Origin of the sequence: Candidatus Poriferisodalis sp., from assembly GCF_965208485.1 — a bacterium.
Taxonomy (GTDB): Bacteria; Actinomycetota; Acidimicrobiia; order Acidimicrobiales; family Poriferisodalaceae; genus Poriferisodalis.
This window is the reverse complement of sequence record NZ_OZ242344.1, coordinates 4,360,822-4,412,500: the sequence shown is the minus strand read 5'-3', so window position 1 is coordinate 4,412,500 and position 51,679 is coordinate 4,360,822. Positions and strand designations below refer to the sequence as shown.

The following is a 51,679-nucleotide window of genomic DNA, read 5'->3' as shown; positions in this document are numbered from 1 at the left end:
CTGCACGGTGACGTGCTTGCCGACTTCGCGCAGGAAGTCGAGCACGCCCACGCCGACGGTCCAAGCCCGGTTGTCCAGCAGCCTCGCCGCGTAGGGGCCGTCGTCGAAATCCAGGAACTGGCGCAGCTGCGGCACGATGCCTTCCAGGTTCCGCGCAAGCGCTTCGTCATCGAGCAAGTTGCGCTCGGCTGAGCGCTCGCTCGGGTCGCCGATCATGCCGGTCGCTCCGCCGGCAAGGGCGATCGGGCGGTGGCCGCCCAATTGCAGCCGACGCAGCGTCAGCAGCCCCATGAGATTGCCGACGTGGAGACTGGCGGCCGTGGGGTCGAAACCGCAATAGACCGTGATCGGGCCGCTCTCCAGGCGCTTCGCGAGCGCCCGGCGGTCGGTCGTCTGATGAATCAGACCACGTGCCTCGAGGTCAGCCAGGACATCCACTGAGCCAGTTTGCCCGCAGCATGGCCGCGGCGCGACAGCAATTTCGCCTGACAGGCCACGCTGGACGGTCCCGGATTGATGAGGAAGTCAGCTGCGAGGCGTCCAACGGAAGTACCGCACCGTCACCAGCACGCCGAACAAGCCCCAGATGCTGAGAATCAGCCAGCGTCCTGCTGGCCATGGCACTCCTTCGACGAAGGGATCGAACGTGCGGCCCAGTGCGAGGGCGAGATGTTTGATCGGGAATATGTCGCCGATGAGGGTCATCCAGCGCGGCGCTCCGTCCGACGGGATGAACACGTCGGACACGAAGTACAGCGGCAGCACGCACATGTTGGTGATCGCAGGCGCCGCTTGCTCGCTGGGGCAGATGCATGTGATGGCGAGCCCGAGGGCTGCGAAGGCCGCCGCCCCCACGACGAGCGTGATGAACAGGCTCGGAATGGCGGCCACCTGAATCTTCACCCCGTACCCGAACCGGCCGATCCCGATCACCAAGACGGTCATCAGCGCCGTCAGCGCGAGCGAGGTCGCGATGTGACCGCCCACATAGATTCTCGGCGGCAACGGCGTCGCCCGCATGGCCTTGAGCACGCCGTTCTCGCGCTTGACAACCATGATGATGGCCTGATTCATGAACGTTGCTGACACCAGCGCCAGCGCGAGGATGCCCGGCACGTACACCGTGGCAACGCGCGCCCCTGTCGAACTCATCACCTCGTTACCGAAGATCGACGTAAAGATCACCAGAAAAATGATCGGCAGCGCCACGGTGAAGAAAGTGGCTGCGGGGCTGCGCCAAAAGCCCAGGAGGTTGAACAGCGTCTCGCTGCGCAGCTGCCGAAGGCTCCTCACGAGTCGTCTCCCGTCAGCGCCAGATAAGTGTCTTCCAATGTCGGAGGTCGAATGGCCAGCGAGTCCAGTCGTGACCCGGCGGCATCCGCAGCGGACAGCAGCGCACGCACCACCCCACCGACATCGTGGGCAGCCAGCTCGGGCCGAGTCTCGCTTCGCAGCCCCGTCGAGTGCTCCACCGGTGCAGATCGGTCCTCCCCCGTCAACAGTCCTCGCAGCTGGTCTGGCAATTCGGAGGGGTGTAACTCTGCTGCGTCCCAGCTAATCCGAACCGGCATCGCAGCTTGGGCGGCAAGCTCCAGTGCGGTGCCGTCAGCCACGATGTGCCCATGGGAGATCACCACGATCCGATCAGCCAGGTGATCCGCTTCGTCCATGTAGTGGGTGGTCAGCAGCACCGTCACGCCCAGCGATCGCAATCCGCTGATCGTCTTCCAGGCTTCGCGCCGGGCGGCAGGATCGAAGCCGGTCGTCGGTTCGTCCAGGAAGACGAGCTCAGGATTGCCCACAAGGGCGAGCGCAACCGCCAGTCGTTGTTTCTGGCCGCCCGACAGCCGTCGTGTGCGGGTCTTCGCTGCGTCGGACAGCCCGACTCGTTCCAGTACTTCGGTCGTCGGGAGCGGAGAGCTGTAGTAGGCCGACCACATCGTCACGATCTCTGCAGCGGTGAAGTCTCCCTCGTGCTTGGCACCTTGAAGCACGACGCCGATGCGCTCGCGCCACGCCGACGTGGCCTCGGCGGGATCGACGCCGAGTACCTGCACGTCGCCTGAAGTCCGAGTCCGAAGTCCTTCGAGGATCTCGACCGTGGTGGTCTTGCCGGCGCCGTTCGGTCCCAAGAAGGCCAGCACCTCGCCCGTCGCGACAGACAGGTCGACACCCCCAACGGCCTCATTGTCCCCGTATCGCTTGGTCAGTCGCGAGACCTCGATGGCCGGATCGCCGCCGTCCATCAGACTCTGGTTGCCCCGACCTCTGGATCCCGTCGCAGCACGGGAGCAGCCGCAGAGCCCGCTGCCTCGTCGGCATATCGCTCGGGATGCATGAGCTGCGGCCGCACGGCACCCGCATAGAGGAGCACGGTCAACGGCCCGAACAAGATGATCATCAGCACCCAGTGATAGCGGCGCTTGCCGACCTTGGCAAATCGTTCGCGGCCGAGCCGGATGACATCGACGATACCCGCGGCCATGATCGCCGCAGCCGTCGCTGCCGCGGCGACCAGCAGCGTGCCCAAGCTCACTGCGCCACGCTAGTGGTGACCTCGACGTCGAGCACCGGCGGGTGGGGCCGCCCCCAGCGCAGCGTCAGGTTCCCAGTGAGCTCACCAGGTCGGCGACGTACACCCCCGCGCCCGCCGCTCCGGCGACGACGAGTCCGATGCCGGCGGTCCAGATCGCGCCGTTGAACAGCAGGCGACCGCCCACGGCCAGCACGACAGTCGCTGCAATGACCGGCAGCACCGTGCCGGGGACGTAGGACACGACAATCCAGCCCGCAACGAGGCCGCACAAGCCCAAGACGATGTCTTCGACCAGCCCCACTACGGCGCGCACAAGCTCACCGTACGCGCACCCCAGGTGCGCGTGGTCCTGCAAGGCAGACGCTCAGCCGTTTGCCGGCCGGTTTGAACGATGGACGGCACGAGCGACGCTGAATCCGTAGCGAGCCAGCCGGCGAGTGCTGGCATCGAGGCCCAGATCTGCATCGGTGAGCTGATCGGACGAAATCCACCGCAGCGCGTCCGACTCGTGATTTCCCAGCGGGGAGGCGCCCGGCGGGCTTCGGACCACATAACGGACGTCAAAGTGCAGGTGAGAGGGCTCTCTGTCGCGGCGATTGACGAAGAGGTGCACGTCGACGTCGATGGGCTCGGTCCAGACCTCCAAGCCCCCGATGCCGATCTCCTCTGTCGCCTCGCGCAGCGCCACTCCCCACAGCGTCGGCTCGCCGTCAGCGTGGCCGCCCGGCTGCAGCCAGCGGCCGATCTTGGCATGCAAGAGCACGAGGCCGCGGGTTGCGTCGTGATTGACCACCCACGCGGAGGCCGTCAGATGGCCGGTCTCGCAAGAGCGATGCAGTGCGTCAGGGTGGCGCGCCGCGAAGGCGAGCAGCCTGCGCCGGTGCTGAGCCTGAATGCGGTCTCTTGGGGTGAATCGCTTGACCGTCTCGACTGCCTCGGCGAGGCCGCTCGGCTCATCAGAGGGGACGGGTCGCGGCTCCACGGCCGCAGCGGCCTGCCAGCGAGGCCTCGGGGGACTCCCCCTGCGGGCGGCGTACTCGTGGCCGGCGCCGGTCACGGCGCACTCGCATGCGGGCTCGCAGGGATGTACCAGCGCCACGGCAGGTCGGTGCCACGGCTGATCCCGATACGCGGTGACCTCGCCAGGCAAGCCGGAGACCAGCCGTCGTCGCAGATGCTCAGGCCACCATTCGAGGTGAGGTCACAGCCGTCGTGCGATCCGTCGATGCCGAACGCCTGGGTGAGCTTGGCGGGACCCGAGCAGAGTTCGGTGAAGGCAACGGGCCGGCCGGCTGAGCTCCGGCAGGCCGTCATGATCTCGGACCCCTGAACGGGTTCCACCGCTCGCAGCAGCACAGCGTCGCCGGTTCCCGCTGGTGCACAGACTGCGTTGGCGCACCAGTGCAAGCCGTAGATCAGGTACACGTACAGACGCCCCGGCGGGCCGAACATGGTGGCGTTGCGGGCTGTCGGACCGTTGCGAGAGTGCGCAGCGGGATCGCCGTCGCTGCTGTAGGCCTCAACCTCGACGATGCGTCCGGCTCGCGCTGTGACATGATCGCATCCGTCGTCGCGCACCAGCAGCTTGCCGACCAAGTCCGGGGCGACCTCGGTTGCGGGGCGCTCGTAAAAGTCCGGCTCGAGCGCGAGGGCTGCCACGTCGGTCAGCGACGGGCCGTCAGCCACTGCTTCATCAACCGCTTGCCGCGGCAAGCGCGGCGTCGAGGCGATCCAACTGCACAGACACGGCGTCGGGACCGCCCGAACCGGGCGTGGTGCGAGCACGGTACGCGCCCGGAGGCACAAGCCGTTGCGCCGCCGACGGCCCTAGGTCCGGATGGCCGGACACCAGCTCGATCAGGCGATTGGCGCGCGTATCGGGGTCCGGGCCATCGAGCGCATCGCGTACGAGCGCCGCCACCAGAGCGTGCGCGTCGCGAAACGGCATCCCGTTGGCCACGAGCCATTCGGCCACATCGGTAGCTGCTGCGAACGGATCGTCTGCGCCGCGGGACATCGCGTCGGCGTTGAAGCCGACCGTGCGCAGCAGGCCGTCAAGCGCCATCACCGTGAGGCGGACCGTGTCGACTGCGTCGAACAGCGGTTCCTTGTCCTCCTGCAGGTCCTTGTTGTAAGCGAGCGGGAGGCCCTTGAGCGTCGTCAGGAACCCGGCCAGATGTCCTACCAGTCGGCCCGCCTTGGCCCGGGCCAGTTCCGCGGCGTCCGGGTTCTTCTTCTGCGGCATCATCGACGAACCGGTGGCGAAGGCGTCGTCGAGCTCGACGAACCCGAATTCCGCGCTCGACCACAGGACGATTTCCTCGCCGAGGCGTGACAGGTGCACGCCCGTCATCGCCAATCCATGCAGCGTGTCGGCGACAAAATCGCGGTCGCTGACAGCATCGAGCGAGTTCTCAAAGACAGCGCCGAAACCGAGCTCTGCCGCAGTGAGGGCCGGGTCGAGCGGCAGCGAGGAACCCGCCAGGGCTCCGGCGCCCAGCGGAGACACATCGGTGCGTCGCCTGGCTTCGCTGAGACGCTGGAGGTCGCGCAGCAGCGCCCACCCATGGGCAGCCAGATGATGCGCGAGACCTACCGGCTGTGCCTGCTGCAGATGCGTGTAGCCCGGCAGCCGCAGGTCTGCGGAATGGGCCTCGCGAGCGCGTTCGGCCAAGGTGCAAGCGAGGCCATGTATCGACCCCGTGACCTCGTCGATGGCGACGCGTGTCCACAGGCGCAGGTCGGTCACCACCTGATCGTTCCGGCTGCGGCCGGTATGCATCTTGGCTGCTGCCGCACAGAGCTCCGTGGCGCGACGCTCCACGGCGGTGTGGATGTCCTCGTCGGTCGGAGCCCACGCCATGCTGCCCCCGGCGATTTCGGCCTCCACCTGCGCGAGCGCCTCGACAATGCCGTCGCGCTCGTCGACGCTCAACAGACCGACATCGCACAGCATCCTGGTGTGAGCGCGCGACGCAGCGATGTCCTCGGCGAACATGCGCCGATCGAACGGCAGCGAGTCGCTCAGCGCCGAGAGCGCCTCCGCCGGCCCGGTTGCGAAGCGTCCGTGCCACAGCGTGGCTGTGCCCGGGGGGGACGTTCCGCCGGCGGCGATGTCCGATCCGGCGGGGTGTTGGGCGTCGTCATCAGACATCGTCTCAGCCGTTCAGACGTTCACAGATCGGCCAGTTCGCGGCAATAGTCGGCAACCGCAGTCCCGCCGGGGTTCTCGGCGGCCACGACCAGCAGCGTGTCATCCCCGGCCACGGTGCCGACCACGCCGTCAAGATTGCTGCGATCGATGGCCGCGGCCACCACGTGGGCGGAGCCGGGTGGAGTGCGCAGCACCACGATGTTCTGCGAGGACTGCACGTCCAGCACCCAGTCGCCGAACACGCGCCTGAGGGTGTTGGTGGGCAGGGTCTCGGGCGCGTCGGTCTCGGGCACCGCGTAGGCCGTGCGGCCTGCGGTGCGCATCTTGGCGACGCCCAACTCGTCGAGATCACGGTTGACCGTGGCCTGGCTGACGTCCACCGAGTGATCGGCGAGCAGAGCGACCAGTTGCGCCTGGCTGCCGATCTCGCGGCTGGCAAGCAGCTCGCAGATGAGGTGCTGGCGCTGTGCCTTGGTGGTCACGGCCCCGCTCCCTGCGCTGGGCTTGCTGACGCTGCACCATGCAGCGCCGGGCCTGCCAAGAACGCGAGCAGGCCCCTCGCAGCGTGCATGCGATTGCGGGCCTGCTGCCAGACGCGGCTGGCCGGCCCGTCGATCACTTCTGCAGCCACCTCTTCGCCCCGACGCGCTGGCAGGCAATGCAGGAAGATCGCACCGGGGGCTGCCAGCGACATCAGTTCTGGCGTCACCTGGTACGGACCGAACGCAGCCAGTCGCTCGGCCTGCTCGTCCTCCTGGCCCATCGAGGTCCACACGTCGGTATAGACCACGTCGGCGCCCGCGACGGCCGCCGCGGGGTCGTCGGTGACCGTGCACCCGCCGCGCGACGCGATGCGGTCCAGCGTTGCCCCAGACGGGCCGTAGCCGTCCGGCACCGCCAGCGAGCTCTCGATGCCGACCATCGCGCAGCCGATGGCCAGTGATCGCCACATGTTGTTGGCGTCGCCGACGAACGCAACCCGCTGCGCGCGATCCAAACCGATGCACTGCGAGACAGTGAGCAGGTCTGCCACGGCCTGGCAGGGGTGCGCGTCGTCGGAAAGCAGATTGATGACCGGTGCCACCTCGCAGGCCGCCATGCGCTCGAGGTGGCTGTGCCGAAAGACGCGCGCTGCGATGACGTCGTGAAAGCAGGCGAGCGTTCGCGCGATGTCCTCCGCCGTCTCGCGCACGTCCATGCCCACCTCTTCGGGGCGGATGTAGACCGGATGCCCGCCGAGCTGGCGGACCGCCATCTCCATCGAGTTGCGAGTGCGGTTCGACGACTTCTCGAAGACCAGGGCGACGCCGCTGCCAGCCAGGGCCGGCGGCGCAGCCTCCGGCGCGCCCGACGAGACGTCGAGCACCCATCGGAGCTCGTCAGCAGACAGATCGTCGACTTCCAGGAAGTGGCGCATCAGCTGGGTCCGCCCTTGCCGGCGAGCACCTTGGCGAAGATGGCCAACCCTTCGTCGATCTGCTCGCTGGACACCACCAGGGGCGGCGCGAAGCGCACGGCCGTCGGCGAGATGCCGTTGACGACCAGGCCGGCCTCCAGGCACGCGGCGGCCACCTCAGGGCCGCTGCGCCCGATTGCATCGGTGTCGAGATCGGCTGCGATGAGCAGACCGAGGCCGCGCGTGTCGACGACGCCCGGGACGCCCATCAGCTTGCCCGCCAGTTCTTCGCCGCGGGCGGTCGCCAGCGCGCGCGCATCGATGGCCTCCATCGAGCGCAGCACGGCACGCGCAGCGCTCGCCGCCAGGGGCTGACCTCCGAACGTGGTGGCGTGATCGCCCGGCTGGAACGCTGCGGCTACCTCTCGACGCGCCCAGACCGCACCGATCGGCACTCCGTTGCCCAGTGCCTTGGCCATGGTCACGATGTCGGGCCGAGCCGCCCCGGTGGGCCCTCCGGTTGGGTCGAAGTGGTGGTGCCAGGCAAACCACTCCCCGGTACGGGCCAGACCCGTCTGCACTTCGTCGACGATGAACGTCATGTCGCGCTCATCGCAGATCTCCCGGACGCGGTGCAGGTAATCGCCGCTGGCGACATTCACCCCTCCTTCGCCCTGCACGACTTCGAGCAGCACGGCGCAGCAGCTCGGGTCCAGCGCGGCCTCCAGGGCCTCCGCGTCGTCATAGGGCACGTGGCGGAATCCCTCGGGCAACGGCTGGAACGTCTCGTGCTTCTCGGGCTGGCCGGTGGCGTGCAGCGTCGCCAGCGTGCGCCCGTGAAATGAGCGCAATGCGCTCACCACCACATGGCGGCCGCGCCCGCCGTACTTGCGAGCCAGCTTGATTGCTCCCTCCAGGGACTCGGCGCCGCTGTTGCAGAAGAACACCTGCCCGCCGCCGCCCTGCAGCCGGTCGATGGTCTGGGCCACCTCGACCTGCGGTTCGGTGCCGAAGAGGTTCGACACGTGCAGCAGCGTGCGCGCCTGCTCGCTGAGCGCGTCGGCGACGGCCGGATGGGAGTGGCCGAGCGAGGTCACTGCCAGGCCCGCAAGGAAGTCCAGGTAGCGCTTGCCGTCGCGGTCATACAGCTCGCAGCCGCTGCCGCGCACGAATTGCACCGGCGGGGGGCCATAGGTCGGCATGAGCGGGCAGTGCTCCAGCGTTTCGCCGCCCATCGCAGCGGCGTGCGCCGCTTGGGGTCGTGCTTCGGTCATGACGCAGTGAACCTTTCGGTCGGTCGGTCGTCGGTGATCATCGTGCCGACGCCTGCGTCGGTGAACAGCTCGACGAGCACCACGTGCGGCACGCGGCCGTCGAGCAGATGGGCGCTGTTGACTCCGTTGCGAACGGCGCTGATGCACGCCTCGATCTTGGGGATCATCCCGCCGGCGATCTTCCCGCTCGCCAAGCGCGCGGCCAGCGAGCCGGCTGTGGTGCGACTGATCAGCGATTCCGGTCGGTCGACATCTTCCAGAAGGCCGGCGACATCGGTGAGATACACCACCTTCTCGGCCTCGAGCGCCGCAGCCACGGCACCTGCCACGGTGTCGGAGTTGATGTTGTAAGCCTGCCCTTTCGCGTCGGCCCCGATCGTCGAGATGACCGGGATCAACCCTTCGGCCAGCAGTCGCTCCAGCAGATCGGTGTTCACGTCGGTGACCTCGCCGACGAAGCCGAGGTCGGGGTTGCGCGCCGTCGCGGTGATGACCCTGCCGTCCTCGCCGGAGATCCCCACGGCCATCGGACCGTGCACATTGATGGCCCCGACGATGTCCCGGTTGACCTTGCCCACCAAGACCATGCGCGCGATGTCGAGCGTCTCCGCGTCGGTGACCCTCAACCCGTCGCGGAACTCCGACGTCTTGCCCAAACGGGCCATGAGATCGCCGATCTGCGGTCCGCCGCCGTGCACGACAACCGGGGCGAGGCCGATCTGACGCAGCAGCACCATGTCCGCGGCGAAGCCGTCGGTCAACGTCGTGTCGACCATGGCGTTGCCGCCGAACTTGATGACCATCAACTTTCCTCGCCAACGGCTGATGTACGGCAGCATCTCGACGAGGAACCGGGCGCGCTCGAACTCCGAGGCGTGAGCCCTGTCGCTCATGGCATCAGCCCCGTTGTCGGCAAACCGGCTGTCTCGGGCAGGCCGAGCGCGACATTCGCGCACTGCACGGCTCCGCCGGACGCGCCCTTGACCAAGTTGTCGATGGCGCTGAGCACCACCAGCCATCCGGTGCGCGGATCTACCCTCGCGCTGAGATGGCACGTATTGGCGCCGAGCGTCGCCTTGGTGTGGGGGGCGTCACGATGCACCACCACAAACGGCTCGCCTGCGTAGAAATCTGCCAGCACGCCGAGTGCGCCCTCGGTCGTCATGCCCCCCATCGAATCCGACAGCGGCCTTGCGTAGCACGTCGCCAAGATGCCGCGCACCATCGGCACGAGATGCGGCGTGAACAGCACCTGGCATCCGGTTGCCTGCTCGATCTCGGGCGTATGGCGGTGATCGAGCAAGCCGTAGGCCACGAAGTCCTCGTCGACGGTCGAGAACGTTGTATTGGGTTTGGGGGCACGGCCCGCGCCGCTGACGCCCGACGCCGCGTCGACGACCACCCCGCTGGTGGAGATGTGGCCGCCGCGGGCGAATGGGGCAAGTGCCAGCGCCGCCGCAGTGGGATAGCAGCCAGGCACGGCGATGCCCGCGGCCCCGCGCAATGCCTCACGGCCCAGTTCCGGCAGCCCGTAGGGGAATTCGCCGAGCAGTTCGGGCATCGGATGGGAAATGCCGTACCACTGGGGGTAGTGCGTCGCATCGGTCAGGCGGAAATCCGATCCGAGATCGATCACGCAGCCCACGCGCTTGTAGAGATCGGCGACGACCGGTGCGCTTGCCATGTGCGGCAACCCCAGAAAGACCGCGTCGAGGCCGATGAAGACCTCGGGGTCGTAGGCGCAGTAGCGGAGCTCGCCGTAGTCGGCGGCCAGGCTCGGGTACAGGTCGCGTACTGCGGCCCCGGCCTGCGTGTCACCGGCAACAGCGATGACGTCGAACGACGGATGCCCGGCAGCCAGGCGAAGCAATTCCGCCCCGGTGTAGCCCGATGCACCGACGATGCCGATGCGCACCGACTCATGTGTCGCCGAACCCATGCGCGCCGGCTCGGCCGATGCAGTGCCCGCGCTCTCGGGTGATTCGGTGTGTGCGTTCATTGCAGCCAACATGCTAGCACCGTCTCGGCTCGATTATTCATCAATTTGCAATTTTATTCAGCAGCGGATATTCAGCAACGCAGGTGGCGACTGCCGAACGCCTCTCGCCTGTCTTCGTCGGTACACTGCCCCGCGAGGGCCAACGACGTCCCTGCTGCCACTGATCGGTGGCCGCACGCCAATTCGGTTCACTCACTGGGACGTCGCCCATGCGAATACCTGACGCTGCGACAACTGACAGCGCGACAGCTCGAACAGCGCGTCGTGCCGCCGGAGATGCCGGAGTCGCCGATGCGCTGCCGGTCGTACGCAAGGATGCTCTTGCGTCACCGCCTGCAGCGCAGGGGCTGTATGACCCGGCGTTCGAGCACGACTCGTGCGGCGTCGGCTTCGTTGCCGACATGTCCGGTGTACCGAGCCGTGCTGTGGTGGACCAGGCGCTGCAGTGCCTCGTCAATCTTGACCACCGCAGCGCGACCGGCGCGGAGGCCAACGTCGGCGACGGCATCGGCATCACGGTCCAAGTGCCCGACCGGTTCCTGCGGGCGGTGTGCGACTTCGAGCTCCCGCCGGCGGGCAGCTATGCGGTCGGCGCGGCATTCCTGCCGCGCGCTGATCCTGAGAGAGCATCTGCGGCCATCGCCGAGATCATGGTCTCGGAGGGACTCGAAGTGGTCGGCTGGCGCGATGTTCCGACGGATCCGACGTCGCTGGGCCGCTTCGCCACCGATCCGATGCCGGTCTTCCGGATGCTGGTCGTGGCTGCACCTGCCCACGAGGCCTGCACCGGCCTCGAACTCGAGCGCCGAGTCTATGTGGCACGCAAGCGCACTGAGCACGAGATCGACCCGGCTCCGTACTTCCCCTCCTTGTCGTGCCGCACGCTGATCTACAAGGGGATGCTGACCTGCAGCCAGTTCGCGGACTTCTATCCCGACTTGACGGATCCCCGCATGGAGTCAGCGCTCGCGCTGCTGCACTCCCGCTTCAGCACCAACACCTTCCCGTCGTGGCCTCTCGCCCACCCGTACCGGATGCTCGCTCACAACGGCGAGATCAACACCGTGATGGGCAATAGGAATTGGATGCGAGCCCGCGAGGGCACCCTGTCGAGTCCGCTCTTCACTGACGCTGATGGGCACAACCGGTTGGAGCGCACCTACCCCGTCTGCACGCCCGGGGCGTCCGACACCGCCAGCTTCGACGAAGTGCTCGAGCTGCTGCATCTCGGCGGCAGGAGCCTGCCGCACGCCGTGCTGATGATGATCCCCGAGGCCTGGGAGAACCACGCACGCATGCCTCAGGACCGCCACGACTTCTACGAGTTCCACGCCTCGTTGATGGAGCCGTGGGACGGCCCGGCCAGCATCGCGTTCACCGACGGCACGGTCGTCGGCGCCGTACTCGACCGCAATGGGCTGCGTCCGTCGCGTTACTGGGTGACCGAGGACGGTCTGGTGGTGATGGCATCGGAGGTGGGCGTCGCCGACATCGAACAGAGTCGGATCGTCCGCAAGGGCCGGCTGCAGCCAGGACGCATGTTCCTGGTGGACACCTCGCAGGGCAGGATCGTGGGCGACGAAGAGATCAAGCGCAGCCTGGTGTCAGCCGAGCCCTACGGGGACTGGCTGGCGGACGGGCTGGCGCACCTCGAGGACCTGCCGCCGCGTTTCAGCCTGACTCCGCAGCACTCATCGGTGACCCTGCGCCAACGCACGTTCGGCTACACCACCGAAGAACTGCGGATCCTGGTGGCGCCGATGGCCCGCACCGGCATCGAGCCGATCGGGTCAATGGGCACCGACACGCCGATCGCGGTGCTGTCCAAGCGGCCGCGGCTGCTCTTCGACTACTTCAGCCAGCTGTTCGCGCAGGTGACCAACCCGCCGCTGGACGCCATCCGCGAGGAGCTTGTCACCTCCACGAAGGCCAAGATCGGCCCAGAGGGGAACCTGCTGCAGCCTGGTCCCGCCTCATGTCGCCAGATCGTGCTGCCGTACCCGATCCTGTCGAACGAGGATCTGGCCAAGATCCTCTATATCGACGAGGACAGCGGGGACTCGCGCCAGTTCCGTCCGTTCGCGGTGGACGGGTTGTACCCCGTGGCCGAGGGCGGCGCTGGCCTCGAGCGCGCCCTCGACGACGTCTGTGCCCAGGTGGACAACGCCATCGCGGACGGCGCCCGCATCATCGTGCTCTCCGATCGCTACAGCGACGAGCACAAAGCGCCGATCCCGTCGCTGCTGCTGACCGGTGCCGTGCACCACCACCTCGTGCGCAACAAGACCCGCACCATGGTGGGTCTGGTCACCGAGTGCGGCGACGCCCGCGAGGTCCATCACATGGCCCTGCTGCTCGGCTACGGCGCCAGCGCGGTGAACCCGTACCTAGCGTTCGAGTCGATCGACGACATGGTGCGCCACGGCGTCATCACCGAAGTCGACGAGCGCGCCGCGAAGCGCAACTACATCAAGGCATGCACCAAGGGCGTGCTGAAGGTGATGTCCAAGATGGGCATCTCGACGGTGGCCAGCTACACCGGGGCGCAGGTCTTCGAAGCCGTGGGGCTGGGGCCCGACCTCATCGATCGCTGCTTCAGCGGCACTACCTCCAAGCTGGGCGGCGTCGGTCTTGACGTGCTCGCGGCCGAGGTGGCCGAGCGTCACCGCTTCGCCTATCTCGACAATCCCGCCGAGGCGGCGCATCGCGACCTGTGGGCCGGAGGCGAGTACCAATGGCGGCGCGAGGGCGAGTACCACCTGTTCAATCCCGAGACGGTCTACAAGCTCCAGCACTCCACCAGAGCCGGTCGCTACGAAGTGTTCAAGGAATACACGCAGCTCGTGGACGATCAGTCCAACGAGCTGGCCACATTGCGAGGCCTGTTCGAGCTCAAGCCGGCACCCCGAGGTCCGATCCCGATCGACGAGGTCGAGCCAGTGTCGGAGATCGTGAAGCGATTCTCGACCGGAGCAATGAGCTATGGCTCGATCTCGGCGGAAGCGCACGAGACGCTGGCCATCGCGATGAATCGCATCGGCGGGAAGTCCAACACCGGCGAGGGAGGCGAGGACCCCGAGCGCTACGTGGCAGATCCCAACGGCGACTTGCGACGCTCAGCCATCAAGCAGGTGGCTTCGGGACGGTTCGGCGTCACCTCGGAGTACCTCGCCAACGCCGACGACCTGCAGATCAAGATGGCCCAGGGAGCGAAGCCCGGAGAGGGCGGGCAACTGCCTGGGCCCAAGGTGTGGCCGTGGATCGCGAAGACGCGCCATTCCACGCCAGGCGTAGGCCTGATCAGCCCGCCGCCGCATCACGACATCTACTCCATCGAGGATCTCAAGCAGCTGATCCACGACCTGAAGAACTCCAACCCTTCCGCTCGGGTCCACGTGAAGCTGGTCGCCGAGGTGGGTGTGGGCACCGTGGCGGCCGGCGTATCGAAGGCAAAGGCGGACGTGGTGCTGATCTCCGGGCACGACGGCGGCACGGGAGCGTCACCCCTGACGTCACTGAAGCATGCGGGCGCTCCCTGGGAGCTGGGTTTGGCCGAGACCCAGCAGACGCTGCTGTTGAACGGGTTGCGCGACCGGATCGTCGTGCAGACCGACGGGCAGCTCAAGACCGGTCGGGACGTGATCGTCGCGGCACTTTTGGGAGCCGAGGAATATGGCTTCGCCACAGCGCCGCTGGTGGTGTCGGGCTGCATCATGATGCGGGTCTGCCACCTCGACACCTGCCCGGTGGGTGTCGCGACACAGAATCGCGAGCTGCGCAAGCGCTTCGGGGGACGGCCCGAGTTCGTCGTCAACTTCTTCGAGTACATCGCGCAGGAAGCGCGCGAGTACCTGGCCATGCTGGGGTTCCGCTCGCTGCGGGAGGCCATCGGTCGGGTGGACCGGCTGGACATCACCGCAGCGGTGGCCCACTGGAAGGCGCACGGCCTGGACCTGTCGCCGATCCTGGCCGAACCCGAGACGCCCTGGCCGCAGGATCGCTACTGCACCCAGAGCCAGGACCACGGGCTGGACCGAGCGCTCGATGTACAGCTCATGGAGTTGGCAGCACCCGCTCTCGAGCGCCGTGAGCTGGTGCGAGCGGAGTTGCCGATCAACAATGTGAACCGCACGGTGGGCACGATGCTCGGCCATCGCATCACCGCAGCGCACGGCGGCGACGGCCTGGCTGACGACACCATCGACCTGACGTTCAACGGATCCGCTGGGCAGAGCTTCGGCGCGTTCGCGCCACATGGGCTGACGATGAGGCTCTACGGAGACGCCAACGACTATCTCGGCAAGGGACTCTCGGGAGGACGCCTAGTGGTGCGGCCGCCGCGCGAGTCACACCCTGACTTCGTCGCGGAGGACAACATCATCGCCGGCAACGTGATCCTGTACGGGGCCACCAGCGGCGAGGCATACATCCGCGGGACGGTCGGCGAGCGGTTCTGCGTGCGCAACTCGGGCGCGGTCGCCGTGGTCGAGGGGGTAGGCGATCACGCGTGCGAGTACATGACCGGCGGCACCGTCGTGGTGCTCGGCGGCGTGGGGCGCAACTTCGGCGCCGGCATGTCAGGCGGCGCGGCGTACGTCTACGACCCTGACGATGTGTTCTGGCGTCACCTCAACACCGAGATGGTCGACCTCGAGCCGCAGCTCGACGACGCCGATGCCGAATTCGTGCGTTCGCTGCTGCGCCAGCACCTCGCCGAGACCGACTCGGTGCCAGCCGAGCGCATCCTGCGACGCTGGCACAGCGAGGTGCGCTGTTTCCGCAAGGTGATGCCCAAGGACTTCAAGAGGGTGCTCGAGGCCCGGGCGGTGGCCGCCGAAGAAGGCCACGACCTCGACGAAGCGGTCATGGCGGCTGCGCATGGCTAGTGGTGCGTCGGCAGTTTGCGCAGGGCCTGCCGAAGCCTGTTTCCGCAGGTCAGCGGGCCGCGACCTGCCCGCAAGAAAACCGCGACACACCACTAGGCACCGCATTCACTGTCGCCGCGCAGCCGCCAGCAAACCAGCACAGCGGCTGCGCATGGGTGATTCAGGGGCTGGGTATGGGTGACATCCGGGGATTCATGCGGCATGACCGCGGGCTGCCGACGCGGCGTCCTGTGCCCGTGCGGTTGCGCGACTGGCGCGAGGTCTACGAGCCCTTCGGGGACCCCGAACTGCGCGTTCAGGCCAGCAGGTGCATGGACTGCGGCGTGCCGTTCTGCAACTCGGGCTGCCCGCTCGGCAACATCATCCCGGACTGGAACGACCTCGTGTACCGGGACCGCTGGCGCGATGCCATAGAGCGTCTGCACGCCACCAACAATTTCCCCGAGTTCACTGGTCGGCTCTGCCCCGCACCGTGCGAAAGCGCCTGCGTGCTGGGCATCAACGCCGACCCGGTCACGATCAAGCAGGTCGAAGTAGCCATCATCGACAAGGCCTTCGAGATGGGCTGGGTGCAGCCGGAGTTGCCGGCGACTCACACGGGTCGCAGCGTGGCCGTCGTGGGCTCCGGCCCTGCCGGGCTTGCCGCGGCGCAGCAGCTGACTCGCGCCGGCCACGACGTGACGGTGTTCGAGAAGGCAGATCGCCTCGGCGGGCTGCTGCGCTACGGCATCCCCGAGTTCAAGATGGAGAAACGGCACATCGAGCGGCGGCTGGATCAGATGAGCGCCGAGGGCACGAAGTTCCGCACCGACGTCGAGGTGGGCGTCGACATCCCAGTGGCCGACCTGCAGTCCGACTTCGATGCGCTGGTGCTGGCAGGCGGCGCGACCCAATGGCGTGACCTGCCGATCCCGGGTCGCGAGCTGCAGGGCATCTGCCAGGCGATGGAGTACCTGCCGTGGGCCAACAAGGCCCAAGAGGGAGATCTGGACCCTGAAGAGGTGCCGATCAGCGCCAAGGACAAGCGGGTCGTGATCATCGGCGGCGGCGACACTGGCGCCGACTGCCTGGGAACCGCGCACCGCCAGGGCGCCGTCTCGGTGCACCAGTTCGAGATCATGCCGCGGCCCCCGGACGAACGGGCCGCCTCCAATCCGTGGCCGACGTATCCGATGGTCTACCGCGTCTCCTCGGCTCACGAGGAGGGCGGCGACCGCATGTACTCGGTGAACACCGAGAGATTCCTTGGAGATGCGTACGGCTCGGTGAGGGCGCTGGCTGCGCACGAGGTGGAGTTCAGCGACGGCCGCTTCACCAAGGCGGACGGCACCGACTTCGAACTCGAATGCGAGCTGGTGCTGCTGGCCATGGGCTTCACCGGTCCCCAGCAGGAGGGCTTGCTGGCACAGCTCGGCACCGAGACCGACGCCCGCTCCAACGTCGCGCGCGATGAGGACTACCGCACGAGCGTCGACGGCGTGTGGGTATGCGGCGACATGGGCCGCGGCCAGAGCCTGATCGTGTGGGCCATCGCCGAGGGCCGAGCATGCGCCGCCGCGGTGGACGAAGCCCTCATGGGCCACACTGCACTGCCGCGCCCGATCCCGCCGTCCGCTCGTCCGCTGAACTGAGCACCGAGTTCGCGCGCGGGGAGCGCGACGATACGCTGAGTCATCGGCAACTTGCGCCCCCATCTATGCGATCAGGCGGTCGGCATGGCCATCACTCACCGACAAGCCAAGCTTCAGGAGTCAAAGCTCGGCATCGAACGACGATACCCGGACTTTGCATCCAAGCTCTTCTCCTTCCTCGAACGCGATGAGTCCACCATATGTTGGGCGAACACTTGGAACGATTATCACCTGAGCGCACTCCGTGTCGCGCCATCCGACGCCATTAGACGGCAATTCGGGATAAGCAACGAGATTCCCGTATTGATCGCCACCTACGAGTCATCACTGCAGCCTCGCGTGCTTCGACAACTTGATACCTCGAAAGAGCTTAGGGAGAGCGCTTCAGCCGACAAGGACTTCGCGATCTTAGTCGCCGCTGATCGAAACGCCGAGCAGTTTACAAAAGACCGCACGCGCTTCTCTTATCCGATTCTCACCATCTACACGAACGACCTTCGAGACGGCAAATTTACCGCCACAAACCTGAGGTCTGAAATAGCGCAGTCCATGCGCTCAATGAATCATTTCGACAATAGCAACGAGATTCACCACGCGGCAGACTTTTTTGGACGTGTTCAAGATGTTGAGGCTCTAACCCACCTCGCTTCAGTCGGGCAAAGTGTCGGCATCTTCGGGTTGCGGCGAGCGGGCAAGACGTCGCTCATCCATCAGGTTCGACAGCAACTTGAGCGAAAGGGCACAGAGTCAATCTACGTCCAACTCAATGGCGTTGTCGATGCCGACGACCTCCGACAAGCTCTTGTAGGTGAGACCGCCATGGTGCTGCGCAACAAGGGCGGCACAGTACCAGAGAATTCTGGTATGCTTGACAAGAGTTTCAATTTGACCTATGACGGCACTGCCGCCAAACGATGGATGTATGAGATGGAGGCGCTCCTGCACCAAATCAACTCCGATTTGGTCATCGTGCTCGACGAGACTGACCATGCAAATGAGGAAATCGCGGCAGACGATGAGTCGGAGTTTGGCGATCGCCAGCAGATGAACTTGGTGATTCAGCACCTTCGAGGCCTTATACAGAAACGCTCGGATCGCAGTGACAACAAACTTTCGTTACTGGCCGCGGGCACTGCAGCGTCTATATTCGAAAAATCCATTCGCTTTGGGCGCGACAACCAACTCTTCGGATTCGCATCGTCGCGGCCCTTGGGCTCGATGCCGCGTGACGAAATGAGAGAGATGGTTCGCGTTCTAGGCAAACGTAGTGGACTCAAATTCGACGACCATCGAGTATTTGACAGCCTGCTCGAAGAGTACGGGGGTCACCCGCACCTTACCCGCCAAGCATGTGCACGAGTCGTCGAGAATGTTCAGGCCGATCCTGAAGCCGATGTACCACATCATGTCAGCATTCAAGACTTGGAAGCTGTCTACGGCTCCACAGCTGAGAATTCACCAACACATGCCACTCGACAGACTTTTCGTAACTTTGAGCAATGGTATCCAGATGAAGCTGCTGCCATTATGAAGGCTGCAACTGATGGTCAACCGGCCGAACCCAACCATGTGACGCACGCAATAGACTTTGGCATCTGCGGCCCTAAAGGAAATCTACGCCAACGCGCTCTTCGACGTGAACTTTGTCGTGGAATGGGTTGATAGATGCGTCGACCATTTGATCGGCGGAACGTCAATAAATGTAACAGGATTGGCTGGCAGCGGCAGATCTCGCGCTCTGAGCTTGATTGCGAAAGAGCTAGAAGAATCCGATTGGCAGATTCTACATTGGACTCCGGCAAGTGTTCCGCGCGAGAAGCGTGACTTAGCACAGCAACTTGACGTGCTCCTGGCGACGGACAAGATTCCGGTGCTGATTGTTGACGACTACGGCGAGATTGTTTCAACACAGAATCGATGGCTTGATTCATTGCTATTCGCGCGCACCGCTTTGCAGCATGGTTCCGACAAACATGCCCTCCGATGTGTCGTGGCGACTTACCCTCGCGATAGGCAGGCGATTGTCTCAGATGGTTCCGGACTGCTAGATCGTGCTTACCCAATGGTGCCTGAAACTGAAATCGGCACGCAGCAGGATGCCTCTCGCTTTGGATGTCGCGACGCAAGTGTCCTACTGAGCCTAACGGGCGGCAACTCTCATTTGCTCAGCGTTGGAGGCAGCACACCCGACGAACGTCGCGGTAATGTGCGCTCGGCAGCTCTGCGCTGGCTGCCTAGATGGATAGGCCAGCTAGACGAAATGCATCAGTCACGCTTAGCTGACATCGTCGGGCGGGCCAATCCCGCTACGTGGAAGCCACAAGAAGCGGACCCGGTCTTGGCTCCACTTGTTCTGCCGCGTCACTCTGCTGATTCACTTCATTGCCAAGTCTTGGAGTCAGTCGATCCGCAAGAGATATTGCCTCTGCTGATGCGCCAGCCCTGGCCTTATGGTGACACACGGACAGCAGCGAGGCGATTCTGTGCCCGCTGTGGGAGTGATCTCAACCCGCTTTGGGTTGACAATTTTCTTTCTCAGCTCGCCGATCCAGAGTGGCAGTACCTTGTTGAGTTCCTTCAGTCTGTAACAGATATTCTCGGAAGCGACAGTCGCATTGATATTCTGTCTCGCGACTGGATCCCGCCCAACCACTTAGTCAGTCCAGGCGATATTCGAAACGGCCTTCAACACGGAGGCATCACCGATGCCGTCAAGTCTCGCCTTCGCTGGCGGATCTACGATCGCGGCAGAGGCGTGAACCTACATGACAGACAACTCATACTGCGGTCGCAAAACGCCGTCTTCCAGCTGCCGCCAGCAAAGGACGTTATCGGGTTGACTCGTGGTGGCAATGTGTCTGATCCGGCTGTTGCTCGTGCGGTCAGCATTCCCGCGAGGCAAGCGTGGAAGGATGCACGCGTAGTTCTATGACCAGCCTTCGGGACTGCAGCATGGGAGACGATCAGTTGATTCAAGAAGTGAATCTGAATCTGTGAGTCGCCACACCTACGACGTTGACGGCGAGCGTCTGTGGCGAACGCTCGGCGAGCTGGCAGAGATCGGCGCCACGCCCTCCGGCGGGGTCGCCCGCGTCGCCCTCACCGATGACGATCACGCCGGCCGTGACCGGTTCGTGGCATGGGTGCTCGAGCTGGGTTGCTCGACCCATGTCGACCAGATGGGCAATCTGTTCGCCCGCCGCGAGGGCACCGACCCCGACCGCCTGCCCGTGGTCATCGGGAGCCACCTCGACAGCCAGCCCACCGGCGGTCGCTACGACGGCGCGTACGGCGTCATGGTGGGTCTCGAGATCCTGCGCGTACTGGCCGACCACGATGTCAGCACCGCGGCGCCGATCGAGGTCGTGTCGTGGACGAATGAGGAGGGGGCGCGCTTCCCGCCGGCGATGATCGGCTCTGGCGTCTATGCGGGCGCGTTCAGCCTGGAAGAGGGTCTCGCAGCTCCTGGAGTGGACGGCACCACGCTGGGTGCCGAGCTGGCGCGCATCGGCTACGCCGGCAATGAGCCGTGTGGCCAGCCGGACGGTGCTGGCCGCCGGCCGATCGGGTACTACATCGAGCCGCACATCGAGCAGGGGCCGATCCTGGAAGCCGCGGGTGTCACGCTCGGTGCGGTGACCGGCGTGCAGGGCATCCGCTGGTACGACGTGACGATCGAGGGCCAATCGGCGCACGCGGGCAGCACCCCGATGGAGCACCGATCCGATGCGATGGTGGCGGCCGCCCGGCTGGTGTGCGAGGCCGACGAGATCGCGGCCCGGCGCGCTCCCGAGGGGCGGGCCACGGTGGGCACGTTGACCGTCGGCACCGGCTCGCGCAACACCGTTGCGGGCTCGGTCACGCTGACCGTGGACCTGCGCCATCCCGATGCCACCGAGCTGGAAGCCATGCATGACGAACTGCTGGCATTAGCCGAGGGTCCTGCATTCGGGCAACAGCACAGCGCCGCATCGAGCGACGCCAACCAGCACAGCGCCGCATCGAGCGACGCCAACCAGCACAGCGCCGCATCGAGCGACGCCAACCAGCACAGCGCCGCATCGAGCGACGCCAACCAGCACAGCGCCGCATCGAGCGACGCCAACCAGCACAGCGCCGCATCGAGCGACGCCAACCAGCACAGCGCCGCATCGAGCGACGCCAACCAGCACAGCGCCGCATCGAGCGACGCCAACCAGCACAGCGCCGCATCGAGCGACGCCAACCAGCACAGCGCCGCATCGAGCGACGCCAACCAGCACAGCGCCGCATCGAGCGACGCCAACCAGCACAGCGCCGCATCGAGCGGCGTCGATCAGCCCAGCCGGTCGGTCCCCCGCCCGCAGGTCTCGCCGATCTGGTACTCGCCGCCGATCGTCTTCGACCCGACCGTCGTCGAGGCAGTGCGCGCCGGCGCCGCCGCTGCGGGCTTCGAGCCGATGGACATCACTTCGGGTGCCGGTCACGACGCGTGCTACGTCTCGCAGGTCGCGCCGACGGGGATGCTGTTCATCCCCTGCGCAGACGGGCTGTCCCACAACGAGGCCGAGTCGATCCTGCCCGAACATGCCACCGCTGGTGCTCAGGCAACGTTGAACGCAGTGCTGGCGTTGGCTGGCTAGTGCCGAACAGCGCCGCTTGCCGGCCGTTTGCAGCCGCAGTCAAGCAACTCGACCACTGCGCCGCTCAGGTCAATTCGGCGAGCGCCTGGCACTTGAGGATGGCCCGGGCGGCTTGCTCCATGGCCGTCCAAGCGGGCTGATCAGCCACCTCGCCCTGCCAGCCCATCTGCGTCAGCCGCTCGGCCAGCCGCCTGTCGCCGGCGCGCACATCGGCCCGCGCGATCCAGCCGGTGGCGGCTTGGACGTCGCGGACCGCCGACCGTCGGGTGTCGGTCCAGTGCAGGGAGTCGACATCGGGCAGCGGGTCGGCGGGAATGGCGACGATCATCCCCCTGGCAGTATTGCGCCAATCGCGGGCGATCTCGACCGGCACTGCGGCATGCCACACGCCGAGCAGGCTGTGCTCGACGCTTCGGTCCTGATACGAGGCGCCTTCGACCACGCTGAGGTCGACCTTGCTGAGCGCTGCCGCCGCCGCGGTCGTGGCCCGCACGTCGGGGCGCGGCGGCGATAGGCGTTCCCGCAGTTCGGCAAACGTCGCCACTCCCTCGGGGCCGGTCACCCACGAGATGTACTCGCGACGGCTGCGTTCGGTGAACATCGGCGACGAGAACGTCTCGGCCCACCATTCCACGGGCCGCAGCAGATGGGCCATGCGAGGGTCGAACTCTTCCCAGTTACGGGCGTGTTCTTCCGACCGGAAGAGGTTCATGCCCGCTCAGCGGTAGGGCCGGTTCGCAGCGTCGCCGCCGACAGGGCTGCGGGTGTAGCCGACCATCGTCGGCGGGTCGACGGAGGTGATCTCTTCGTCGCGCATCTCGATCCGCAGCGGCTCGCCGCCCAGCAGGCACGGCGCATCCACGGTGACTGTGCGGCCCCCGAACAGCCAGCGGCAGGCCAATGCCTCGAAGCCGCACTGCGCGAACCAGCGCTGTTCGCCGTCGACGCTCACCCGGTACTGGGTGGGCTGGTTGTTGAACGGCGGGAACGACGCGATCCAGTCGGTGCCGGGATGCAGCCAGCCGGGAGTGAGATCGATGACCCGCGTGACCAGCGCCTTGGCATGCGTGGGATCGATGCCCAAGGTCTGGGCCAACTCGGCGTAGTGGGGCGCAACGCCGGTCGCCACCATCTCGTTCATAATGGCGGCATACGCAGCGTCGAGTTCGGGCAGCGGGAGATGTGCTGGGTCAATCGGGTCTACTGCCATATCGCGATTGTAGAACTCGGCTGCCGTACCGTGCCGCAGCCATGTCGGAATGCGGTGGGGCTCAGGATGCGGGCACGGTCGCGGTGGTCTCGGCGATCCGGTCGTGACCGTCGCGGTCGGCGAATGCTGTGTCGGCGAACACAGTCGAGTCGTTGACGGTGTGTTGGGCTTCCCCCCAAATTGTGGAGGGTTGGTTAGTCGGTGTTGGTGTTTTCGTAGTCGGTCGGGCTGGTCGGTGACGACTGCCTGGCGTGCGGTGCCGTAGTGCTGGTCGGCGGATTTCCATTGCACGACGTAGGCGTTGACGTCGGGCGTGGTGGCCCAGTGCGGGGGCTGCCAGGCCAGCCGGATCTCGCCGGCCGCGCCGGTGGCGGTGAGGTCCTTGGGCCAGCGGGTCTCGCACCCGCCGTCTCTCCACGGGTTCTTGTACGTCGGAGCGGAGCGTGCGTCGTCCGGGTGAGATGACGCGCGCCAAGCGGCCCATGCCTCGCTGTTCGAGCAGTAGCCGCCGAAGGAGGAGTCGAGCAGTAGGCGCAAGGTGGACTGGCGGGCCGCGTCGGCGAAGAACCGGTCGAGGTCGACGCCTTCGAGCGTGCCGTCGCTGCTGTAGGTGTCGAAGAACCACTGCGGGATTTTCTGGCGAGCAACCGCGGTGATGACGCTGCGGTCCTGGGCGCCGGGCGGCACCGAGACAACACCGCAAATCTGCAGGTAGGGGAAATACCCGTCGCGTCCCTCAGCCGTCACCCAGGAGAGCAGGTCTGCGTAGATTTCTCCTTGGCTTACGGCGCAGTTCTCGCTGCCTCTGATGCGTTGGCGGACGTACATCCAGCCCACTGCGGTGGAGAGCCTTGCTGTGCCGCCGTAGGGCACGCTGGTGTCGAGCGTGTAGTGGTGGGCGAGTTCGTGGGTCACGACGCCGAGGCTGCGGTAGGTGAAAATATTGAAACGTATCGAGGCGCCCCTGAGTATGTCGCGTGCGTCGCCGACAAAGTCGAAGTAGTAGAGGCCCGTCGTGCTTTCCCAACCCTCGATCAGGACTGGAACGGGGCGGCGGTGCCAGGCGTCGTGCAGCCAGGGGTACTCGTCTGTGCGCGGGTCGACGATGGTCTCCTCGATGTAGTCGTGCGCGGAGACGACCTCGGCTGCGGCCAGCGTGGCGCCGAGGCTGTCGCCGTCGGCGTCGAGCGCGGTGACCCGCACGAGATAGTTGACCGAGGTCCGCAGCGGGCCGTAGATGATCACGTCGGTCTTGTCGGCGGCGACGCTCGCGCCGCCTCCGGCGGGGAACTCCTCGTTGCCGCGGCGGAACTCGACGCGATAGCCCGCCACGTCGCGGGCGGGCGCGGAGGGCGCCTGCCAGTTCACGTGCATGCGCGTGTGGCGTCCTTCGAGCTCGAGGCCGCGGGGCTCGCCCGGCGCCGCGGCGGCCGGCGTGCCGGTCCGCTCGAAGCTCCACGGTCCGGTGCCGAGAGCGTTCCTCACCGCCACCCGCACCGTCCGGGGCGTGCCGTTCGCTAGCCCGTCGACGGTGTGCACGGTGCTGCGCTTGTCCACCGCGGCCTGCTGGGCGTCGCCCCATTCGTCCTGGGGGTCCTTCCACTGCACCACATAGTGGCCTGTCCCGAAGATCTCCGCTGCGGGAGGGGCCCACTCGACGGTGAGCCGGCCGTCGCCGGGCGTCAGCACCGGCGCTCCGGGCGACTCCTCGAACACAGTGAGAACGAGGAACTCAGCGACGCTGTCGGCGCTGAGGATGCCGCCTGCGTCGGAGCGCACGCTTATCTCGTAGACGCCTGCCTGCGCGAACGCCGTGCCCGGTATCTGGTGGAGATACCCGGTGCGGCCTGCCTCGACTGCCACCTGAGCGCTGTCGCCGTCCGCGAACTCGGCGGCGTCGGCGCGCTTCCACCTGAGCGTGTAGCCCGTCACCCGCTCGCCGCCGTTCCCGCTGGGCGCATCCCACGACACCTCGACCCCGTCGCTTCCCTGGACCGCCTCCACGCGCTGCGGCTTGCCGGGAACCAAAGCAGCGGCTCGCAGCACCACAAACGGGCCCTCGCCTGCTGCGCTGAGCGCGTAGACCCACACGCAGTACTGCCGGCGGTTGAACTCGAGAACTTCCAGCAGATCTTCCAAGGGGATGACATGGGAGGCGGACTCCACGACGGCTTCCCTGACCTCCGAGAATGGCGCTGCGCACGGAGACCAGCGGACGCGGTAGCCGGTGACCGGGGCGATGCTGAACGACGGCGGCAGCCAGCTCACCACCGCATGCACACGGTCGCCCGCGCCGCCGAGGTGCAGCGCCAGATCGCGCACCGCGCCGGGCCTGTCGCCTCCGCCGAACGCCCTCGCCTCCGCCCAGCGGCCGGTGCCCGCGTCGTTGACCGCCGCCACGCGCACGTCGTGGAACACGGACGGGTCCACATCGCCCAGAGTTGCGAGGCCCAGGCCGCGCTCAGCAGCCCAGACCGCCGCCGAACCCGCCGCACCGGTGCGGAGATCCGCCGCATCAGCCCACGCCTGCTCGGACGTCTTGTGCTGCACCCGGTACGCGACCGGCGGCGAGACCCCCTCATCAGCCGAGGCGTGCCACCTCACGACCAGCGAGCCGCTGCCCGACACGACCAGACCCTGCGGCTCGCCCGCCGCGCCAGCGCGCAGCGCCGGAACGGCGGCCACCTGCGCCCACGCGCCCGCGCCGGCCTCGTTGGCCGCCGCGACCCGCACCGCGTAGCCGCGGCCGTTCTCGAGCCCGTGCACAGTGAACGAGCGGGCATCAGCCGCCAGCGCCCGCACCGGCGTCTCATCGGTCCACACGCCGTCCTCCGCGCGCACCTGCAGCACCCAGCCCGACACCTCCCCCGCGCCCACGTCGGCGGGCACGCCCCAGCTCAGCACCAGATCGGTGTTGCCCGCCTCCGCCGAGAGCGCTCTCGGCGCCGACGGCGTCCCCGGCTCGCGCTCGACCGCGTCGCCGCGAGGGCCGGCCCCGCCCGCATCGCCGGCCCCGCCTCCGTCCGCAGAGTCGCCGCCGCCCGAACCCGAATCCGAACCGCCGCCCGAGCCGCCATCCGAGCCGCCGCCAGTACCGCCATCCGAGCCGCCGCCAGTGCCGCCATCCGAGCCGCCGCCAGTGCCGCCATCCGAGCCGCCGCCAGTGCCGCCATCCGGACCGCCCGGATTGCTGCCGCCTGATCCTGAGCCGGTGCCGCCGCCCGAGCCGCCGCCCGGTCCCGAGCCGCCCGAGCCGCCGCCCGGTCCCGAGCCGCCGGTGCCGCCGCCCGGTCCCGAGCCGCCTGAGCTGTTGTCCGAGCCTGTGGTGCTGTTGCATGTGCGGGAGGTGTCGCGCAACGCGTACAGGGCTGCCTGGTAGGGGCCGCCAACGCGCTCGGGGCGGCGGCCCAGCGCGTCGAGCTCGCCGACGACCGCGTCGCCGACCGCGCCCCTGCCGACAACGACGACCCGCTTCGGCTCGACGCTGCGCAACGCCGAACGGGCGCCGTCGCCGAGGCTGCCGTCCGCGGACGCATACAGCACAACGCTGCTGCCCAGCGCCGCCGCCGCGCCGCTGCCGGGCGCCGACCACCCCGACGCAACCACCGCAGCCTCGACACAATCAGGCGCGAACCGCCGCGCCGCCAGCGCCGCGGTCTGCGCACGGTCAGCGCCGCCCACACGCCTCACCTCAGCACGCGGCCCGGCTGCCTGCCCAGCGTCGCGCGCCGCCTGCTCAGGCACCGCCGCAGCACCGCCGACCACCACCACCTCGCTCGGGCGCAACTCGCGCAGCAGCACCGCGTTCGCGGCGCCCAGCGACCCCCGGCCCGAATACAGCACAGCATCCGCCCCGCCCGACGCCACCACCGCAGCCGCTGCGCCCACATCAGCAGGCGACCAGCCGGACACCAGCACCAGCCGAGCACCCCGCCCCGCAGCAGCGCCCAGCACCCGACGAGCCCCCTCGACAGCCGTCTCCACCCTGGTCGCGCCCGCCACACGCTCCACAACCGCGCCGACACCCAGCGCGGACTCCAGCTCGGCTACGACACCAGCACCCAGCGCCGCCGCCCCGCCCACCAGCACCACCCCCGCAGGCCGCGCCCCCTCAACCACCGACACCGCACCAGCGCCCAGCGACACCGCCGACTCAGCAACAAGCACCGCGTCCGCCGCGCCCGCAGCCACCAAGCCCACCGCCACACCCACATCAGCCGACGACCGCTCATTGGCCACCGCCAACCGCACACCGCCGGACCCATCAGCCGAACCAGCATCAAACGCACACCGCCGGACCCATCAGCCGAACCAGCATCAAACGCACCCGCGCCCCCCGACACCAGCACCGACCCGACCACCGCCACAGCCACCACCGCCGACACCCAAGGACCCCCCCCCCCCCCCCGAATGGGACGACCACGTCGGGACCCCAAGCCGAAGACGGACCGCGGGTTCAGCGAGCGATCACGAACGCCCATCAGGCACCAGCCTCTTGGTCGCACACCACGGCTATAGGCCAAGGACCCACGGCCGCTACAGCATGAAGCGGCTGACTGTCGAACTCGCCAGCCACATCTCGATGTCGCGGATCGCTTGGGTCATCGCTTGGCCGATGAGGTCCAGTTTGCGCACTTGCTCAATCCTCGCCGCCGCCTGCTCGAGTTCGGCTTTGGAGAGCAGCTCGCCGAAGATGCCGCAGGCATCGGTCAGCGCGATGATCACGATGTCTCGCGGGCTGGGAATCTCGTCACTGAACAGCACGCCCATGATCCGCAGCTTCACCTCACGCTCGGCCTTGCCGTCGATCATCGGGTAGCGCCGAGAGCGAAAGACCCACAGGTGACGGTCGTCCTTGCGTTCGAGGATTCCTTTCTCGACAAGACGAGCGAACGCCTCCTCGCGGATGCCCTCGGCGCGTGCCGCCACGAATTCCACCCAGTAGCGCGAGTCATTCTCTTCGGACTGCGCGGCGATCTGCGTCAAGGTGGGGTCGAGCAGACCATCGCCGACCGGCGTGGAGTCGACCAGTATCAGCTTCTCGAGATCTGTGTCGATCCGATTCTCGATGGCCAGATCCATCAGCACCGAGCCGGCGATCACCCGGTCAAGCGTGCTTTCGGGCACATGGATCAGCTTGCCGTCGTCATCTCGCAGCAGCAGGAGAAGGATTTCTTCGGCGAATCTCAGCATGGTTCCGGCTCAGCTCCTCTTGTGACAGCATGCCGGGCAGCACGGCGCGGCACCGCCCCAAAGCGTAGTTGGCGACTGAACGAATCGGTTTGCTTCCCGAATGTTCACATCACCCGCTGTGGCGCTACTCGATGGTCACTTCGACGTGGTCGGCGTCACCGAGGCCGAGGTCGAATTCGGACCCGACCGGGTGCTCGATTGCGAGCCGGTACGGCCCTGCGGCCAGGTATCGCTCGCACTCGTCGGACGGTGTCGGCGCCAAGCACGGCACCATGTCGGTTCCTGACACCACCGAGCCGTCGGCTGCCACGAAGGTGATGCGCAACGGCAGCGGCGTGTCACGCATCCAGAATGCTCCGCCGGTGTCCTCCTCGAAGACGAACACCATCGCGGCGTAGCCGCCGAGTGCCGCGAAATCGGCAACACCCATGAGGCCACGCTGCCGGGCAGCCGGGGTATCGGCGATGATGACCGGCCACACCCGAGTGCTCGCCGGTCCGCTCACGCGCAACACGCCCTCGCGAAAGCCCTCGAGCGGCACCGCTGCGTCCAGCACTGAGCGGGCGTCGTGGAGCCCGCCGTCGTCTGAGCTGGTCGGCACAGAACTAGGCGACGCCGAGCTGACCGGCACAGAACTAGTCGACGCCGAACTGACCGGCACAGAACTAGTCGACGCCGAACTGACCGGCACAGAACTAGGCGGCACAGAACTAGTCGACGCCGAACTGACCGGCACAGAACTAGGCGGCACAGAACTAGTCGACGCCGAACTGACCGGCACAGAACTAGGCGGCACAGTTGCGAGACTGCTGGGCGACATCTCAGCCGTGCCCGGACCTGCTAGGGCGCTCGTGAAGCCGTCATCGGCGGCGAGCGTCACCACGGTGGCTGTCGTCGTAGCCGCTGCGGAGACAGGTCCGCTGGGCGGGACGAGGCCATCGCCGCGGCTGGATTCGGTCACGGAGCAGTTGCCCAGAACCATCCCGACGACGATCATCGCCGTCAGCCGGCGAAAGTGCTGCACGTCCCAAGTCTGTCGCTTCTGCGCAGCGCTGCCAACGCGGCGCGCGTGCCGAACACCCGGCAACCGTGATGAGATAGGGGCCGTGAACGGCACCCCTGCTGCGCTGCATGCGTCCGGCACGACCGTCCGGTCCGTCGACGACACCGGAGCGGCGCCGTTCGCGGATTTTGCGATTGGCGAGTTCGCCGACCTCGTCACCATGGGCCGGGAGCTCGGCCGCACAGGCAACTGGGTGGTACGAACCCCATTCGGACTCTTCGTCCATGGCTACGACCAAGCACGTTCCATCCTGCGCAACCCTGCTTGGATCTCGATGCTGTCTGGCGTCGCGATGCTCGACTCGCGGGATGCCACCTCGTTGGACTTCACCTCGTTCATGACACGCGCTCTGCAGGACGCTCCCGCTTCGTCTGCTCAAGATGCGACTCAGGATGTACTGCGCGCCCGTCCGAACGTGCTCTCAGCAGAGGGCGACGACCACCGACGACTGCGGCGGCTGTTCGGGAAGGCATTCACACCGGCTGCCGCCGACCGCCTGCGGCCGTTCATGTCCGAGCATGCCCGGCAGCTGCTCGACCCGCTGGTGGCTGTCGGCGGCGGCGAGATTGTCTCGGGGTTCTGCGACCCCTACCCGGTCCCGATCATCTGCCGTCTGCTCGGCGTAGTCGACAACGATTGGGCCCAGTTCGCCCGCTGGGCCGAAGCCATCTTCGCTGTCTTCGACGGCGACGCAGAGGCTGTCATGGCACGTTTGGGCGACATCGCCCGAGCACAAGCTGAACTGAGCGCATATGTCGACGACTTGATCTCGGAGCGTCGCCGTGTGCCTGCCAGTGATCTGCTGACTGAGTTGATCGAGGTCTCCGACGGCGGTGATCGGCTCGGCGAGGACGAGCTGATCGGCATGGTCCAGGGGTTGCTCATCGCTGGCACCGACACCACGCGCAACCAACTCGGCGCCACGCTCGCGGTGCTGGCGGACCGGCCGGACCGATATGCGGCGCTGCGAGCCGACCCCGAACAGATTCCCGCCTACGTCGAGGAATCGTTGCGCTACATCGGCGCGGTTCGGACCACCATGCGCATCGCGACCGATGACGTCGTAATGGACGGGCTGTTGTTCCCCGCCGGCACGGTGGTAATGATCGGCCTGCACGCCGCCAGCCTGTCCGGCAGCTGCCCGGCGCGCAGCGCTGCCTCAGGCGCCGACGGGCCACCGCCCGGCGACGGCGAGTTCGACCAGTACGAATTCCATCCCGAAGTGCCCCGCGAGCATCCGCACCTCGGATTCGGCAGCGGCGCGCACCACTGTCTGGGAGCGTTCCTCGCCCGCGCGGAACTGCAAGAGGCGCTGCGCATCTTTGTCGAGCGCGTCGAGACCTTCGAACTGAGCGAGCCGGTGCAGTGGAAGCCGCTCTCGATGGGCATCTGGGGTCCCTCGCAGATGCACCTGCGCCTGAACGCCCCGACGCTGCCGGTTCGAACAGAAGCGGGCACACTGCCGCCTGCCCCAGACCATGTCAATGTCGGCATGTCAGAGGAGCGTGACCGCTTTCTCAGCGAGACAGCGCCGCTGCGGCGAGTGATTCGCGACAGCGTTCCCGAATTGATCGCACGCCCACGCGTTCCGCCATTGGGTCGCCTCGCGGTAACTGCGGCCCGCATCGGATGGGCTGTCTACGCCGGCAAGCTGCTGGACCGGCGTCTCGACCATGAGCAGCGCCGACAGCGGATCTACCGGCGGCTGCGGCTGGCGGCCGCCAAGCTCGGACCGGCCTACATCAAACTGGCGCAGCTCATCGCTGCCGGTGAAGGCGTCTTCCCTGACGCGCTCGTGGACGAGTGCCGGAGGTGCCGCGACCAGGCGCCCCCCGAACCATGGTCAGCGATCCGCGAAATCGTCGAAGCCGATCTGGGACCGCTGGACGGGCGTTTTTCCCACTTCGGCACCGAAGCGACCGCGGCGGCCTCCATCGCCCAAGTACACGAAGCCCGGCTGGCCGACGGCACACATGTCATGGTCAAGGTGCAACGACCGCGCATCCGCAGCCGCGTCGAGCGCGACCTCGCGGTGCTGGCTTGGATTGCCCCGAAGCTGGTAGGCCGAATCCCGATCACAGCGCTGGCCAACCCGCCGGCGCTCGTGGAGTTGTTCGCCGAGACCATCAGCGAGGAACTCGACTTCCGCGTCGAGGTGGCGAACCTTCTCGAGGTCGACCAAGCACTGCGAGCGACCGCTTCGGGCCGTTGGCAAGTGCCCGATCCGCATCTCGACGGCGTCACCGAGCGAGTGATCGTAATGAGCCCAGTGGCGGGACGTCCGCTCAGCGCACTCGGCCCCGACGATCTGTCAGAGGGCGATGCCGCCGCCATCTTCCGTCAGATGAACGACGCCCTGCTCGTCGGCGCCTGCATGTCGGGGGTCTTCCACGGCGATTTCCACGCCGGCAACGTGTTCATCGATACCGAAGGGACACCGCCCGGCCAGCCGCCCGTCATCGGCTTGGTCGACTTCGGCATCACCGGTCGCCTCGAAGGCGCCAAGCGGGTCGCGTTCCTGCGCTATGTGGTCGGCCTGCTCACCGGAGACCTGCAGTCGCAGGTCTCCGGCATGATCGATCTGGGAGCGTTCGGACCCCGCAGCAGCCCCGAGCAAGTCATCGCCGATCTGCGTCTCGACCGTCCCGGCTTCGACCCGCTCGAGCTCACTGAGGACGAGTTCACGGCCGAGTTCCGGGCCCTGATATCGGGCCTGCTGGCAAACGGGGCGCGCATTCCCAAGGAACTGATGCTGTTCGTCAAGAACTTCGCCTACCTGTGCTCAGCGACGAGCGAATTGGCGCCGGACATGGACGTGCTGGCGCAGTTCGAGCGCATCGCTTCGTCGTTCTTCGCCCGCAACGGGGTGCGGATGGCCACCGAAATCGGCTTCTCACCCGCACCCGACGACGTGAACCGCAAGGTCATCCGCCAAGCGATGGGCATCTCGCCCCGTCACGAACGGGTCACGTGGCGGCTGATCCGCGGGCGCCGTACGCACCTCAAAGAGCGAGTAGGCAAAAAAGGCTGACGTGCCAACGGATGGCAACGCTCCGCTGTCTCGGGGCATGATCTCGCACGGCGAGTCGAGGCGAACGGCCTAGGCCGAACGAACCGGTCTGACGGGAGGGGCGATGGAGGGGCAATGACAGCATCGGACATGAGCGTGCGAGTTGCGGTGGAACCTGATTGCTGGCGCCGTCCGATGCTGGTCCAGGCTGTCGAGCGCGGCGGTGGCGCCGTGAGCACGCCCGCGGAGGCATCGGCACTGGTGTGGGCCGAACCCGCCCATGCGAACCTGATCGGCGAGGTGGTGGATGCCAACCCTGGCATCGAGTGGGTGCAACTCCCCTATGCCGGCATCGAGTCCGTCGTCGACGTCGTGACTGCCCGTGGGGCCATCGAGTGGTATTGCGGCAAGGGCGTCTATGCCGAGCCGGTCGCGGAGCACGCGCTGATGCTCGCACTGGCTGGCCTCCGGGGAATGGCGACGTACGCGAGAGCGGATCGATGGACAGCCCCGCAGGGCCACAACCTGCTTCGTGCGAGGGTGACCGTGCTGGGCGGCGGCGGCATCACCGAATCACTGCTGCGACTGCTCAGCCCGTTCGGCTGTGACGTGACCGTGGTCCGGAACCGCCCCCGGTTGTCAGCGCCGCCTGGAGCGGCGTCAACCAGCACAGCAGGAGCGGCGCGTGTGGTGGGGTCCGAAGCGCTCGCCGACATCCTGCCGGGCACCGATGTGCTAGTGCTGGCGCTGGCACTCACCCCGGCAACAACGGGCATCATCGGCGCGGCCGAGCTGGCAGCCCTGCCATCGCACGCTTGGGTCGTGAACGTGGCCCGCGGCGGCCACATCGTCACCGACGACCTGGTCGCCGCCTTGCGGGCAGGCACGATCGGCGGCGCCGCGCTGGACGTGACCGACCCGGAGCCACTTCCGGAGGACCATCCGCTTTGGAGCCTGCCGAATTGCCTCATCACGCCGCACATCGGCAACACACCCGAGATGGGTCTTGCGCTGCTGGCTGATCGAGTGGCCGTCAATGTGTCACGCAGGATTGCCGGCAAACCGCTGATCGGTCCTGTCCACCTCGACCTCGGCTATTGAGAGTGGGGACCGCGCCTCATTTTCGACAGCGTTCCGGGAGGATGGTCGGAAAGCCGCGCTTTCGGTGCCAACAGGTCAGGGACTTGCTGTGTCGGCAAGATCCCCTTTTCCGACCACCCTCCTAGGCACTGCGCAGCGCGACAGCGCTGTCCATCAATGCAACAGCGGCGTTGCATCGATCCCTGATCTGTGCGATCTCTTCATCAGTCAGTGTTCGATCATTTGCCTGGAGCCGCAGCCGATAGGTGATCGCACGCGCGTCCCTTGGAATGCTCGTTCCTCGATAAGCGTCGACGAGAACAACGGTGCGAACGAGCTCGCCGCCGTCGGTCTGCAGGATGGTGCGCACATCCGACGACTGAATGTGCTTCGGTATGACGAACGTCAAGTCGATGTCGCTCGACGGGTAGGCGGACACCACCTGATACGGCCGGCCCGCGGCTGCGGCCGCTGCAGTCAGCAGCGTCTCCGCGTCGAGATGCAGCCAAGCGCAGCGCTCGGTCAGCCCGTGACGTTCGCACACGACCGGGTCGACTTCGCCGACGACGCCGATCGGCTGGTCGCCGAGCATCACCTCGGCTGCCCGCACCGGGTGCATTCCGCTGAGGTCGGCTGCGTTGCGGAGCGAAAGATCGAGCCCGAAATCGCCGGCAATGAGTTCGGCAATGCGGACGGCGTTGTCGGCCTCGCCCCCGGCCCAGATGGCGCCGAGGTGCTCCGTCTCGGTGGGCAGCACCTCGTCCGCGCTGCGCGCCGACGGCGGACCGAACACGACGCCGATCTCGAACAATGACACTGCCTCATTGCGGTGCGAGATGTTGTAGGCGGCGGCCGCGAGCAGACCGGGAAGCAGCGACGGGCGCAGCACGGACTCCTCGGTTGCGAGCGGGTTCAGCAGCCGCACCGGTTCGGCATCGTCGATGCCGGCACGCCGCACGGCATCGGGCGCCAAGAAGGGATTGGGCATCGCCTCGGAGAGGCCCGCGCCGACGAGCACCCGGCGCAGGTCGCGGCGCAGGCGCTGGACTGGTGTCAGGCGCCCGGGTTCGGGTGAGCGGGGCACGGTCCGGCCGAGCCGCCCGTAGCCGTAGTGGCGGGCGACTTCCTCCGCCACGTCAGTCTCGGTCTCCACATCGGGGCGGAAGCTCGGGATCGTCACCTCGAGGGTGTCAGCATCTCCTTCAGCGGTGCATGGAGCGGCGCCACCAGAGACAGCGCACGTCATGCCGATCGGATTGAGCAGGTCGCCGAGGTCGGTGGCGCTGAAGGGTCGCCCCAGCAAGTGGCCCATCCGGTCCGGGCGCACGGCGACGCTCCTGTGTCCCGGCAGATCGCCGCGGGCGTCGAGTCGGCCGCGGTACACCGACACCCCGCCCGGACTGATTCGGTCGAGCAGTTCGCAGAACCGGTCCAGTGCGACTGGCACGAGCTCGTGGTCCGTGCCTCGTTCGAAACGCATCGATGCTTCCGAACGCAGCCCCAGCCGGTGGGAGGTGCGGGTGATCGACAGGTGATCCCACCAGGCGAGTTCTGCCAGCACGGCCGTGGTGTCTTCGCTGATCTCGGTGTCGGCGCCACCCATCACACCCGAAATGCCGATCGGCCGATCGTCCCGGTCGACGATCAGACCGTCGCCGGCGAGCATCTCGCGTTCTGTGCCGTCGAGCGTGACGAGCCGCTCGCCGCCGGCACTCCGGCGTGTCCCCAAGTGACCGCCGGGCACGAGCGACAAGTCGTAGGTGTGGTTCGGCGTTCCCAGCTCGAGCATCACGTAGTTGGAGACGTCGACCACGGAGTTGATGGGGCGCATCCCGCACAGGGTGAGTCGGGCCTGCAACCACAGCGGCGACTGGCTGATCGACACGTCGGTGATGACACGCGCGCCGAATCGGCCGCAGAGATCGGCATCGACGATTTCGACCGACGCCACCGTCGAGATGTCTTCGTCGATCTCGTCCACAACGGGCGCAGGAATCTCGAAGGGGACGCCGAGGCGGGCCGCGAGGTCCCTGGCTGTGCCGGCCACCGACATGGCATCGGGGCGGTTCGGGTTGACCTCGAGGTCGTAGAGCACATCGCCGGCCAAGCCAATCTGGTCCATGAGCGGAGCGCCGAGTTCCAGATCGCCGGGAAGGATCATGATGCCGTCGTGATCTGTGCCCAGTCCGAGCTCGGCCGGCGAACAGCACATCCCCTGTGAGAGCTGGCCCCGCAGGCGCCGCTCACCGATTTCCAGACCGTCCGGCATCGTGGTGCCGACCGTCGCAAGCGGCACCAGGTCGCCCACCGACATGTTGAACGCTCCGCAGCACACCTGCAGGGCGCCGCCGGTGCCCTCCCCGGTCGCGCCCGGCAGTTCCACGTCGACGAGCTGGATGCGGTCGGCTTCAGGGTGCGGTCGCAGGCCTGCGACGCGGGCAACCACCACACCGTCGAGCGACGGCAGGACGCGCATCTCCTCGACGGCCATGCCGAGGTCGCTCAGGTGATCGGCCAGCTCCGCAGGATCGCCCTCGATGGACGCGAACTCGCGCAGCCAGCTCAACAGCACCTTCATGACGTCTCGACTCCCTGCATCAGAACTGGTTCAGGAACCGGATGTCGTTGGTGTACATGTCGCGCAGGTCGTCGATGCCGTGACGCATCAGCGCCAAGCGGTCGATGCCGAAGCCGAACGCGAACCCGGTCCATTCCTCGAAATCGATGCCGCAGTTCGTCAGCACGTTGGGGTGCACCATGCCGCAGCCGCCCAGCTCGATCCAGCCGGTGCGCTGGCAGGTCTGGCAGCCGGCGCCCTCGCAGATCACGCAGTTGATGTCGAACTCGGCAGACGGCTCGGTGAACGGGAAGTAGGACGGTCGCAGCCGCGACGAGATCGCTTTGCCGAAGTAGGCAGACGTGAACTCTTCGAGCGTTCCCGCCAGGTCGGTGAATGAGATGCCCCGATCCACCACCAAGCCCTCGATCTGGTGGAACACAGGCATGTGGCTGGCATCTGCGGTGTCCCGCCGGAATACCCGTCCGGGGCAGATGGTGTAGATCGGCGGCGGCTGGGACTCCATGACCCGGATCTGCACTGGCGAGGTGTGGGTTCGCAGCACCACGTTGGTTGCCTCACCGCCTTCGCCGTCGCCGAGTTCGGTGCGCTCGCCCATGTCCAGGTACAGCGTGTCCCACATCGAGCGGGCCGGGTGTGCCGCAGGCAGGTTGAGGGCTTCGAAGTTGTACCAGTCGGTCTCGGCCTGCGGCCCTTCAGAGACAGTGAAGCCCATGCCGACGAACACGTCTTCGAGTCGCTCGGTGGTCTGGGTGACCAAGTGAAGGTGACCTCGCCCCGGTCCCGGCGGTGTTTCCGTCAGGTCGAGCCATTCACGCTGCATCTGCTCCCGTCGGGCTGCGGCGGCGAGCTCATCGGCAGCGACGGCGTGCGCAACCCGCAATTCCTGCTGAGCTTCGTTGAGTGCCCGTCCGGCGGTCGCACGCAGTTCGACCGCCAATGAGCCGAATCCCTGCTTGATCTGCCCGAGCACCGACTTGCGGCCGAACAGACCCGATTCGGCTTGGGCCAACTCATCGGTGGTGGAGGAGGCGGCGATCGCGGCCAGTCCCTCGCTTCGTGCAACGTCGATGTCGGCAAGCAGCGTGTCGAGGCCTGCGTGGCTGGCTGGACCGTTCACGGCAGGCAGGGTACGAGCCTGCACGGACGAACGGTCGGGAATCTCAGGCGACGGGGCTCATCCTGTACATCAGGACGGCGGCTGCCACGGCCACGTTGAGTGAGTCGACGGGATGTCGCATGGGAATCGCAACTGCCACGTCGGTGCCCGCCACAGCATCGTCGGACGACCCATGCGCCTCGTTGCCCACCACGAGCGCCATGCGTTCTGATCGCAGCAGTTGCGGCAGATCGTCGAGCACCACATCGCCGCCAAGCGCAGCCCGCACCCGCAGGTGACCGGCGTCGGCGAGGGCGTCCAGAACCGCAGCGGTGGGATGCCCGCGGCAGACCATCGGCCCGAAGGTCAGCCCAGCAGCGCCGCGCAACGCCTTGGGACTCCACAGGTCGGTGGCGCCTTCGGTGGCGATGACCGCACCGAACCCGGCGGCCACCGCGCTGCGGACCACCGCACCGGCGTTCCCCGGGTCACGCACCGCTTCGAGCACCACGACTCTGGAGGTGCCTGCTGCGGTGGGCAGCGGCGTGTCAGCGAAGCGGGCGATGGCCAGCACCCCTTGGGGGTTCATGGCATCTGCCAGAGGATCGAGTTGGTCGGCGGGGACAGGGTGGATCGCACCGATCCGTGCCCGGTAATCCGAGCCGAGCCGGACCGAGTCGGGATGGTCCCCGAAGGCTGACGTCGGCGCGTAGCGATCGACCAGCTCAGGACGGGCGAAGACCGACTCGAGCGTCGCGCCGCTCGCCAGTGCCCCGTCGACTGCCCTAGGACCCTCGACGACAGCCAGACCGGTCGCATCACGCTGACGCCGATCGCGTACCAGCCGTGACAGTCGCGCCAGCGCTGCCTTCGAGGGTGCAGTCGGCTCGAGAATGCTCAGGCTGCTGTATCGACTGCGCCGCCGTTACCGGCAGCCGAGTTGTCTGCACTGGCGAGGGCGGCTTCAGCTCGCGCAGCGATCGCTGCGAAGGCTGCGGGGTCGCTCACAGCGAGGTCGGCGAGGTTCTTGCGGTCGACGGTGATCCCGGCCACGCCCAAGCCATGCATGAGGCGGCTGTAGGTGGTCCCGTTCTGGCGAGCCGCCGCGTTGATCCGCTGGATCCACAACCGACGGAACTCGCCCTTGCGCGCCCTGCGGTCGCGGAACGCGTATTGGCCGCTGTGCATGAGCTGCTCGTTGGCGGCCCGGAATGACCTGCTCTTGTTGCCGTAGTAGCCCTTCGCTTGGGCCAAGGTCGCCTTGCGACGGGTGCGACTGGCCACGGATCGCTTGACTCGTGCCACGGTGGTCCTTTCGTGTCGTTTCCTTGAGTGCTCGGGTCTCGAACTTCAGCGACCCAGCATCCGGTTGACGCGCTTGACGTCTGCCGCTGACACGTCGCCTTCCAGCGCCAGCCGCCGCTTGCGTGCCGACGACTTCTTCTCGAGCAGGTGGTTGCGGTTGCGTTTGCGCCGGACGAGCTTGCCGGAACCCGTGGTCTTGAAGCGCTTCTTGGCGCCGCTGTGTGTCTTCATCTTGGGCATGAATTGCTGCCTCGCTGTATTGGCTCAGGCTGTGCTGTATTGGCTCAGGCTGTGCTTGGGAAAGCTGGTTGGGTGCACGAGTCCGGCACGGCGACCGATGGTGCCCCCGCCGGCTGCCGGTCGGACCGGCAACGTGTCATTCGCTTGACGGAACGGCTGCTTTGCGACGCTGGCGGGAAGCGCGATCCGGACTCAGCAACATCGTCATGTTGCGACCGTCCAGCCGCGGGAACTGATCGACCTTCCCGATGTCGGCTACTGCCTCGGCGACACGTTCCAAGATCTGGCCACCCAACTCGGGGTGGAACACCTCCCGGCCACGGAACATAACCGTGACCTTGACCTTGTGGCCGTCCTCGAGGAACTTGCAGACCTTGGACGTCTTGGTGCCGAAATCCCCGGACCCGATCTTGGGCCGGTACTTCATCTCCTTCAGCCCCGTGTGCGTCGCCTTGCGCCGCGACTCCTTCGCCCGCTGGGCCGCCTCGTACTTGTACTTGCCGTAATCCATGATCCGGCAGACCGGCGGGGCGGCATTCGGCGCCACCTCGACAAGGTCGAGGTCCATATCGCGGGCGATCTGCAGTGCTTCCGGCAGCGACTTGATGCCGATCTGCTCGCCGTCCGGTGCTACCAAGCGGACCTCGCGGACCCTGATGTCCTCGTTGATCCGGGCGTCACCGTCGCTGGCGCGTGCTATGGCCGTACTCGCTTGTCCAAAGGACGCTCCTCGTCCACGCGGCGTCCTCGTGTGAACCCGGTGCCGCAACGCGCCCTAGGGCGGTTGGGTGGGGTCGGACCCCGCTTATTCCAGTTGTAAGGGCCGTAGGGTAACAGCGCAGGCCATATGCAGCACTGCGGGACAGCCAAAGAGGTCGCCGATGAGCACGTTGTGGACACCGGAAGGTGAGCACCGGGTGCCGCGCGAGCGCACCGACCGACCGTCGGAGAGGCAACCCGACGACGAGGGTGTCTTTGACACGGCTGACGATGAAAGTGCATTCGCCGAGACACTTGATGTGGATCCTGAGACGGGCCTGCCGATCGATCCGCGCACCGGCGGGCCATTCGATCCGCAAGAGCTGGCCGAGATGCAGGAGCGGCTGCGCGAGGCCCAAGAGCAGCTGATCTCGGTACCGGCTGCCGAGATCGTGCAGAACCACATGATGGGGTTGTTCGAGCTGGCGGCACTTCACCTGCGCCGCGAGCCTGCCGATCTCGACGAGGCACGGCTGCCGATCGATGCGCTCGGTTTGCTGGTGGACCATCTCGCCGATCAGCTTCCTGCAGGAGAGACGCTGCGAGGTGCACTGCACCAGATCCGATTGGCGTACGTCGAGATCCACAAGCGCCAGTCGGCTGCCGACTAGGCACCGCGCCGCCTGCCGTCCACCGCTCGGGCCATAGCAGCGCACATCACAAAATCAGCGGGGCGTACCGGGGTGCGTTAGGTACCGTAGCCGCCCATGCTCAAGCTCGTGCTCCCCAAAGGTTCGCTCGAAGAGGCAACCCTGCAGCTCTTTTCCGAGGCCGACCTGCCGGTGCGCCGCAGTTCTGCGGTGGATTATCGCGCCACCATTGACGACCCGCGCATCGACGAAGTCCGCATCCTGCGGCCCCAGGAGATACCCAACTACGTGGAGGACTGCCTGTTCGACTTGGGCATCGGCGGGCGTGACTGGATCGAAGAAACCAGCAGCGACGTGGTCTCGCTGGGCGAGTTGCGCTATTCCAAGGCCACGTCGCGGCCATTCCGCATCGTCGTCGCCGTCCCCGAGGACAGCAGCTTTCGGACGCTCACCGACTTGCCCGACGGTGTTCGCGTGTCCAGCGAGTATCCCGAGCTCACCCGTCGTCATTTCGCGGAGCGCGGCATCGACGCCGACATTCGCTTGAGCTACGGCGCGACTGAGGCCAAGGCACCTGAGATCGTCGACGCTGTCGTAGACGGAACCGAGACAGGTCGGGCCTTGCGGGCCGCAGGCCTGCGGATCATCGACGAGATCCTCACGAGCTACACCGAGATCTTCACCAACCGAGCTGCGTATGACGACCCGGACAAACGCCGGGCCATGACCCAGATCAAGACACTTCTCGACGGGGTACTGGATGCGCGTGGTCGTGTTCTGGTGAAACTGAACGTGGGGCGCGAGCACCTCGACGCCGTGGTTGAGCTGCTTCCCTCCATGAAGGCGCCGACAGTCAACGAGCTGTGGGGCGGCGAGGCCTACGCCGTCGAGACCGTCGTGCCGAAGCACCAGATCAACGTGCTGATTCCGGAGCTTCTCGAACAGGGCGCGACCGACATCATCGAGATGCCGATCTCCAAAATCGTCCCCTAGTGCTGCGTCGCTCGGTGCTGCGTCGCTCGGCATCTCGGCAAGATCAGACACCGCGATGCCGATCTCGGTGATCGTCCCCTAGTCGGCGAGCGGGGGCGCCTCTTCGAGGCCGATCTCGGCCCCGCCTTCGGCAGGGTCGTCCATGAGGTGGCCCAAGCGCATCTTCTTGGTGCGAAGGTAGGCGCGGTTGTAGGGATTGGCATTCGTCGAAGTCGGCACCCGCTCGAGGATCTCCAGCCCGTAGCCAGACAGCCCGCCGATCTTGTTGGGGTTGTTCGTCATGAGGCGCAGCTTCTGCACGCCGAGCTCGGCCAGGATCTGCGCCCCGATGCCGTACTCCCTGCTGTCCACGGGCAGGCCCAGCTCCAGGTTGGCGTCGACGGTGTCACGTCCGCGATCTTGCAGCGAATACGCGGCGATCTTGTGACCGATGCCGATGCCGCGGCCCTCATGGCCCCGCAGGTACACCAGCACCCCGGCGCCGGCTTCTGCGATGGCTTCAAGCGCGCTGTGCAGCTGCGAGCCGCAGTCGCAGCGCATGGAGGCCAGGATGTCGCCGGTCAGGCACTCGCTGTGGACCCGCACCAGCACCGGTTCGGAGCCCATCACCGCGCCGTAGGTCAGCGCCAAGTGCTCGGTGTCGTCGAAGTCACGGAAGACGTGGCCCATGAACTCGCCGTAGATGGTGGGGATGCGTGCCTGGGCGATCGGGTCGACCAAGCGCTCGTTGACACGCCGGTAACGGATGAGATCGGCGATCGAGATCAGCAACATGCCGTGCTGATTCGAGAACTCCACGAGCTCCGGCAACCGAGCCATCGTTCCGTCGTCGTTGACGACTTCGCACAGCACGCCAGCGGGGTGGCATCCGGCCAAGCGAGCCAAGTCCACCGCGGCCTCGGTATGGCCGGCCCGCTTCAGCACGCCTCCGGGGCGATAGCGCAGCGGCAGCACATGACCGGGCCGGTTGAAGTCGTTGGCGCTGGACTTCGGATCGGCCAGCAGGTTGAGAGTACGGGATCGATCCGATGCGGAGATTCCCGTCGTGGTGCCTTCGGCGGCGTCGACGGTCACCGTGTACGCAGTCCGCATCGACTCGGTGTTGACGGTGACCATGAGCGGCAGCGCCAGCTCGTCGAGCCGCTCCCCCATCAGCGGGGCACAGATGACACCCGAGGTGTAACGCACGAAGAAGGCCAAGGCCTCCGGCGTCGCGTACTCGGCCGCCATGATGAGGTCGCCTTCATTCTCTCGGTCCTCGTCGTCCACGACCACGACGATCTCGCCGCGGCCGATCGCGTCGATGGCGTCGGGAATCGCCGCGAACGGCGAGCCGTCCGGAGGGTTCTCGGCGGTGCTTGGTGCGGTCATGCCGGAATCAATTGTGGTCGAAGACGAGACCATTCTGCCCGAGCAGGCGCTCGACGTAACGGGCGAGGACGTCAACCTCGAGATTGACGAGGTCGCCGGCCTGCGCGGTGCCCATGGTGGTCATAGCCATGGTGTGCGGGATGAGCGCCACCGAGAACTCGCATCCGCCCTCGTCGTCGTCGGTGATATCGAAGCACGTCAGGCTGATGCCGTTGAGGGTCACTGAGCCCTTCTCGACCAGGTATCGGCGTAGGCCGCCCTCGGGTCCGACGGCGACGCGCAGGTCAGGGGCGGGGCGCTTGATGGTGGCCACTCCGTCGACGTGGCCCTGCACGAGGTGTCCGCCGAGCCGGTCGGCGTAGCGCAAGCAGCGCTCGAGGTTCACGGGATCCCCCTCCGCCAGCGAACCCAGCACAGTTCGCTTGGCGGTCTCAGCGCTGACGTCGGCCTCCCACCAGCCGTCCCCCATCTCGACGACGGTTAAGCAGCAGCCGTTCACAGCGATCGAGTCGTCGACAGAGGCATCCGTGAGCACGAGGTCGGCAGTGAACCGGTACCGCTCGCCGTCGCGGCCGGCGAAGCTGCCGAGTTCTTCGACCAGTCCGGTGTACATCGATGCTCCCTCCGTGATCTCTTCAGTGCTCGTTGATCTCTTCAGTGCTCGTTCGGGGGGCGAGCGCCGTGGCCGGCGGTGCCGGCGATATCGGACGGATCGATGGTCTGCTGCGCTCGCGGGTGCATCGTGATGCGCACATCTGCTCCTATGGTGCGGGTATCGGCAATCTCGCCTCGCCAGAATTCGCCGATGGTGGGCGCGCCGGGACCCGCCAGCATCGGCAGCCCGTCGTCGCCGCCAGAGAGTGCAGGCGCCAGGTACACGACGTACTCGTCGACGAAGCCGTCGCGGTGCAGCTCACCCGCGATCTGGGCGCCGCCTTCGACCAGCATCTCGATCACGCCGTCGGCGGCAAGCCGCCGCAGGACCCCCCGCAGCGCACCGCTCTCCTCGCTGCAAGGCTGCACGCTGGCGTCGGCGGATGCCAGACCGAGCACGTAGCGGCGAGGGTCGAGCCGCTCGGCGGCGGCGACTGAGAACGGCAGCGTGGCCGGATTGGGATGCCCGTCGCGCAACCGCTCGCGCAGGTCGAACAGCGGGCGGTGGGGGCTGTCGTCGGGAAGATCGCGCACAGTCAGCGAGGGATTGTCGGACCGCACCGTGCCTGCGCCCACGAGCACGGCGTCGCAGCGGGCGCGCAGGGCGTGGACGTCGGCCCGGGCAGTCGGCGAGGTGATCCACTGCGAAGTGCCGTCGGGCGCGCCGATGCGGCCGTCGAGGGTGGCGGCCATCTTGAGCACCACCCAAGGCCTGCCGTAGCGGCGCTGGTGCAGGTACGGCCGCAGCGAGACCGCCGCGGCGGGAGCAAGGGAGACGCCTTCGCCGACTTCGTCCCCGAACACGGCCGCGACCTGCACTTCGATGCCCGCGTCGCGCAGAGCCTCAATGCCGGTGCCGGCCACGTTGGGATCAGGGTCGGTCACGCCGACGACGACGCGGGCGATGTCGGCCGAGATGACCGCCTCGATGCACGGCGCGGTGCGGCCCGTATGCGAGCACGGTTCAAGCGTGGTGACCAGAGTGCCGCCGACTGAGTCGGCGCCAACGTCACGGGCAGCGTCGAGCGCGACGATCTCGGCGTGCCTGCCTGGAGGTGGCTCGGTGGCGCCCTCGAACGTCTGCCCATCGGTCGTTATGAGCACTGCACCCACCCACGGATTCGGTGCCGTCGTGCCGCGCACGCACTCCCCCAGTTCGACGGCGCGCTGCATCGCGCCCTCGACGGAGGCATCGGTCTCGGGCGCCGGCAGATCGGTCACCCCGGGGCGTGGGTCGAGGCCGGCCGTCTCTCGCGTCGCGGTTTCCGCAACTGGCGTCATAGCCTCCGCTGCGTCGTCGCTGGGATTGCGCGGCGGCACGGGTTTCGGTGCGGATCGCCGTGCGGAGCTCGGCGGGGGTCGTCGATATGGGCGGCGCGGCATCAGTGCAGTCGTTCGCCTGCCAGCAGGGCCAGAGCGTGCGGGAGCACATCGGCCACTGCCTCGAAGCACTCCACACACCCTTTGGTGGAGCCGGGGGTGTTCAGCACGATCGCACGGCCGATGATGCCCGCAACCCCTCGCGACAGCCGACCCAGCGGGTTCGCCAGCCGCATCGCCTCAGCGAGGCCGGGAGCTTCTCGCTCGATTACCGCGCAGGTGCCTTCAGGCGTGAGATCGCGCTCGGTGAAGCCGGTGCCGCCAGTGGTGACGATCAGGCCTTCGAACCCAGAGGACATCTCAGTCAACGCATCAGACACCGCCTCGACGCCATCAGCCACGACACGTCGCTCGACCACTTCGTATCCAGCGGCAGCCAGTGCTTCGCCCAGCGCCTCGCCGCTGCGATCCTCACGGGTTCCGGCGATCACGCCGTCGGAGACGGTCAACACCTTCGCGGCGAACTGGTGTCCGCCGTCAGCCTGGCGGTGAGCGTGGTGGTGTGCCGCGTGCGATCCGGCCATCGCGGCAGGCTACCGCCGACCATTTGGCCGTCACGCTTGGCGGGTGCGCAGGCCGGTTCATTCTCTTGGACCGACGACCTGCTGCTGCACCCCGTCACTAGCCTGTGCACATAGGTCGTCTGTGGGAAGTCGAGATCTGATCGATGAGCGAAGTCCGCACTGTCATGTTCAACCTCGACACCGTGCGCGTGGCGCTGCATGTACTGGCAGTCACGGTGTGGATCGGAGGCCAGATTGTGGTCGGCGCTGTCGTGCCCATTGTCGGGCGCGCCTTCCCCGGCTCCGGCAAAGTCGCCGCCAAGGCATTCTCGCGGGTGGCTTGGCCGGCATTCGGCATAACGGTAGTGACGGGGCTGTGGGGCATGCTCGCCATACCGAGCGAGGAGACCAGCACGGGATGGTCGATGCTGCTGGGGATCAAGATGCTGCTGGTACTGATTTCCGGTACCGCTGCAGTGGTGCACCAGAACGCCGGAGACAACGTGATGAAGCGCGGCGTCGGGGCAGGTGTCACGTTGCTGTTCGGCTTGGCAGCGCTGGTGATGGGCGTGATGCTCTGAGAAGCTGAACCCTGGGTCCGAACGGCCCGCGGGTTACCGGACGACGTCGGCTCTAAGCCCCGATCCACCGGTTCGGTTGGGCTGGTGGGGGTTTGCGTCCACCAGAAAGGCCTCCTGACGTGGCATTTTGCCGGTTGTGAGAACGCGGCGTGATGCCATGACGGGAGGCACTTTCTGTGAGCGATGATACGCGGTTGTTGGACCGGGTCGAGGCAGTGTTCGACGAGGGCTCTTTGGTGGGGGACGCGGGTCTGCTGGCGGTGGGCACCTTGGCGGGCCGGCTGGGCTTGGAGGGCTTGATCGACGAGACTGTGCGTCCGCCGGCGGCGGGCCGCGGGTCGGGAGCGAAGGTGCTCACGGCGGTGTGCTCGATGCTGGTGGGCGGGTCGTTCTTCTCTGACGCGGATCGGCTGCGGGCCGGCTCGGCTGGGTCGGTGCTGGGGTTCGCGCCGGTGGCGCCGTCCACGCTGGGGACGTTCGCGAGGTCGTTCTCGTGGGGTCATGTGCGCCAGCTCGACCGCGCCCAGGAGCTCGCGTTGGGCCGTGCGTGGGCTGCTGGGGCCGCCCCGGCCGCGGAAGCGATCACGGTCGACATCGACTCCACGCTGTGCGAGGTGCACAGCGACGCGAAGCACGGCGCCGCGTACGGCCACGGCGGGCGGCTCGGCTATCACCCGCTGGTGGCGGCCCGCGACGACACCGGTGAGATCGTGCACTCCCGGATGCGCAAGGGCTCCTCGCAGCGGGGACACGTCGATTTCGCCGCGGAGACCTTGGCGCGGGTGCGCCGCCTGGCGCCGGGCGCGGCGCTCACGCTTCGAGCTGACGCGGGGTTCTTCTCGTGGGACCTGATCGACAAGCTCGACGCGCACGGCACGAGGTTCCTGATCGCGATCGCCCGCAACCCTGCTGTCGACAAGGCGATCGCCGCCATCGGCGACGACGACTGGACACCGATCGGCTACACCGACGACGGCGAAGCCCAGGTCGCCCAGGCCACGCTGACCAGCGGCCGACGCGCTGCGGGCAAGCCCAAGCGCACGGTCCGCCTCGTGGTGCGCCGCACCCGCCTCGTCGGCGACCAAGCCGAGCTGTGGCCGAACTGGCGCCACCACGCGTTCGTCACCGACATCGACGACGACGAGCTCGACACCAAAGCAGCCGACACCGCCTACCGCGCCCACGCCCGCGTCGAACAAGCAATCAAGGACCTCAAAGCCGGCGGCCTCGCCCACAGCCCCTCAGGACGGTTCGCGGCCAACGCCGCCTGGCTCGCCTTCGCCGTCCTCGCCCACAACATCGCACGCTGGACCGCGCGCATCGGCCGGGTCCACGAACCCCGCAAGCTCACCGTCGCAGCCACCATCGCCCGACGCCTGCTCAACATCCCCGCCCGGCTCGTCAACCGCAGCGGCCGACCCACCCTGCGGCTGCCCGCCAAATGGCCCTGGGCAGCCCAGTTCACCGCCGCGCTGCGACACATCCGCAACCTGCCCCAGCGCTGCTGAGCAAACCCCAGCGCCACGCAGCGCCGCGCAGCACACCCCAGGCGCAGCACACAAACCAACCCCCGAGCCGACGCCGACCAACCACGCGTCCGCCCAGCCCTCACCCCGCCCCCACGACAAACCGCGCCACCGACATCCCGCCCAACCCGACACCGCACACCCCACCGGTGGATCTGGGCTAAGCAGATCGATGAACTCAACGCGGCGCACCCACTTGTGCACCGTCTCCGGCGTCGGGTCCAGCTTTTTGGCGACCGAGCAGATCGCATCCCACTGAGACCCGAACTGGCGCTCACCCTCGAGCACCATCCTCACCGCCCGCTCACGCAGCTCGACTGGATATCTCCCATTTCCTGGCATCGCTCCATCCTCTCAAGGAACAGAGCCTCCACCAAAACCGGGGTGATTCATGGGGTTGTAGGGTCGCGTGTTGTGCGGGTTCGTTTGTTGTCTCTGTCTCGTTCCTGTGTTGGCGGCGGGAGCGTTGGGGTTGGTTCGGTGCTGGGGTTGGTTCGGGGTTTTGCGGGTGGTGTGAGGTGTCGGCGCGGCGTTTCGCCGGGCCGCGGCAGGGGTCTGTGGGGTGTGCTTGTCGTGGTGGTGTTGGCGGGGGGTGCGGTGCCGTCGGCGGGTGCGCAGTCGGAGGGTTCTGGTGGTGTGGTGTTGGTGGTGGTGAATGGTTCGTCGTTGGCTGATGTGGGTGTGGCGGCTGGGCTGGTGGGTGGCGGTGTGGGTGATGTGGTGGTGGCGGCGGAGTCGGCTGGGGGTTTGGGCGAGTCGGCTGGGGGTGTGGTTCGGGCTGCGGGTGTGGTGTCGGGTGTGGTGCTGGTGGGCGGCGAGGCTGCGTTGGGCGGTGCTGTGGCTGCGGAGTTGGAGTCGTTGGCGCCCGGTGTTGTGGTGGAGCGTGTGAGCGGCGCGGATCGGGTGGCGACGGCGGCTGCTGCGGCGCGTCGGGTGCTGGCGGGCCGTTCGGGCGGGGCCGCTGCGGGGGTGGTGTTGGCGGATGGGTGGTCGTTGGCTGATGTGGGTGTGGCGGCTGCGGTGGTGGCTGCGGGCGGCGCGGATGTGGTGCTGTACTCGGGTTCGGGTTCGTTGCCGGACCAGACGCGGCAGGTGCTCGCTGGTGAGGCGGTCGGCGGGATCGTGGTGGTGGGCGGCGCGGCGGCGGTGCCTGACTCGGTTGTCGCTGCGGCGGCCGGGGCGGCCGGCGGCGTCGGGACAGAGCGTGTGGGCGGCAAGGACCGGGTGGCGACAGCCGCGCTGGCGGCCCGCCGGTGGGCGCCCGGCTGCGCGGAGGCCGCGGTGATCGCGAACGGCTGGTCGCAGGCAGACGTCGGCACGGCGGCGGCGCTGGCGGCGGCGCTGGGCGACAGCGTGGTGCTCTACACGGCGAGCGCGGACGGGCTGGGCAGCGACACGCGCTCGGCGCTGGGACGCGTCCGCCCGCAGCTCGCGGTCGTGGTCGGCGACACCGACACGATCAGCAACAGCACAGCCGACGAGCTCGCCGAGCTCGGCTACCCCGCCGCACGCGTCACCGACGCCGCAGCCGCCGCCCGCTACGCACTCGACAACGACCTCCGCAACTGCCGCACCACCACCGCCGCACCCCGCAGCCCCACCGGCACAGAAACCCCCAACGAAACCTCCAACGACAACAACACACCAGACAACACCAACCCAGACACCGACAACAGCACCCCACAAGGCAACACCAACACCGACAACACCAACCCAGACACCGACAACACCGACAACACCAACCCAGACACCGACAACACCGACAACAACACACCAGACAACACCAACCCGGACACCGACAACACCGACAACAACACACCAGACAACACCAACCCAAACACCGACAACAGCACCCCACAAGACAACACCAACACCGACAACACCAACACCGACAACACCAACACCGACAACACCAACCCGGACACCGACAACAGCACCCCACAAGGCAACACCAACCCAGACAACACCAACACCGGGGACGTTGCTTCTCGTGATGAGGTGTGCTCGAGGCCGTCCGCTTGGTTCAGCCCGAGCCGGGTCAAGGTCACTGAGGGCGGCGCGGCGGAGACGATCACCGTGGAGCTGTCCGAGGCGCCAACAGTGCCGGTCACATTCCAGTTGAACCTCGCCCACGGCGACGCGGTGAGCAACGACGACTATGTGCTGTCGCACTCGACGCTGGCATTCGGGGCCGCCCAGACCCAGGCGGCCTTCAGAGTGGCCGCAGCCGACGACAGCCGACTCGAACTCGACGAGACGCTGACCTTCAGCCTCGCCGCCCCGTCGAACCCGTGCGTCCGGCTGTCCTCGTCGGGGAAGGCGACCGTGACGCTGGTCGACGCCGACACCCCCGATGTGGGCATCAGCTTCAGCAGCGGGTCCTATCGCGTCGAAGAGGGCGGCGCGCCGGTGACTGTCACCGTGGAGCTGTCCGAGGCGCCCCAGCGAGAAGTCACGGTGCCGCTCAAGGTCGCATTGCGCGGCGCTGGTCGCCGGTACTCGCTGTCGCGCAGCGCGTTGGCGTTCGCGGCGGACCAGACCAGCGCGACGTTCACCGTGACCGTCGCGGACGACGGCCTCAACAACGACGGCCATCGGCTGTCCCTGAGTTTCGGCGACCTGCCGCCACGGTTCACCGCGGTCGATCCGCGCACCGCGACCGTCGACATCGTCGACGACGAGATCGGGGTGCGGCTGCAAAGGGTGCACCAATACGCGTATGAGGGCGGCAGCGACGCTCAGGTCCGCGTCAGCATCGACAGCCCGCCCGAAGAGACGATCACGATCACGCTGACAGCAGACCTGCGCGGCGGTGCCGTCGCCGACGACATCAGCTACTCAGTCGAGGACCTCAGCTTCGACTTCGGCGCAGGAGAGACCCAGAAGACCATCACCGTGACCGCCGTCGACGACTCAGACGACGACGACGGCGAATACGTGGTCTTCGCCTTGGGAGACCTGCCCGACGGCGTCCTCAGCACCTCCGGCACTTCGCTCACGATCCGCCTCGTCGACAACGACGGACTGTTCTCACGCCAGCCCGAGAAGGATTTCACCGACCTGTACCCGGCCGAAGTGCGCGAGACCAATGTGCGTGTGAGGACCGATAGGGACCCGAATGGCCTATGGTCGGACGGAACGACCATGTGGGTGCTCTTCGAATGGGTCGCTGAATTCGTCGCTGCGTACGACATGAACACCCGCGCCTTGGACCCGAACCGCATCTTCGACACCGAAGACAGCAACTTCTACAACAGGACGCCGCAACCGTTCGACCTGTGGTCCGACGGCGACACCTTGTGGGTCGCCGACCACCTGCGCTGCTTCCTGTTCGCGTTCGACTTGGCGACGCTCACCCACAACGGCGACCTCGATGTCGACATGAGCGGGCATCACGGCAGCCGATTCTGCGAAGCCTCGGGCATCTGGTCCGACGGCGACACCGTGTGGGTGGCCGAGGACTCACACGACAAGATCTTCGCGTACTCGCTCGCAACCGGTGAGCGTCGCTCGCAACACGACATCACCACGATTGCCGCAGCGGGCGCGACCTCGCCGTCGGCGCTGTGGTCCGATGGCGTCACGATGTGGGTGGCTGACAGACATGACAAGCGGGTCTACGCGTTCGATCTTGACAGCGGCGCACGCCGCAGCGACCTCGAACTCACGCCGACTGTTCTCGACTGGGCGGGTGTCGTCATCGCACGCGGGATCTGGTCCGACGGAGCGACCATGTGGGTGTCCGACATCAAACAAGAGTGGCACTGCGGAGACCCACAGGCGCACTTCTTGAACTGCAACGCTGACGCGCCGGGGAAGATCTACGCGTTCAGCATGCCGGTCTCGGCGGCGTTGGAGTCGCTGTCGGTCTCGGGTGCGGACTTCGGGCTGTTCCAGACGGGCATCTTCGCCTATGAGGGCACCGCGGCGGCGGGCGCGACATCGGCGACGGTGACCGCGGCGGCGGCGTTCGCGGACAACGCGACGGTGACGGTCGCATGGGAGGCAGCCGACGGCACGACCGGCACAGGGACCTCAGCGACGCTCAGCGCGGGCGACAACACGATCACGGTGACGTCGTCTTATGACGCCGACGGCGACGCGGACACCGACAACGCCGACGTGCGCGTCTATACGGTCACGGTCACCGTGCCCGCAGCCGACGACAGCTGAGCTGAGGACTCGAGCCAGTAGGCACTGATACAGCAGCAGTTCGCTTCGAATTCTGCTCTGGTTACCGACCGGCTCGCCTACCCGCACGGGTTCTGAGACGCCGCCGTAAGACGACATGGCTTCCGTCTCTCGACAACGAGAACCCTCAAGCAACTGCGGCCTACAACAACATCGTGACAAATCGGCACGCTGTTGCGCATGGAGGGCAGCGCCAAGCCAGCTGGCGGGATGTCTATGGATGGCGGGCCGCGGCATCGACCTGACAGCCCCGGCGCCGCCCGTCCGCTGGGGTGTTCCAAGCGCGTCGGGCCAATCTGATGGCATCGGCGATGTACATGCGGCCGGGGTCGAGGTATTGCATTGCGTCGAGGGGACAACTCAAGTCGAGGTACTGGCGCAGCACTCGGGCTCTGACAGTGCCTAGTGCCGCGTCAGCAAACGTTTGCGCGGTTGCTGGCGCCGTCGCTTCGCCTGCGAGCAGGCCCCCCAGCGATCCCCGCCACAGCGAAGGTTGCTTGACACGGCACTAGGAACTGCAGGAGAGCTGGCTGCAGCCGACTCGGGTGCGGGCCCAGTCGGGGCGCAGTGCTGCGTACGACTTCCGCTCGGGTTGCTCGTCGTAGGGACGGCGCATGACATCGAGCAGTTCGCCGATGGCTTCGGGCCGGCCCACGGTGGCAGCGTCGATTGCGAGCTGGGCCAAGTAGTTCCGCAGCACGAACTTGGGATTGACCTTGTTCATGGCCGCAGCCCGGGCCCCATCTGAGATGCCGAGCGCTCGCAGCCGTGCCGCGTAGCGCTCGACGAACTCGCTGGTCGCCGATCGGTGCTCGTCGGTGACTTCCGTCGGCCGGTAGTACGCATCGGCGAGCG

40 protein-coding genes and 2 pseudogenes (2 of these 42 running past the window's edge) are annotated in these 51,679 nt (G+C 67.0%); 12 read left to right on the top strand and 30 right to left on the bottom strand.

Annotated elements, in window-relative coordinates:
* The 13 genes from tyrS to argC form a co-directional block, all read right to left on the bottom strand.
* Positions 1–438, bottom strand: the start of a protein-coding gene (gene tyrS / locus ACOGXQ_RS20100) for a tyrosine--tRNA ligase (protein WP_419945377.1). Its footprint begins 834 nt before the window's first position; only the first 438 of its 1,272 coding nucleotides appear in the window; its start codon is at positions 436–438; the stop codon falls past the left edge of the window.
* An 87-nt stretch (positions 439–525) separates the two neighbouring features.
* Positions 526–1,293, bottom strand: coding sequence for an ABC transporter permease (locus ACOGXQ_RS20095; RefSeq protein ID WP_419945376.1), 768 nt, complete (start codon positions 1,291–1,293; stop codon positions 526–528).
* Entirely contained in the window at positions 1,290–2,246 is a 957-nt protein-coding gene (locus ACOGXQ_RS20090) for an ABC transporter ATP-binding protein (RefSeq protein ID WP_419945375.1), read from the bottom strand. The genes ACOGXQ_RS20095 and ACOGXQ_RS20090 overlap by 4 nt, the downstream gene beginning before the upstream one ends.
* Complete coding sequence (locus ACOGXQ_RS20085) at positions 2,246–2,536, bottom strand: hypothetical protein (RefSeq protein ID WP_419945374.1); 291 nt, start codon at positions 2,534–2,536, stop codon at positions 2,246–2,248. The genes ACOGXQ_RS20090 and ACOGXQ_RS20085 overlap by 1 nt, the downstream gene beginning before the upstream one ends.
* Before the next feature lie 64 nt (positions 2,537–2,600).
* On the bottom strand, positions 2,601–2,849 hold the full coding sequence (locus ACOGXQ_RS20080) for a hypothetical protein (RefSeq protein WP_419945373.1): 249 nt from the start codon (positions 2,847–2,849) through the stop codon (positions 2,601–2,603).
* Positions 2,850–2,900: 51 nt separating this feature from the next.
* Positions 2,901–3,593 carry an NUDIX hydrolase gene (locus ACOGXQ_RS20075; protein ID WP_419945372.1) on the bottom strand — a complete coding sequence of 231 codons (693 nt, stop codon included), beginning with the start codon at positions 3,591–3,593 and terminating at the stop codon, positions 2,901–2,903.
* Positions 3,590–4,222: a DNA-3-methyladenine glycosylase gene (locus ACOGXQ_RS20070; RefSeq protein WP_419945371.1), complete on the bottom strand. Its 633-nt coding sequence runs from the start codon at positions 4,220–4,222 to the stop codon at positions 3,590–3,592. The genes ACOGXQ_RS20075 and ACOGXQ_RS20070 overlap by 4 nt, the downstream gene beginning before the upstream one ends.
* A 7-nt stretch (positions 4,223–4,229) precedes the next feature.
* A complete protein-coding gene (argH, locus tag ACOGXQ_RS20065; RefSeq protein ID WP_419945370.1) occupies positions 4,230–5,690 on the bottom strand; it encodes an argininosuccinate lyase in 1,461 nt (486 codons plus the stop codon).
* 20 nt (positions 5,691–5,710) lie between these two features.
* Complete coding sequence (gene argR / locus ACOGXQ_RS20060) at positions 5,711–6,172, bottom strand: arginine repressor (RefSeq protein ID WP_419945369.1); 462 nt, start codon at positions 6,170–6,172, stop codon at positions 5,711–5,713.
* Positions 6,169–7,107, bottom strand: a complete 939-nt coding sequence (gene argF, locus ACOGXQ_RS20055; protein ID WP_419945368.1) for an ornithine carbamoyltransferase — start codon at positions 7,105–7,107, stop codon at positions 6,169–6,171. Before argF ends, argR begins: the two co-directional genes overlap by 4 nt.
* On the bottom strand, positions 7,107–8,360 hold the full coding sequence (locus ACOGXQ_RS20050; protein WP_419945367.1) for an aspartate aminotransferase family protein: 1,254 nt from the start codon (positions 8,358–8,360) through the stop codon (positions 7,107–7,109). Before ACOGXQ_RS20050 ends, argF begins: the two co-directional genes overlap by 1 nt.
* The gene (argB, locus tag ACOGXQ_RS20045) at positions 8,357–9,253 is read right to left on the bottom strand and encodes an acetylglutamate kinase (protein WP_419945366.1); all 897 of its coding nucleotides are present in this window, start codon (positions 9,251–9,253) and stop codon (positions 8,357–8,359) included. The genes ACOGXQ_RS20050 and argB overlap by 4 nt, the downstream gene beginning before the upstream one ends.
* Positions 9,250–10,359: an N-acetyl-gamma-glutamyl-phosphate reductase gene (gene argC / locus ACOGXQ_RS20040; RefSeq protein ID WP_419945365.1), complete on the bottom strand. Its 1,110-nt coding sequence runs from the start codon at positions 10,357–10,359 to the stop codon at positions 9,250–9,252. The genes argB and argC overlap by 4 nt, the downstream gene beginning before the upstream one ends.
* A gap of 209 nt (positions 10,360–10,568) precedes the next feature.
* On the opposite strand from argC, the gene gltB reads away from it, so the two are divergent.
* The 5 genes from gltB to ACOGXQ_RS20015 all read left to right on the top strand — a co-directional run bounded on the left by gltB (position 10,569) and on the right by ACOGXQ_RS20015 (position 21,498).
* A complete protein-coding gene (gene gltB, locus ACOGXQ_RS20035; protein WP_419945364.1) occupies positions 10,569–15,245 on the top strand; it encodes a glutamate synthase large subunit in 4,677 nt (1,558 codons plus the stop codon).
* Between the two features lie 173 nt (positions 15,246–15,418).
* Positions 15,419–16,876, top strand: coding sequence for a glutamate synthase subunit beta (locus ACOGXQ_RS20030; protein WP_419945363.1), 1,458 nt, complete (start codon positions 15,419–15,421; stop codon positions 16,874–16,876).
* Positions 16,877–16,960: 84 nt separating this feature from the next.
* Positions 16,961–18,538 carry an AAA family ATPase gene (locus tag ACOGXQ_RS20025; RefSeq protein ID WP_419945362.1) on the top strand — a complete coding sequence of 526 codons (1,578 nt, stop codon included), beginning with the start codon at positions 16,961–16,963 and terminating at the stop codon, positions 18,536–18,538.
* Positions 18,513–19,808, top strand: coding sequence for a hypothetical protein (locus ACOGXQ_RS20020; RefSeq protein ID WP_419945361.1), 1,296 nt, complete (start codon positions 18,513–18,515; stop codon positions 19,806–19,808). Before ACOGXQ_RS20025 ends, ACOGXQ_RS20020 begins: the two co-directional genes overlap by 26 nt.
* Before the next feature lie 61 nt (positions 19,809–19,869).
* Positions 19,870–21,498 (top strand): hydantoinase/carbamoylase family amidase, encoded by a 1,629-nt coding sequence (locus ACOGXQ_RS20015; protein WP_419945360.1) that lies wholly within the window; start codon positions 19,870–19,872, stop codon positions 21,496–21,498.
* Between the two features lie 64 nt (positions 21,499–21,562).
* Here the strand turns inward: ACOGXQ_RS20015 and ACOGXQ_RS20010 are convergent, their stop codons facing one another.
* The 4 genes from ACOGXQ_RS20010 to ACOGXQ_RS19995 form a co-directional block, all read right to left on the bottom strand.
* Complete coding sequence (locus ACOGXQ_RS20010; protein WP_419945359.1) at positions 21,563–22,210, bottom strand: hypothetical protein; 648 nt, start codon at positions 22,208–22,210, stop codon at positions 21,563–21,565.
* 6 nt (positions 22,211–22,216) lie between these two features.
* On the bottom strand, positions 22,217–26,959 hold the full coding sequence (locus ACOGXQ_RS20005) for a fibronectin type III domain-containing protein (protein WP_419945358.1): 4,743 nt from the start codon (positions 26,957–26,959) through the stop codon (positions 22,217–22,219).
* Between the two features lie 285 nt (positions 26,960–27,244).
* A complete protein-coding gene (locus ACOGXQ_RS20000) occupies positions 27,245–27,901 on the bottom strand; it encodes a GOLPH3/VPS74 family protein (RefSeq protein ID WP_419945357.1) in 657 nt (218 codons plus the stop codon).
* Positions 27,902–28,025: 124 nt separating this feature from the next.
* Complete coding sequence (locus ACOGXQ_RS19995) at positions 28,026–28,331, bottom strand: DUF192 domain-containing protein (RefSeq protein ID WP_419945356.1); 306 nt, start codon at positions 28,329–28,331, stop codon at positions 28,026–28,028.
* Between the two features lie 37 nt (positions 28,332–28,368).
* Between ACOGXQ_RS19995 and ACOGXQ_RS19990 the strand changes: the two genes are divergently transcribed.
* Complete coding sequence (locus ACOGXQ_RS19990) at positions 28,369–31,995, top strand: cytochrome P450 (RefSeq protein ID WP_419945355.1); 3,627 nt, start codon at positions 28,369–28,371, stop codon at positions 31,993–31,995.
* A gap of 210 nt (positions 31,996–32,205) precedes the next feature.
* Positions 32,206–33,075, top strand: a complete 870-nt coding sequence (locus ACOGXQ_RS19985; protein WP_419945354.1) for an NAD(P)-dependent oxidoreductase — start codon at positions 32,206–32,208, stop codon at positions 33,073–33,075.
* Positions 33,076–33,196: 121 nt separating this feature from the next.
* On the opposite strand, the gene pheT is transcribed toward ACOGXQ_RS19985, so the two are convergent.
* From pheT to infC, 7 genes and pseudogenes are all read right to left on the bottom strand, one after another.
* Complete coding sequence (gene pheT, locus ACOGXQ_RS19980; RefSeq protein WP_419945353.1) at positions 33,197–35,632, bottom strand: phenylalanine--tRNA ligase subunit beta; 2,436 nt, start codon at positions 35,630–35,632, stop codon at positions 33,197–33,199.
* Positions 35,633–35,651: 19 nt separating this feature from the next.
* Positions 35,652–36,752 (bottom strand): phenylalanine--tRNA ligase subunit alpha, encoded by a 1,101-nt coding sequence (pheS, locus tag ACOGXQ_RS19975; protein ID WP_419945352.1) that lies wholly within the window; start codon positions 36,750–36,752, stop codon positions 35,652–35,654.
* Between the two features lie 43 nt (positions 36,753–36,795).
* The gene (locus ACOGXQ_RS19970) at positions 36,796–37,320 is read right to left on the bottom strand and encodes a TrmH family RNA methyltransferase (RefSeq protein ID WP_419945351.1); all 525 of its coding nucleotides are present in this window, start codon (positions 37,318–37,320) and stop codon (positions 36,796–36,798) included.
* A gap of 36 nt (positions 37,321–37,356) precedes the next feature.
* Positions 37,357–37,539: pseudogene (locus ACOGXQ_RS19965) on the bottom strand (hypothetical protein); the annotation flags it as partial.
* A gap of 89 nt (positions 37,540–37,628) precedes the next feature.
* Positions 37,629–38,036 carry a 50S ribosomal protein L20 gene (gene rplT / locus ACOGXQ_RS19960; RefSeq protein WP_419945350.1) on the bottom strand — a complete coding sequence of 136 codons (408 nt, stop codon included), beginning with the start codon at positions 38,034–38,036 and terminating at the stop codon, positions 37,629–37,631.
* 45 nt (positions 38,037–38,081) lie between these two features.
* On the bottom strand, positions 38,082–38,276 hold the full coding sequence (gene rpmI, locus ACOGXQ_RS19955) for a 50S ribosomal protein L35 (RefSeq protein WP_419945349.1): 195 nt from the start codon (positions 38,274–38,276) through the stop codon (positions 38,082–38,084).
* Between the two features lie 136 nt (positions 38,277–38,412).
* Positions 38,413–38,913, bottom strand: a complete 501-nt coding sequence (infC, locus tag ACOGXQ_RS19950) for a translation initiation factor IF-3 (protein WP_419945348.1) — start codon at positions 38,911–38,913, stop codon at positions 38,413–38,415.
* Between the two features lie 244 nt (positions 38,914–39,157).
* On the opposite strand from infC, the gene ACOGXQ_RS19945 reads away from it, so the two are divergent.
* Positions 39,158–39,646, top strand: a complete 489-nt coding sequence (locus ACOGXQ_RS19945) for a hypothetical protein (protein WP_419945347.1) — start codon at positions 39,158–39,160, stop codon at positions 39,644–39,646.
* Positions 39,647–39,742: 96 nt separating this feature from the next.
* Positions 39,743–40,618 carry an ATP phosphoribosyltransferase gene (gene hisG, locus ACOGXQ_RS19940; protein ID WP_419945346.1) on the top strand — a complete coding sequence of 292 codons (876 nt, stop codon included), beginning with the start codon at positions 39,743–39,745 and terminating at the stop codon, positions 40,616–40,618.
* Positions 40,619–40,696: 78 nt separating this feature from the next.
* Here the strand turns inward: hisG and ACOGXQ_RS19935 are convergent, their stop codons facing one another.
* The 4 genes from ACOGXQ_RS19935 to ACOGXQ_RS19920 all read right to left on the bottom strand — a co-directional run bounded on the left by ACOGXQ_RS19935 (position 40,697) and on the right by ACOGXQ_RS19920 (position 44,547).
* Positions 40,697–41,989 carry a bifunctional 3,4-dihydroxy-2-butanone-4-phosphate synthase/GTP cyclohydrolase II gene (locus tag ACOGXQ_RS19935; RefSeq protein ID WP_419945345.1) on the bottom strand — a complete coding sequence of 431 codons (1,293 nt, stop codon included), beginning with the start codon at positions 41,987–41,989 and terminating at the stop codon, positions 40,697–40,699.
* Positions 41,990–41,996: 7 nt separating this feature from the next.
* Positions 41,997–42,602, bottom strand: coding sequence for a riboflavin synthase (locus tag ACOGXQ_RS19930; RefSeq protein ID WP_419945344.1), 606 nt, complete (start codon positions 42,600–42,602; stop codon positions 41,997–41,999).
* A 41-nt stretch (positions 42,603–42,643) separates the two neighbouring features.
* On the bottom strand, positions 42,644–43,864 hold the full coding sequence (gene ribD, locus ACOGXQ_RS19925) for a bifunctional diaminohydroxyphosphoribosylaminopyrimidine deaminase/5-amino-6-(5-phosphoribosylamino)uracil reductase RibD (RefSeq protein ID WP_419945343.1): 1,221 nt from the start codon (positions 43,862–43,864) through the stop codon (positions 42,644–42,646).
* A 161-nt stretch (positions 43,865–44,025) separates the two neighbouring features.
* Positions 44,026–44,547, bottom strand: a complete 522-nt coding sequence (locus tag ACOGXQ_RS19920; protein WP_419945342.1) for a MogA/MoaB family molybdenum cofactor biosynthesis protein — start codon at positions 44,545–44,547, stop codon at positions 44,026–44,028.
* 143 nt (positions 44,548–44,690) lie between these two features.
* Here ACOGXQ_RS19920 and ACOGXQ_RS19915 point away from each other — a divergent pair, with 143 nt between their 5' ends.
* Both ACOGXQ_RS19915 and ACOGXQ_RS19910 read left to right on the top strand, forming a co-directional pair.
* Positions 44,691–45,107 carry a hypothetical protein gene (locus ACOGXQ_RS19915; protein WP_419945341.1) on the top strand — a complete coding sequence of 139 codons (417 nt, stop codon included), beginning with the start codon at positions 44,691–44,693 and terminating at the stop codon, positions 45,105–45,107.
* A 176-nt stretch (positions 45,108–45,283) separates the two neighbouring features.
* Complete coding sequence (locus ACOGXQ_RS19910) at positions 45,284–46,615, top strand: IS1380 family transposase (RefSeq protein WP_419943892.1); 1,332 nt, start codon at positions 45,284–45,286, stop codon at positions 46,613–46,615.
* 195 nt (positions 46,616–46,810) lie between these two features.
* On the opposite strand, the pseudogene ACOGXQ_RS19905 reads toward ACOGXQ_RS19910, so the two are convergent.
* Positions 46,811–46,975, bottom strand: a pseudogene (locus tag ACOGXQ_RS19905) (IS3 family transposase); the annotation flags it as partial.
* A gap of 138 nt (positions 46,976–47,113) precedes the next feature.
* On the opposite strand from ACOGXQ_RS19905, the gene ACOGXQ_RS19900 reads away from it, so the two are divergent.
* The gene (locus ACOGXQ_RS19900; protein WP_419945340.1) at positions 47,114–50,806 is read left to right on the top strand and encodes a Calx-beta domain-containing protein; all 3,693 of its coding nucleotides are present in this window, start codon (positions 47,114–47,116) and stop codon (positions 50,804–50,806) included.
* 526 nt (positions 50,807–51,332) lie between these two features.
* On the opposite strand, the gene ACOGXQ_RS19895 is transcribed toward ACOGXQ_RS19900, so the two are convergent.
* A protein-coding gene (locus tag ACOGXQ_RS19895) for a protein adenylyltransferase SelO (protein ID WP_419947433.1) crosses the window boundary here: on the bottom strand, positions 51,333–51,679 show its 3' portion. It continues 1,261 nt past the right edge of the window; only the last 347 of its 1,608 coding nucleotides appear in the window; its start codon lies off the right edge, out of view — the gene reads right to left on this strand; the stop codon is at positions 51,333–51,335.

What these genes read in the sequence shown, in the direction of transcription:
- ACOGXQ_RS19935 (WP_419945345.1), bottom strand. Translation starts at nt 41,989, where the DNA reads ATGACCGCACCAAGCACCGCCGAGAACCCTCCGGACGGCTCGCCGTTC.
- argB (WP_419945366.1), bottom strand. Translation starts at nt 9,253, where the DNA reads ATGAGCGACAGGGCTCACGCCTCGGAGTTCGAGCGCGCCCGGTTCCTC.
- ACOGXQ_RS20050 (WP_419945367.1), bottom strand. Translation starts at nt 8,360, where the DNA reads ATGACCGAAGCACGACCCCAAGCGGCGCACGCCGCTGCGATGGGCGGC.
- argF (WP_419945368.1), bottom strand. Translation starts at nt 7,107, where the DNA reads ATGCGCCACTTCCTGGAAGTCGACGATCTGTCTGCTGACGAGCTCCGA.
- ACOGXQ_RS20030 (WP_419945363.1), top strand. Translation starts at nt 15,419, where the DNA reads ATGGGTGACATCCGGGGATTCATGCGGCATGACCGCGGGCTGCCGACG.
- ACOGXQ_RS19970 (WP_419945351.1), bottom strand. Translation starts at nt 37,320, where the DNA reads ATGAACCCCCAAGGGGTGCTGGCCATCGCCCGCTTCGCTGACACGCCG.
- ACOGXQ_RS19930 (WP_419945344.1), bottom strand. Translation starts at nt 42,602, where the DNA reads ATGTACACCGGACTGGTCGAAGAACTCGGCAGCTTCGCCGGCCGCGAC.
- ACOGXQ_RS20025 (WP_419945362.1), top strand. Translation starts at nt 16,961, where the DNA reads ATGGCCATCACTCACCGACAAGCCAAGCTTCAGGAGTCAAAGCTCGGC.
- gltB (WP_419945364.1), top strand. Translation starts at nt 10,569, where the DNA reads ATGCGAATACCTGACGCTGCGACAACTGACAGCGCGACAGCTCGAACA.
- argC (WP_419945365.1), bottom strand. Translation starts at nt 10,359, where the DNA reads ATGAACGCACACACCGAATCACCCGAGAGCGCGGGCACTGCATCGGCC.
- ACOGXQ_RS19995 (WP_419945356.1), bottom strand. Translation starts at nt 28,331, where the DNA reads ATGGGTGTTGCCGATTTCGCGGCACTCGGCGGCTACGCCGCGATGGTG.
- ACOGXQ_RS19945 (WP_419945347.1), top strand. Translation starts at nt 39,158, where the DNA reads ATGAGCACGTTGTGGACACCGGAAGGTGAGCACCGGGTGCCGCGCGAG.
- ACOGXQ_RS20000 (WP_419945357.1), bottom strand. Translation starts at nt 27,901, where the DNA reads ATGCTGAGATTCGCCGAAGAAATCCTTCTCCTGCTGCTGCGAGATGAC.
- argH (WP_419945370.1), bottom strand. Translation starts at nt 5,690, where the DNA reads ATGTCTGATGACGACGCCCAACACCCCGCCGGATCGGACATCGCCGCC.
- ACOGXQ_RS19915 (WP_419945341.1), top strand. Translation starts at nt 44,691, where the DNA reads ATGAGCGAAGTCCGCACTGTCATGTTCAACCTCGACACCGTGCGCGTG.
- ACOGXQ_RS19920 (WP_419945342.1), bottom strand. Translation starts at nt 44,547, where the DNA reads ATGGCCGGATCGCACGCGGCACACCACCACGCTCACCGCCAGGCTGAC.
- hisG (WP_419945346.1), top strand. Translation starts at nt 39,743, where the DNA reads ATGCTCAAGCTCGTGCTCCCCAAAGGTTCGCTCGAAGAGGCAACCCTG.
- pheT (WP_419945353.1), bottom strand. Translation starts at nt 35,632, where the DNA reads ATGAAGGTGCTGTTGAGCTGGCTGCGCGAGTTCGCGTCCATCGAGGGC.
- rpmI (WP_419945349.1), bottom strand. Translation starts at nt 38,276, where the DNA reads ATGCCCAAGATGAAGACACACAGCGGCGCCAAGAAGCGCTTCAAGACC.
- ACOGXQ_RS20010 (WP_419945359.1), bottom strand. Translation starts at nt 22,210, where the DNA reads ATGAACCTCTTCCGGTCGGAAGAACACGCCCGTAACTGGGAAGAGTTC.
- ACOGXQ_RS20090 (WP_419945375.1), bottom strand. Translation starts at nt 2,246, where the DNA reads ATGGACGGCGGCGATCCGGCCATCGAGGTCTCGCGACTGACCAAGCGA.
- ACOGXQ_RS19990 (WP_419945355.1), top strand. Translation starts at nt 28,369, where the DNA reads ATGACCGGCCACACCCGAGTGCTCGCCGGTCCGCTCACGCGCAACACG.